At 53.0% G+C, this 57,671-nt stretch carries 43 protein-coding genes and 12 riboswitches (2 of these 55 only partly in view); of the genes, 39 read left to right on the forward strand and 4 right to left on the reverse strand.

Features of this window, described 5'->3' with window-relative positions; genetic code table 11:
- The 3 genes in view from ACZ481_RS03920 to ACZ481_RS03930 are tightly spaced (at most 22 nt apart) and all read left to right on the forward strand, a layout consistent with a single transcriptional unit that may run on beyond the window.
- Positions 1 to 665 carry the 3' end of a TonB-dependent receptor plug domain-containing protein gene (locus tag ACZ481_RS03920; protein ID WP_464768869.1) on the forward strand. Its footprint begins 1,363 nt before the window's first position, so only the last 665 of its 2,028 coding nucleotides appear in the window; its start codon lies off the left edge, out of view; its stop codon occupies positions 663 to 665.
- A 22-nt stretch (positions 666 to 687) separates the two neighbouring features.
- On the forward strand, positions 688 to 1,215 hold the full coding sequence (locus tag ACZ481_RS03925) for an ECF transporter S component (protein ID WP_464768870.1): 528 nt from the start codon (positions 688 to 690) through the stop codon (positions 1,213 to 1,215).
- Entirely contained in the window at positions 1,212 to 1,802 is a 591-nt protein-coding gene (locus ACZ481_RS03930; protein ID WP_464768871.1) for a class I SAM-dependent methyltransferase, read from the forward strand. Before ACZ481_RS03925 ends, ACZ481_RS03930 begins: the two co-directional genes overlap by 4 nt.
- Positions 1,803 to 2,230: 428 nt before the next feature.
- On the opposite strand, the gene ACZ481_RS03935 is transcribed toward ACZ481_RS03930, so the two are convergent.
- A complete protein-coding gene (locus ACZ481_RS03935) occupies positions 2,231 to 3,067 on the reverse strand; it encodes an SAM-dependent methyltransferase (protein ID WP_464768872.1) in 837 nt (278 codons plus the stop codon).
- Positions 3,061 to 3,669 (reverse strand): FmdE family protein, encoded by a 609-nt coding sequence (locus ACZ481_RS03940; protein ID WP_464768873.1) that lies wholly within the window; start codon positions 3,667 to 3,669, stop codon positions 3,061 to 3,063. Before ACZ481_RS03940 ends, ACZ481_RS03935 begins: the two co-directional genes overlap by 7 nt.
- 463 nt (positions 3,670 to 4,132) lie before the next feature.
- Here ACZ481_RS03940 and ACZ481_RS03945 point away from each other — a divergent pair, with 463 nt between their 5' ends.
- Positions 4,133 to 4,555: a DUF3842 family protein gene (locus ACZ481_RS03945; RefSeq protein ID WP_464768874.1), complete on the forward strand. Its 423-nt coding sequence runs from the start codon at positions 4,133 to 4,135 to the stop codon at positions 4,553 to 4,555.
- Positions 4,556 to 4,656: 101 nt separating this feature from the next.
- On the opposite strand, the gene ACZ481_RS03950 is transcribed toward ACZ481_RS03945, so the two are convergent.
- Positions 4,657 to 5,514, reverse strand: a complete 858-nt coding sequence (locus tag ACZ481_RS03950) for a class I SAM-dependent methyltransferase (protein ID WP_464768875.1) — start codon at positions 5,512 to 5,514, stop codon at positions 4,657 to 4,659.
- A gap of 345 nt (positions 5,515 to 5,859) precedes the next feature.
- A riboswitch (cobalamin riboswitch) is annotated at positions 5,860 to 6,042 on the forward strand.
- Positions 6,043 to 6,348: 306 nt separating this feature from the next.
- Here ACZ481_RS03950 and ACZ481_RS03955 point away from each other — a divergent pair.
- The 33 genes from ACZ481_RS03955 to ACZ481_RS04115 all read left to right on the forward strand — a co-directional run bounded on the left by ACZ481_RS03955 (position 6,349) and on the right by ACZ481_RS04115 (position 53,285).
- On the forward strand, positions 6,349 to 8,307 hold the full coding sequence (locus ACZ481_RS03955) for a diguanylate cyclase domain-containing protein (protein ID WP_464768876.1): 1,959 nt from the start codon (positions 6,349 to 6,351) through the stop codon (positions 8,305 to 8,307).
- A gap of 149 nt (positions 8,308 to 8,456) precedes the next feature.
- Positions 8,457 to 8,635, forward strand: a riboswitch (cobalamin riboswitch).
- 347 nt (positions 8,636 to 8,982) lie between these two features.
- Positions 8,983 to 9,915, forward strand: a complete 933-nt coding sequence (locus tag ACZ481_RS03960) for a sirohydrochlorin cobaltochelatase (protein WP_464768877.1) — start codon at positions 8,983 to 8,985, stop codon at positions 9,913 to 9,915.
- Between the two features lie 217 nt (positions 9,916 to 10,132).
- A riboswitch (cobalamin riboswitch) is annotated at positions 10,133 to 10,313 on the forward strand.
- Between the two features lie 503 nt (positions 10,314 to 10,816).
- Positions 10,817 to 11,791 (forward strand): sugar phosphate isomerase/epimerase family protein, encoded by a 975-nt coding sequence (locus tag ACZ481_RS03965; protein ID WP_464768878.1) that lies wholly within the window; start codon positions 10,817 to 10,819, stop codon positions 11,789 to 11,791.
- Positions 11,788 to 12,756, forward strand: coding sequence for an ABC transporter substrate-binding protein (locus ACZ481_RS03970; RefSeq protein ID WP_464768879.1), 969 nt, complete (start codon positions 11,788 to 11,790; stop codon positions 12,754 to 12,756). The genes ACZ481_RS03965 and ACZ481_RS03970 overlap by 4 nt, the downstream gene beginning before the upstream one ends.
- A gap of 46 nt (positions 12,757 to 12,802) precedes the next feature.
- Positions 12,803 to 16,519, forward strand: a complete 3,717-nt coding sequence (cobN, locus tag ACZ481_RS03975; RefSeq protein WP_464768880.1) for a cobaltochelatase subunit CobN — start codon at positions 12,803 to 12,805, stop codon at positions 16,517 to 16,519.
- 15 nt (positions 16,520 to 16,534) lie between these two features.
- Positions 16,535 to 17,605, forward strand: a complete 1,071-nt coding sequence (locus ACZ481_RS03980; protein WP_464768881.1) for a radical SAM protein — start codon at positions 16,535 to 16,537, stop codon at positions 17,603 to 17,605.
- The gene (locus tag ACZ481_RS03985) at positions 17,574 to 18,350 is read left to right on the forward strand and encodes a carbon-nitrogen hydrolase family protein (RefSeq protein WP_464768882.1); all 777 of its coding nucleotides are present in this window, start codon (positions 17,574 to 17,576) and stop codon (positions 18,348 to 18,350) included. The genes ACZ481_RS03980 and ACZ481_RS03985 overlap by 32 nt, the downstream gene beginning before the upstream one ends.
- 78 nt (positions 18,351 to 18,428) lie before the next feature.
- The gene (locus ACZ481_RS03990) at positions 18,429 to 19,544 is read left to right on the forward strand and encodes an adenosylcobinamide amidohydrolase (RefSeq protein ID WP_464768883.1); all 1,116 of its coding nucleotides are present in this window, start codon (positions 18,429 to 18,431) and stop codon (positions 19,542 to 19,544) included.
- A gap of 19 nt (positions 19,545 to 19,563) precedes the next feature.
- Positions 19,564 to 20,592 (forward strand): ATP-binding protein, encoded by a 1,029-nt coding sequence (locus tag ACZ481_RS03995; protein ID WP_464768884.1) that lies wholly within the window; start codon positions 19,564 to 19,566, stop codon positions 20,590 to 20,592.
- Positions 20,593 to 20,611: 19 nt separating this feature from the next.
- Positions 20,612 to 22,483 carry a VWA domain-containing protein gene (locus ACZ481_RS04000; protein WP_464768885.1) on the forward strand — a complete coding sequence of 624 codons (1,872 nt, stop codon included), beginning with the start codon at positions 20,612 to 20,614 and terminating at the stop codon, positions 22,481 to 22,483.
- A gap of 37 nt (positions 22,484 to 22,520) precedes the next feature.
- A complete protein-coding gene (locus tag ACZ481_RS04005) occupies positions 22,521 to 23,156 on the forward strand; it encodes a MotA/TolQ/ExbB proton channel family protein (RefSeq protein ID WP_464768886.1) in 636 nt (211 codons plus the stop codon).
- A complete protein-coding gene (locus ACZ481_RS04010) occupies positions 23,143 to 23,553 on the forward strand; it encodes an ExbD/TolR family protein (RefSeq protein WP_464768887.1) in 411 nt (136 codons plus the stop codon). The genes ACZ481_RS04005 and ACZ481_RS04010 overlap by 14 nt, the downstream gene beginning before the upstream one ends.
- Positions 23,553 to 24,272, forward strand: coding sequence for an energy transducer TonB (locus ACZ481_RS04015; RefSeq protein ID WP_464768888.1), 720 nt, complete (start codon positions 23,553 to 23,555; stop codon positions 24,270 to 24,272). Before ACZ481_RS04010 ends, ACZ481_RS04015 begins: the two co-directional genes overlap by 1 nt.
- A gap of 237 nt (positions 24,273 to 24,509) precedes the next feature.
- Positions 24,510 to 24,968: a helix-turn-helix domain-containing protein gene (locus tag ACZ481_RS04020; RefSeq protein ID WP_464765965.1), complete on the forward strand. Its 459-nt coding sequence runs from the start codon at positions 24,510 to 24,512 to the stop codon at positions 24,966 to 24,968.
- Between the two features lie 14 nt (positions 24,969 to 24,982).
- Positions 24,983 to 25,639, forward strand: coding sequence for an IS630 family transposase (locus ACZ481_RS04025; protein WP_464770559.1), 657 nt, complete (start codon positions 24,983 to 24,985; stop codon positions 25,637 to 25,639).
- A gap of 32 nt (positions 25,640 to 25,671) precedes the next feature.
- Entirely contained in the window at positions 25,672 to 26,439 is a 768-nt protein-coding gene (locus ACZ481_RS04030) for an ABC transporter ATP-binding protein (protein WP_464768889.1), read from the forward strand.
- Positions 26,439 to 27,173 carry an ABC transporter permease gene (locus tag ACZ481_RS04035; RefSeq protein ID WP_464768890.1) on the forward strand — a complete coding sequence of 245 codons (735 nt, stop codon included), beginning with the start codon at positions 26,439 to 26,441 and terminating at the stop codon, positions 27,171 to 27,173. The genes ACZ481_RS04030 and ACZ481_RS04035 overlap by 1 nt, the downstream gene beginning before the upstream one ends.
- Positions 27,174 to 27,191: 18 nt before the next feature.
- Positions 27,192 to 27,375, forward strand: a riboswitch (cobalamin riboswitch).
- A 192-nt stretch (positions 27,376 to 27,567) separates the two neighbouring features.
- Positions 27,568 to 28,575, forward strand: coding sequence for an ABC transporter substrate-binding protein (locus tag ACZ481_RS04040; RefSeq protein ID WP_464768891.1), 1,008 nt, complete (start codon positions 27,568 to 27,570; stop codon positions 28,573 to 28,575).
- A complete protein-coding gene (locus tag ACZ481_RS04045) occupies positions 28,550 to 29,581 on the forward strand; it encodes a FecCD family ABC transporter permease (RefSeq protein WP_464768892.1) in 1,032 nt (343 codons plus the stop codon). The genes ACZ481_RS04040 and ACZ481_RS04045 overlap by 26 nt, the downstream gene beginning before the upstream one ends.
- 33 nt (positions 29,582 to 29,614) lie before the next feature.
- Positions 29,615 to 33,340 (forward strand): cobaltochelatase subunit CobN, encoded by a 3,726-nt coding sequence (gene cobN / locus ACZ481_RS04050; protein WP_464768893.1) that lies wholly within the window; start codon positions 29,615 to 29,617, stop codon positions 33,338 to 33,340.
- A 100-nt stretch (positions 33,341 to 33,440) separates the two neighbouring features.
- A complete protein-coding gene (locus ACZ481_RS04055) occupies positions 33,441 to 35,390 on the forward strand; it encodes a TonB-dependent receptor plug domain-containing protein (protein ID WP_464768894.1) in 1,950 nt (649 codons plus the stop codon).
- A gap of 60 nt (positions 35,391 to 35,450) precedes the next feature.
- A riboswitch (cobalamin riboswitch) is annotated at positions 35,451 to 35,629 on the forward strand.
- 267 nt (positions 35,630 to 35,896) lie between these two features.
- Complete coding sequence (locus ACZ481_RS04060; protein ID WP_464768895.1) at positions 35,897 to 36,928, forward strand: FecCD family ABC transporter permease; 1,032 nt, start codon at positions 35,897 to 35,899, stop codon at positions 36,926 to 36,928.
- A 6-nt stretch (positions 36,929 to 36,934) separates the two neighbouring features.
- Complete coding sequence (locus ACZ481_RS04065) at positions 36,935 to 38,194, forward strand: ABC transporter ATP-binding protein (RefSeq protein WP_464768896.1); 1,260 nt, start codon at positions 36,935 to 36,937, stop codon at positions 38,192 to 38,194.
- A gap of 157 nt (positions 38,195 to 38,351) precedes the next feature.
- Complete coding sequence (locus ACZ481_RS04070) at positions 38,352 to 39,599, forward strand: efflux RND transporter periplasmic adaptor subunit (RefSeq protein WP_464768897.1); 1,248 nt, start codon at positions 38,352 to 38,354, stop codon at positions 39,597 to 39,599.
- Positions 39,596 to 42,709 carry an efflux RND transporter permease subunit gene (locus tag ACZ481_RS04075; protein WP_464768898.1) on the forward strand — a complete coding sequence of 1,038 codons (3,114 nt, stop codon included), beginning with the start codon at positions 39,596 to 39,598 and terminating at the stop codon, positions 42,707 to 42,709. The genes ACZ481_RS04070 and ACZ481_RS04075 overlap by 4 nt, the downstream gene beginning before the upstream one ends.
- A gap of 87 nt (positions 42,710 to 42,796) precedes the next feature.
- A complete protein-coding gene (locus tag ACZ481_RS04080; RefSeq protein ID WP_464768899.1) occupies positions 42,797 to 43,954 on the forward strand; it encodes an adenosylcobinamide amidohydrolase in 1,158 nt (385 codons plus the stop codon).
- A gap of 72 nt (positions 43,955 to 44,026) precedes the next feature.
- A riboswitch (cobalamin riboswitch) is annotated at positions 44,027 to 44,207 on the forward strand.
- A 316-nt stretch (positions 44,208 to 44,523) separates the two neighbouring features.
- A riboswitch (cobalamin riboswitch) is annotated at positions 44,524 to 44,706 on the forward strand.
- A 107-nt stretch (positions 44,707 to 44,813) separates the two neighbouring features.
- Positions 44,814 to 44,996, forward strand: a riboswitch (cobalamin riboswitch).
- A gap of 321 nt (positions 44,997 to 45,317) precedes the next feature.
- Positions 45,318 to 45,659, forward strand: a complete 342-nt coding sequence (locus ACZ481_RS04085) for a hypothetical protein (protein WP_464768900.1) — start codon at positions 45,318 to 45,320, stop codon at positions 45,657 to 45,659.
- Positions 45,660 to 45,680: 21 nt separating this feature from the next.
- Positions 45,681 to 47,846, forward strand: a complete 2,166-nt coding sequence (locus tag ACZ481_RS04090) for a methylmalonyl-CoA mutase family protein (protein ID WP_464768901.1) — start codon at positions 45,681 to 45,683, stop codon at positions 47,844 to 47,846.
- On the forward strand, positions 47,843 to 50,029 hold the full coding sequence (scpA, locus tag ACZ481_RS04095; RefSeq protein ID WP_464768902.1) for a methylmalonyl-CoA mutase: 2,187 nt from the start codon (positions 47,843 to 47,845) through the stop codon (positions 50,027 to 50,029). The genes ACZ481_RS04090 and scpA overlap by 4 nt, the downstream gene beginning before the upstream one ends.
- Positions 50,026 to 51,162 carry a methylmalonyl Co-A mutase-associated GTPase MeaB gene (meaB, locus tag ACZ481_RS04100; RefSeq protein ID WP_464768903.1) on the forward strand — a complete coding sequence of 379 codons (1,137 nt, stop codon included), beginning with the start codon at positions 50,026 to 50,028 and terminating at the stop codon, positions 51,160 to 51,162. Before scpA ends, meaB begins: the two co-directional genes overlap by 4 nt.
- A 577-nt stretch (positions 51,163 to 51,739) precedes the next feature.
- On the forward strand, positions 51,740 to 52,138 hold the full coding sequence (locus tag ACZ481_RS04105; RefSeq protein WP_464768904.1) for a response regulator transcription factor: 399 nt from the start codon (positions 51,740 to 51,742) through the stop codon (positions 52,136 to 52,138).
- A riboswitch (cobalamin riboswitch) is annotated at positions 52,132 to 52,364 on the forward strand. Its footprint overlaps the gene before it by 7 nt.
- 230 nt (positions 52,365 to 52,594) lie before the next feature.
- Positions 52,595 to 52,807 (forward strand): hypothetical protein, encoded by a 213-nt coding sequence (locus ACZ481_RS04110; RefSeq protein WP_464768905.1) that lies wholly within the window; start codon positions 52,595 to 52,597, stop codon positions 52,805 to 52,807.
- A gap of 25 nt (positions 52,808 to 52,832) precedes the next feature.
- Entirely contained in the window at positions 52,833 to 53,285 is a 453-nt protein-coding gene (locus ACZ481_RS04115; protein WP_464768906.1) for an OmpH/Skp family outer membrane protein, read from the forward strand.
- 68 nt (positions 53,286 to 53,353) lie between these two features.
- Here the strand turns inward: ACZ481_RS04115 and ACZ481_RS04120 are convergent, their stop codons facing one another.
- On the reverse strand, positions 53,354 to 53,890 hold the full coding sequence (locus ACZ481_RS04120) for a flavin reductase family protein (protein ID WP_464768907.1): 537 nt from the start codon (positions 53,888 to 53,890) through the stop codon (positions 53,354 to 53,356).
- A 319-nt stretch (positions 53,891 to 54,209) separates the two neighbouring features.
- Positions 54,210 to 54,391, forward strand: a riboswitch (cobalamin riboswitch).
- Positions 54,392 to 54,720: 329 nt separating this feature from the next.
- A riboswitch (cobalamin riboswitch) is annotated at positions 54,721 to 54,896 on the forward strand.
- A gap of 212 nt (positions 54,897 to 55,108) precedes the next feature.
- Here ACZ481_RS04120 and ACZ481_RS04125 point away from each other — a divergent pair.
- Both ACZ481_RS04125 and ACZ481_RS04130 read left to right on the forward strand, forming a co-directional pair.
- A complete protein-coding gene (locus tag ACZ481_RS04125; RefSeq protein ID WP_464768908.1) occupies positions 55,109 to 57,079 on the forward strand; it encodes a TonB-dependent receptor plug domain-containing protein in 1,971 nt (656 codons plus the stop codon).
- 184 nt (positions 57,080 to 57,263) lie between these two features.
- Positions 57,264 to 57,445, forward strand: a riboswitch (cobalamin riboswitch).
- A gap of 150 nt (positions 57,446 to 57,595) precedes the next feature.
- Positions 57,596 to 57,671, forward strand: the beginning of a protein-coding gene (locus tag ACZ481_RS04130) for a TonB-dependent receptor plug domain-containing protein (protein ID WP_464768909.1). Its footprint extends 1,904 nt past the window's final position; only the first 76 of its 1,980 coding nucleotides appear in the window; the start codon lies at positions 57,596 to 57,598; its stop codon lies beyond the right edge, outside the window.

Consider the following 57,671-nt stretch of genomic DNA (forward strand, 5'->3'; position numbering starts at 1 on the left):
CGTCAATGGCCGAATATTACTGGTGGTCCCAGAAATATAATGCCAACACCGGCCAGGACATAGCTAATCCCGGTTACCACAAACAGCTTAAACCGGAGAAAGGCTACAGCTATGAAATAGGCGCCGAACACAAGGTCAGTGCTAAATACAACACCAAAGCTACGCTATACTATCAGGACATCAATGACTATATTAACTTCCAGCATGTAAACCCATTCTGGTGTTATAACATAGACAGCGTTAAAGTCTGGGGCGCTGAATGGGAGAATGTCTACAAATTTGATGACATCAATGCCGTGCTGTTTAACTATACCAGCCAGCATACCGACAAGGTCGGCACAAGCCTTACCAATGCCGGTTTGTCCGGTGAGCTTGACTACCGGCCGCGTCACAAAGCCATGCTTGCTTACCATTATGATGCGAAGCCCTGGCAGGTACGGTACAGCATACACTTTACAAGCTCCCAGAAAGCACTTTATAATAATACCACACTGCGCGAGATCGGCAGTTATACTACCCACAACCTGGCGGTTGTCCGGGAGCTTGACAAGACAAGAAATGTCAGCTTCTATGTAGATAATATTTTTGACAAGCAGTATGTGGAGCAGATTGGCTATCCGCTGACCGGGCGCTCCTATTATGTCAGCCTCACCCAAAAAATCTAAGCCAAAGTGAGGAGGCGTACCCATGACCTATACCCATAAATTATTCAGTGTGGCCATGTTTATTACCCTGGGCATAACCATGCCGATAGCCTTTCATTTCTTCGGCGGGGCCGGGCAGATGTTTCTGCCGATGCATATCCCGGTGTTGGTGGCCGGACTGCTGCTGGGCTCACAAGGGGGTCTGGCTGTGGGTCTGCTGACGCCGGTGATCAGCAGCCTTGCTACCGGCATGCCGCCGCTCATGCCGATGCTGCCGATTATGGTGATAGAATTAAGCGTTTACGGGGCTGTGACCGGGTACCTGTACCGGCAGCGCCGGCTGCCGCTGGTGTGGTCGCTGATCGGGGCCATGCTGGCCGGGCGCATAGCCGCTGCCTTGCTTATCGCCGGTATGGCGGCCATGCTGGCAGTCAATATGAAACCGCTGCCGTTTATTATTGCCTCTGTTACTACCGGCTTACCGGGGATGGCCATTCAACTATTTATTGTCCCGCTGCTGGTCAAAAGACTGGAAGCCGCTTCCGGGGCGTACAGGCAGGTGAAATCATGAGTAATGAACGGGATTTTTTTGATAAGATTGCCAGCCAGTGGGATGACACCCGGCTGGCTGATGGGGAAAAAATTACGCAGCTTATTGAGCGGATTGGTTTAGAACCGGGGTTTAACGTATTGGATGCGGGCAGCGGCACCGGCGTCTTGCTGCCATTTATTAAACAAGCGGTCGGTGCGGCCGGTGCGGTGACGGCCGTTGATTTTTCCGCTAATATGCTGGCCAAGGCGGAACTGAAATATGGAAGTCTTGGCGGTATTACTTTCACCGTTGCCGATATTATGGAGTTTGTGCCGGAACGTTTATTTGATGCCGTGCTGTGTTTTAATTTTTTTCCTCATATTAAAGATAAGCCGCTGTTTATGGCCCATATGCGCAAGCAGCTGCGGGCCGGCGGATCGCTGGTTATTATGCATGACATCTCCCGCCAGAAGGTTAATGCCGTTCATCAGGGCAGCGAAGCAGTCCGGGAGGATCGCTTGTCCCCGGCAGAAACGGTATGTGACATGCTGCGGGCAGCCGGGTATCAAATTGCCGTGGCTATTGATGCCGATGACCGCTATTTTATCAAGGCTGTGAAGGAGTAGAAACTGCTCTTTCCTTTTTTTGTTAAGCGGGCGTGTCGCTTTGCGTTTTTTAAAAACGTTTTGCGACACGCCCTTTGCATGTTGCCGGAGACGGTGTGGGATTGTGGCCGAGCGTGCCTGGAACCTCTGCGTCAATGGACTGCCTGTTCCGATGCCTCTTTTGTCACTGGCGCGGCTTGGAGTGTAGACGGTGGTATTACTGCCTGTTAAAAGTATAGCCTGTCGATAAACAGCATTTATCGACAGGCTATGCCACAAGGTGAAAAAAGATATGAATGGTGATGATTTACCGGGTCAATTTCCCTGAATTCATACTTATGGATGTTTTTGTAATAGGATAATGGTTCCCCGTCGATTAGTGTCATTTCCCGGGAAATAGTTGAACGTTTAATGACTGATAATATGGCTGAATCTGTCATAAAGTAGTTTTATACCTGCCACCACATAATCCCCACCGTAGTTTCTGCGGTATCGGCACAATAGCCGTCAACAGCGATGCTTGCTAACAGTTTACGGATGGTGCTTTCCGTGTCGGGGCCGGTTACACCCATTACGGCAAAATATTTTGTGTAATGGTCAATGAGATAGGCAAGCGGTTCCTGATTGGTTTGCCCGTAAGTAGTGAAGGTCAGGTTGGGGCGGTAACCTTCCTGATACAGAATGTTAAGCGGATAAATGATATCAAACGATGGTCCCGGTGCCGGTTCCTGTAAGAGGTTTTCCCATAATAGCCGGCGCAGAACCAGGTCATGCTTGCCGGCAAAGCCGATCAGGCAGCAGGCTCTGCGGGCCACTTTCGTCATCTTCATCAAACTGTCATAGTTATTAATGGCCGGACTTTTGGCCGCAAAGGCTATGTCATAGGCCGGCTCGGGCGCAATATCCTGCCAGTCGGCCAGCAAGGGCGTGATATTTTCCTGCACGCCGCTGCTGATTGCCTGCGTGGTCAGTGCCTCAAGCATACCACTGGCGGTGTCCAGGCCTGTCACCTTGACACCATAAGCTGCCAGGGGCAAGGCGTAGGTGCCGGGGCCGCAGCCAATGTCCACCAGGCTGTAGCCGGGCTTAATTGCGCCCTGGGTAACTAAGCCGTCAATAATTCCCTGGTGCACCTCTTTGTTTGCTTCGTTATGAGCAGCATAGCGGCTGGAGTAGTAGCTCCAGTATTCTTGCCAAAGCTTGGGGTCAGGCCGCCGCCGCCCGGCTTTTTTACTGCTGTCCTGCCAGGCCTTGTCCCAAAACTGCGCATTATACACGTTTACCATCCCCGGCTGTATTCTTCGGTACAGGCTAAACAGGCAATTTTGCCATCGCGCAAGCGGGCCCGGGCTTCCATAACTTTTTCACCACAATACGCACAGATGACAGAGTTAAAGATTTTGGCTTCCGGCGGCAGCGAAAGCTCGACATCGGTAATTTTAAACAGGTCTGCCACAGGGGTAGCCAGCAGCCGGGCGATCCGTTCCTCCTGAATTTTTTGCCAGGCAGACTCCTGCTCGGCTGTGGCCTTGCCGCTGAACACGGCGTTTTTAAGGCGGTCCTGTTCCGGGGATAATGGGCTGATCTCACCGGTCACGGCAACCCGTACGGCTTTGCCTGTCTGACGGTTGCCAATCGTATAGGCCTGCTTGCCATGATCTTTGTAAATCAGATTGCCTTTGCCGATGGTACAGCCCAGCAGGACTTGTACTGCGTCAATACCACAGCCGTCAGACTCAACAATGGCAACAAGCTCTTCGTCAGCGGCCCGGGTTCCATTAAGCCGCGCAAGGGCAGCTTTGGCGGCAAGATAACCAATGGTAAGCCCCGGGCAGCAATGGCCGTGGAATTCGATAGCCTTCTGAAAATCTGCAGGTCGGTCAGTCATTTTATCTACCTCCCAGGCAATGTCTGCAATGCAGCGTCGATTTTACTTGGAATTTACGGATTAAATTAAGGCTTCAGACCTTATTTTGAACTTGTGCAAATTACCTATATTATCAGTTATTTAAATAAAAGTGTCAAACACTAAATGCTCTTAATTTACAAATATTGCAGATATTTTGCATAATTAATTGACAGGGTTAGTGAATTTTGGTACAATTCAAGGTGTTAAAGATAGTTGAAACTATCTTTTGTCGTAGAATGCGACAGGATCTGGGATTGCTATAATCTTTATATTTACTAGGGATTTTATATAACAGCCATGAAGGCTCTGCTGGCCGCAGTTGTCTTGATGGTTGATTTATTTTTAGCAAGTATTGGCTCGCGGTCAAAACGAAAGGAATTTTCAATTTATTGCCGAATTAAACATTCAATCGTCCATTTTTGTGGAAGGTGGTAGGGTCTGTATGGTAATTGCAGTTATCGATGGTATGGGCGGGGGGCTTGGTGTGCAGCTGGTGACGCAGCTTACATCACAGCTGGGACAAAAAGCAGATATTATTGCCCTGGGGACCAATGCACTGGCGACCAATAATATGGTACGGGCCGGAGCGATGCGGGGGGCTACCGGTGAAAATGCCGTGGTTGTTTCCATACGCAAGGCGAACATTGTGGTAGGTCCGATTGGTATTATAATTCCTAATTCCTTAATGGGGGAGATCACCCCCAAGATTGCCGAAGTAATCGCCTCTTGTGACGCGCATAAGGTATTGGTGCCTGTAAATCAAAGCCATTTTGATATTGTTGGCCTTGAAAGCCGGCCGCTGGTGGTGTCTATCAAAGAAGCCATTGCTAGGGTAACCGAGCTTGTGCAAGGCAAGACCTGGTAGCCTTGTCACCGGCAGGTATTATTCCTGTAAAAAAACAACCCGGCTGAGTGCCGGGTTGTTTGCAATGGTGCCACTGCCTGCAAGTGAGTGAGGTGAGTCTGTTATTCCAGTATTGTGGCTTTGCGGTCAGCCCGCCACCACAGTACGCCGATGGTGGAGTTAATCAGTTCGGTGCAGTAATCCTCAACCGCCCGGTTCGCCAGGAATTCAGTGATCTTTACTGATGTTTCCGGCCCGTCCAGACCAAACAGCTTGAAGTAGCTGGTATAGTATTCGATCATGAAAGCCAGTGTCTCCCGGTAGCGCTGGCGGTAGCTGTAGAATTTAATATTAGGCAGATACCGGTCCTGATACAGGATATTAAACGGGTACTGGATATCAAATGCCGTCTGCTCCGGCGGAGTGCCGATCAGGTGCTCCCATAACAGTGTCCGCACTTTGATATGATATGTACCGGCAAAGCCGATCAGGCAGCAAGTGCCCCGGGACAGCTCATTCATTTTCATTAAGCTGTCATAGTCGTTAATAGCGGTGGTATTGGCGGCAAACACCACATCATAAGCGGGTTCGGCCGGCAGGTCCAGCCAGTCGGCCTGGAGGGGGGTAATCCGGTCCGAAATTCTGTCGTGATTCGCCTCAGACTGCAGGACAGACAGCATTTGCGCGGCTGTATCCAGACCGGTTACCTGTTTGGCCCTGGCGGCCAGCGGCAAGGTAAAAGTACCGGCCCCGCAGCCAATGTCAAGCACTGTGCTGGCCGGGGTTATCACGCCGTCGTCAACTAAGCCGTCAATAATTGCGTTATATATCGGCCGGCTTTGGCGGTTGCGCAGGGCATGCTGCTCGGCAAAATCATTCCAAAACTGCTGCCAGCCTTGTTTATTGCCATAACTTGGAGCCTGATGGGAACTCTCACGCGCTTCCTGCCAGGCCTCAGTCCAAAACTTGGTGTTGCACATGGTTGTCATCCTTCCTGCTATGTAAAATTTGTAAAAAGACCTGTTGGTGCAAATCTCTTGAGGATGCCCGCAAAAGCCTTGGCAGTTCCAGGCATTACCGACATGGCTGAATTTTGTGATAATGTAAAAAAAGCATGAAGTCCAAGGGTGTTTATCCTTGGGTTTCATACCGGAATAATTGAATCTTCATGATTCAAGTCATTAAGTTAAATATAAATTGTTTTGTAGTAATTGTCAATTAGCAACAGCATTGCTGTACGGCAATAAGAATAAATTAGCAGCCATTACGGCAATATACTAAGTTGTTGACACAATTTACGGGAAAGCTTATACTAAAATTAACTAATTAAATACGGCGAGTTGGGTGCCCTAACGGGGCTTAATAGGGAAGTCCGGTGAAAAACCGGCGCGGTCCCGCCACTGTAACGGGGAGCAAGCTTAAGATATACCACTGGGATATCAGTCTTGGGAAGGTTTAAGCAAGCTACGATCCGGAGCCAGGAGAACTGCCTAGCTGACAATCACCGTTTTTTTACCCACGAGGTATGGGGAGGGGATTACAGTAGACGCTGGGTTACAGGCTCGCGGCGTCGCTTGAATTCGCTCCTGGTCTACGTGTACCAGGAGCTTTAATTTGGCATACTGTTTTTACTACTCCCGGCTTAAGCAGCGGGAGTTTTTTATTTGGAAAAATAACAAGCCGCCAGCTTATTCAAAGCTGTGCTGCCTGTTTTATCAATGTACTGAAGTGGAAACATCAGGTAGGCCTTATAAATACAGCTAACCATAAAGGCGGTGTGCACGAAGATGGACTTTACCACCCAGGACAAAGGCATGTTGCAGTGCGTTTATGAAGAGTGGGGACAACGGGAGGATTTTAATTTTTATTTGTCGATCCTGTCCCATCAGTTTAATTTTGTATTTAATCATTCCGCAAGGGTGGCCTGTTATGCTGTGATGCTGGCCCGGGCAGTTGGCTGTCAGGATACTGAGATTGTAAACATCGGCGCAGCGGCTCTGCTGCATGATATTGGTAAAATAAACGTGCCGATCAAGGTCTTATACAAACAGGGTACTTATGATCCCTATGACCGCAGCGAAATGGAGCGCCATCCGGTCTATGGCAGCCAGATGCTGCTGCGGTCCCAAGAACTGCGGGCGCTTACTGCCGGGGTACTGCATCATCACGAGCGTTATGATGGCAGTGGCTATCCCCATAAGCTCAAGGCCCTGGAAATTCCCCTGGCGGCCAGAATCATTCATGTTGCTGAAGCTGTTGACGTTATGACAACAATCCAGAATTATCAGCAGCTAAGAAGCTGGGACGAAGCTATGGACGAACTGGAGCGGGGGGCTGGCAGTCAGTTTGACGGGGTCCTGGTAAATGCTTTTTCGACATTAGAACCGGAGAGCTTTGCTGCCAGCCGGACGAGTACCGGCGAGGCAGCGGGCCAGGAACAGCAGCCGCCGCTTTTATCTGCCGGCAGTGTAGGCCTTTACCTGGAGAATATAGCAAATTTAGGCGTTATTTGTTTGAATAAAAACAATACAGTGGTATTCTGCAATGCTTATGCGGAGCAGCTGCGGCAGCTGCCTGCAGGTACTTTAACAGGCAAAAACTTTTTAGACAGTTATCCCCCACACCGGCGCGCCATGCTGGCAGACAAGCTGGAACAGTTGCGGTCTGGAAAAATGAACGAATGGTATCGCCTGATGGGCCGGAACGGGCGGTTTATAGAAAACCGGTATTCCCGAGTGACTGATGGCAGCGGCAGGTTTATCGGCACTGTTCTGGTCACAATTGATGTGACTAAGCGGGAGAAAGTGGTTCGCAGCCTGCAGGCAGCCCGGGAAAGGCAGGCCGCTTTGTATCAGGCAGCCCAGATTATCACCTCAGCGTTAAGTATGGCCGAGGTTATAGAAGGTATCCTGCAGATTATAAAACAGACGATGGCTGTTAACAAGGCGGAAATTCAGTTATTAAACGAAAATAACGACAATATCCCCGCCGTGCATACGCAAGCCTACCGCCGCAGTGAACCGGCTGCCTGCCGGCAGGATTACCGTGAAGCGGCCAGCCAGGTTTATAATACTTTGCGGACCGTCATGGCTGCTGATGAAAAGAATGGGCTGGAAAAATATTATGTTCCACTTATTTACAGATGTGATCTATTGGGGATCTTATATATTGAAAGAAACACTGCAGGCGAGGATTCGCAGGAACGGCTGGAGCTGCTGGAGACCTTGGCCGGCCAGACTGCGATTGCGATCAGAAATGCCCGGCTGCTCGAGGAAGTACAATATCTGGCTGAGTATGATAATTTGACCGGCTTATTGAACCGCCATTCCTTTGACCGTTTTTATGCAGAGCAGTGCCGGCAGGCCGCAGGACAGCCGGTTACGCTGTTGATGATTGATATCAACGGCCTGAAGCTTATCAATGACAATTACGGGCATGTGGCCGGTGATATGCTGATTAAGGCTGCGGCTCAGGTTGTGAAAAACAGTATCAGCAGCGACGACCGGGCATTCCGTTATGGCGGTGATGAGATTGTTGTCCTGCTGCCAGGGGTTTCTATCCAGGAAGCACAGATTATTATTAAGCGGATCCTCCGCAATAGCAAGTGGTGGAAACCGGGCATTACAGCTAACCCTTATGCCGACCTGACCCTCAGTATCAGTATTGGTGCCGCCGGGAGCAGTGAAGTCAGTATGGACTGCCTGGTTCAGGAAGCCGATAAACGCATGTATGAAAGCAAGCGCCTTTATTATAAGTCGCTTGATATTAAGTGAGGGCTGCGTTGGGCGTGGCGGGCAGACCGATACATTGCAGGACGCAGTGGGGAAGCAATAAATTAAGAATAGAGTGATAATTCAGGGCAATCCTTTTTTAAGGATTGACAATCATTTCTTGAGATGTTATGCTAATTTCCAGAGGACAACTTCATAGGTTTGAAATAGGTGCCTAAAGGCTTAATAGGGAAGTCCGGTTCGATGCCGGCGCGGTCCCGCCACTGTAACGGGGAACAAGCTTAAGATATACCACTGAGCATTTTGTTTGGGAAGGTTTAAGTGAGTGATGATCCGGAGTCAGGAGAACTGCCTATTTGACAATCGCCGTTTGTTACCCACGAGGCATGGGGAGGGGATTACAGTAGACGCTTGTAACAATAGCGTAGCTGGCTTAGTTCGCTCCTGGTTAACACCCAGGAGTTTTTTTATAAAGCTACTGTTTATTACTCCCAACTTTAACGGTTGGGAGTTTTAATTTAATGACATTCTTCTCAACGCTCCTTTTTGAATTGCGCATTGGCGCGGGTCTCTTGCAGACCTTCCTTTTTACAGTTCTACTTTCATAATAAATAATTTTATTTCGGCGAGGAGGCTGCCTATGGGGCAATAAACAGAATTGGGGAGGATTTTCTCCAGCCATTGGCTTTGTAAAAATTTAAAGGAGTTGTTCTATTTATGAAAAAGATTTTTTCTTTGTTTACCACGATTTGCATGCTGGCTGTATTTGGCTGTGTCAGCCTGATCCCGTCGCTGGCTGCGGCTGCACCGGCCCCTGCAGGCAAGAAGGCCATTCTGGTGGTAAGTTTTGGTACAACCTACCACGACACGTTGAAAACAACTATTGAAGCGGTTGAAAACAAAATACGGGCTGAATTCCCTGATTATGAAGTGCGCCGGGCATTTAGCTCCCGGATTATTATCAAAAGATTAGCCGAACGGGACGGTATCCAGATTGATACTGAGAAACAGGCGCTTGACCGCCTCAAAGCCGAAGGTTTTACTGAGGTTATTGTCCAACCTATGCAAGTTACCGCTGGTGAGGAATATGAGCTGATTAATGGCGTGGTGGCTCATGCCAAGGCGGCTAAGGCCTTTGAGAAGATTGCAATCGGCAGACCGCTGCTTTACTATATGGGACAGGAAGACACCACTGATGATTATCTGGCCGTAGCCAAAGCATTGGAAACCCAATACCCGAAACTGAAAAAGAATGAAGCTGTTCTGCTGCTGGGTCACGGCGGACTCCATCCGGCAACGGCAACCTATCCTGCTCTGCAGCAAAAACTGCAGGATGCAGGCTACAAAAATGTATATGTTTATACGGTAGAGGCGTATCCGACTCTGGAAGGAACAATCGATAAGCTGAAAGCCAATAAAATTAAAAAAGTGACCCTGATGCCGCTGATGCTGGTAGCTGGCGACCATGCCAACAACGACATGGCCGGTGACGAAAGTGATTCGCACAAAAGTCAGCTTCTTGCCGCTGGCATTAAAGTTGACACCTATCTCCACGGTTTGGGCGAAAACGCAGAAATCCAGGCTATCTATGTTCAGCATGTAAAAGACGCGATTGATGAACTTAATAATCCTGAAGCTGAAGCACATTAAAAACAGGTAAAAATGACACATCTCCGATACTATCGGAGATGTGTTTTGTTTGAAGAACCTGAAAAAAGTATAAAATAATACTCCTGTGAGATTTTGTATTAGCAATGCAATCAAAAAAATGAGAAGATTAAGTATTATTGGAATATATGCAAAATCCCGCCAAAACTATTGACAAGCTTCTAACTGTCCGATAAACTTAAATTACACCTGTATGTAATTTAATACTGTTGAGTTGGGTGCCCGACGGGCTTAATAGGGAAGACCGGTGAGAAACCGGCGCGGTCCCGCCACTGTAACGGGGAGCAAGCTTAAGATATGCCACTGGGAAAGAATTTCCGGGAAGGTTTAAGCAAGCGATGAACCGGAGCCAGGAGAACTGCCTAGCTGACAATCGCCGTTAGAGACCCACGAGGTATGGGGAGGGGATTACAGTTAAGCGCGTATCTTCTCGGGTATACTCAAGAAGTTAGTGATCTGCTGAATTCACTCCTGGTATTAAATACCAGGAGTTTTTTATTGACATACTGTAGCTATATTTCCGTAGGTCCTGGCCATGCGGGGAGTAGGAGGGAAACGAAGTGTCACAATATGTTCCGGCTAATTGGCCGGTTGACAAACGTAATCGGTCAGTGCGGTTACGGGCCGTGAAGGGGTGTTGCCGGTTACCGGACCGTGAACCTGGTGGTAATGCTTCCATCCCGAAAACGTACGAAACCTTGACGTTAAACAGAGCGCAGAGCAAAAGTGTGCGGCTGCCCTTAGCAGCGGGTAAGGGCTGAGTCTAAGTTATAGGCTTACCGGCTTACGCCATCGAGTAGCTAAAAAATAAAAGCTTTAGAGGCAGATGCCAACCTTTCGCAGGCGGCATCTTTCTTCTTCTGGCACAGTAAAGGATGTACATATGCTACAGCTTGTAAATTTATCAAACTATACGACTGATAATGAGCTTATCAGCAATAATGGGGAATGTTTGCGGAGATTTTTGCATTTTCACCATTTAGATGGCATTGAGATGATGTTTTGCGGGCCCCTGGATGAAACTGTCCATAAAAAGGAATGGATTCACGGCGTTCATCTTCGGTTCTGGCCCTGGTGGCTTGATTTTTGGCGTGGCGATCAGCGGGCATTATTGCAACAGTTTGCGAGTGAGGCGGATATTAGGGACTGCTACGGCGGCGTAACCCAGGAAGAATGGCTGAATGTCTACCGGGAGAACATTGCCGCCGCCCGGCAGGCGGGCGCTAAATATGTTGTGTTTCATGTCAGCCATGCCCGCATCTCTGAGTTGTTCAACTGGAATTTTCATGCCACCGACCGGGAGGTAATTGAAGCAACCGTAGAGGTTATTAATGCTCTCCATAGCTCGCTGCCGGCAGACATGACCCTCTTATTCGAAAATCTGTGGTGGCCGGGGTTAACCTTGCAGAGCAAGGAACTGACAGCGTATCTGCTGGATAACGTAGCTCACCGCAATGTCGGCATCATGCTGGATACGGGCCATCTGATGAATACGAATCCGGCCTTGCGGACGCAAACGGAGGGGATCGACTACATCCTCAGAACAATATCCGGGCTGGGCAGCTATAGCCAGTATATTAAGGGGATTCATTTACATCACTCCTTATCGGGCGAATACATCAGGAGCAGCCAAAGCAGCCTGCAGCGTCAGGAGAACTATTCCATGACGGCCCTTATGCATCATGTCCTTAAGATTGATGAGCATTTGCCGTTTAGTGTGCCTGAGGCAGGGCGAATTATTGATTATGTTCAGCCTGATTACCTGGTGCATGAGTTTATGAAGAATTCAATGAGCGAGTGGATAGAAAAGATTACATGCCAACAACAGGCAATAAATAGGATGAGGTCAAGCATATGAGATATTTTCAGATGATCAAACCGGCTGCAATGTTGCTGTGCCTGCTGCTTTTTTTAGCCGCAGGCTGCGCCAATCAGCAGGCACAGCAGGCCGGGCCGCCGGCGGCCGGCTATGAGGTAACAGACGGCAAGGGCAATGTACTGAAACTGCCGCACAAACCCCAGCGGATTGTATCCTTGTCGATCAGTACGGATGAAATCCTGCTGGGCCTGGTGCCGACAACACGGATTGCCGCGCTGACCTATTTGGCGGATGACGGCGGTTTATCCAATGTTACCGAACAGGCTAAGGCCGTACCGGCGAAGATCAGGGCCAACGCGGAAGCTGTCATTGCCCTGCAGCCTGATCTCGTGATTGTGCCGGACTGGCAGCCGGTGGAGTTTGTGCAGACAGTCCGGGATGCAGGTTTTCCCGTCTATATTTATACATGGCCTAATTCTATTGAAGAAATCAAAAGCGTGATTTTGGCGATTGCCCGGGCGGTCGGCGAACCGGAGGCGGGCGCGAAGCTGGTTGCCGATATGGACAATACCCTGGCTGAGGTTGGTGCCAGGGTCAGGTCGATACCTGACAGCCAAAGGCCGGTGGTGGTCCGTTTTTCCCTGATGGGCGGCAGTGACGGTACAGGCACGACTTTTGACGATATCTGCCGGTATGCCGGCGTGAAAAACGGGGCCGCCCTGGCCGGTCTAGGGAAGAATGAGATATTGTCCAAGGAACAGCTGGTCAAGGTGAATCCTGACATCCTGTTAATGCCAACCTGGGATTACACCGGCAAAACCGATATGGCGCAATTTGCCGCCGATATCCGGAATGATCCGGCCCTGCAGTCGGTTCAGGCCATTCGCCGGCAGCAGCTTGTCTCCATACCTGAACGGTATTTGGTTTGTACATCGCAGTATATCGTTTGGGGTGTGAAGGACCTGGCCAGTTATGCCTATCCTCAATATTTCCCTGAGAATTGACGTAGTGCCGATAAGGGAAAAATGCAAGCAGCGGTGGGGGAAACAAATGGGAAACATGATATTTTTTACTAACATTGACCGCCAATACAGCATGCTGGTACAGGCAAAACGGCTGCTGACAAAAGCAGGCCGGCCAACCGGTAAGCTTGACATTGTCTTTCTTAATGAAAGTGTGGTATGGGAGCCGGACTGGCAGCAGCGCTTCCGGGGCTGCGACATTGTGCTGTTTTCCTGGATGGGGATGGGCCGGGATACGCATTTTTTGCAAAAGGCCGGTGAATTCCTGCGGCAAAAGGGGATAACCCATACCATGCTGGCGACGGAACCCCAGCCTGAGGACACTCTTTACGGCGTAACGGCGGCGGAGCGGGAACAATTGCGCCGGTATTTGGTTTATAGCGGCCTTGATAACTATTGTAATTTCTGCCTGTACCTGAGCAGCCGCTATGGCCGGAATAACTGTGAGTTTCAGCAGCCGCAGCCACTGGTATGGAACGGCATTTTCCATCCCCGGGCCGCCGGCATATATACGGATATTGACGAATACCGGCAGCAGCATTGCCAGGCTGGCCGCCCGACGATTGGCCTGTTATTTCCGCGGGATGAATGGATCTGGGCGGATCTGGCCTATCCGACAGCGCTTATTGATGAGATTGAGGCCCGGGGCATGAATGTAATTGCCGCGTTCAGCCACTGGGCGCGCAACGCTGAGTTTGGCGCCCAGGGGATTGATGACGCCGTTAAAAAATATTTTTATGACGCCGGGATACCCAGTATTGATGTGCTGATTAATACGTTTAAATTTTCGTTAACCGTAGGCCGGCCGGTGGAGCCGGATTTTTTACAACAGCTGGGGGTGCCGGTTTTGCAGGCCTATGCCCTGCTGCGCTCCCCGGCCGAGTGGGACCAGAGCAGTGAGGGCCTGACACCGATGGAGGTCTCCTGCAGTATCGCCCTGCCGGAATTTGACGGTGTTATCCATGCTGTGCCGCTAGCTGGTAAAATACCGGCTGCTGACGGAACAACCAGATTTGAAATTATTCCGGAGCGCATCAGTCAGATTGTGCGTAAAGCCGGCAAGTGGGCCAGCCTGCGCCGCAAGCATAACGGAGAGAAAAAAATCGCTATTATTTTCCATAATTACCCGGCCACCAATGCCAGTATCGGCAGTGCCCAGGGCCTGGATTCACCTGCCAGCATCCGGCTGCTGCTGGCGCGGCTGGCAGAGCAGGGCTATAAAGTCGATCATATTCCCGCCGACAGCAGGGCGCTTATGGAGGACCTGCTGGCGGTGGCCACCAATGACCGGCGCTTGCTGACGGAAAGGCAGATTGCCGGTGCGGCGGGAAAGGTAACCGCCGGTCAATACCGGGACTGGTTTCAGGGCTTAGAGCCCGGGACCCAGGCGCAGCTGACACATGATTGGGGCGAGGCTCCGGGCGATGTTTTTCATTATCAGGGGCAGCTCCTGGTCCCGGGCCTGCTTAACGGTAATATTTTTATTACCGTCCAGCCGCCGCGCGGCTTCAGTGAGGACCCGGGCAAGCTGTATCATTCGCCCGACTGTGCGCCTACTCATCACTACTTGGCGTATTACCACTGGCTGCGGGATATCTGGCAGGCCGATGCGGTTGTTCATGTCGGCACCCATGGCACCCTGGAGTGGCTGCCCGGCAAAGCGGCCGGGCTCGCGCGGACCTGTTATCCCGATCTGGCCATCGGCGACTTGCCGAATATATATCCTTTCCTCATTACTATCGTCGGGGAAGGTGTCCAGGCGAAACGGCGCGGCGCCGCCTGTCTGATTGGCCACCTGACGCCGCCGGTGAGTCAGGCCGGCGCTTATGATGAGCTGGCCGAGCTGGAGAAGCTGCTTGATGAATATTGCCACTTTCAGCAGAACCAGCCGGCCAATGCGGCAGTGGTTGCCAGCCAGATCCGGGAGAAGATTATTGCCGCCAATCTGGCAGCAGAAGTCAGTCAACAGCCGGAGGAGGCTTTCGGCGATTACAGCCAGCGCCTGCATGCCTATCTTACCGATCTCAGGAACATGCAGATCCGGGTGGGCTTGCATGTTCTGGGCTGTCCGCCCCAGGGGGATTCACTGCTGGAATACCTGCTGGCTCTTACCCGGCTGGGCAACGGGGCCATCCCGTCCTTAACGGAAACGGTCGCTGCTGTTCACGGCTATGACTATTACGAGCTGCTTGCCCACAGCGGCAAACTGCTGCCAGACGGCAGCAGAACCTACGGCGTGCTGGCAGATGAGATCTGGCAGCAGTGCCGGGACGTTGTCTGCCGCCTGTATGAGCAGAATTTTGCGCCTGCGGCGGCTGAGGCGGCAGCGAATCTTGCCTGGGCTGCCGGGGCGGGACCGGCGGACAAGGACCGGCTGCGGCAGATAGCCCGGTATATCTGCACGGTATTAATTCCTAACCTTTATAAAACAGAGCAGGAGCTTACCAACCTGCTGGCGGCCCTGGGCGATCGCTTCGTCGAGCCGGGGCCGGCCGGGGCGCCCACCAGCGGCATGGCTGATATTTTGCCGACTGGGCGCAATTTCTTCGGCGTCGACCCGCGAACCCTGCCTACGGCTGCGGCCTGGGAACTGGGCAAAACGCTGGGAGACAGTGTGATTGAGCGCTTTATTGCCGAGGAAGGCCGTTATCCGGAGAATATTGGGATGGTCTTTTGGAGTGGGGCCAATATGCGCAGCCATGGCCAGTGTATTGCCGAATTCCTGTATTTGCTGGGGGTGCGGCCGGTTTGGCAGCGCGGCAGCCGGCGGGTTGTCGGGCTGGAGGTCATTCCCCTGTCTGAGCTGAAGCGGCCGCGGCTTGACGTTACGGCCCGGATCGGCGGGTTATTCCGCGATTCCATGCCTATGGCGGTTAAATGGATGGATAAGGCGGTTACTCTGGTAGCCGGCCTGGAAGAAAGCAGCGAACTGAATTTTGTCCGTAAGCATGTATTGGCCGATGCCCGGCTGATCAGTGAACAGGGGCTTGACAGCCAGACAGCCTGGGAACAGGCCTGTTACCGGCTGTTTGGCTGTCCGCCGGGCAGTTATGGCGCCGGTGTCAGTCATTTGTTAGAGGAAAAGAACTGGGAAACTGTCGATGACCTGGCAAGGGTGTATGTACGCTGGGGCGCGCATGCTTACGGTGCTAAAGCCGGCGGCGTTTTCGTGCCGGAACTTTTCAGCCGGCGGCTGGGTTCGCTTGATGTTACAGTCAAAAATGAAGATAACCGGGAAGTCCATATGCTTAATTCCGATGATTTTAATTCTTATCATGGCGGCATGATTGCGGCTGTCCGCAGCCTGAAGGGGCAAGCGCCCCGCTCGTACTGCGGCGACAGCTCCAACCGGCAGCAGGTGAAGCTGCGCAGCCTGGATGAGGAGTTTAAGCGCCTGTTCCGCGGTGAGGTTATGAATCCCAAATATATTGAGGGTATGAAACAGCATGGCTATAAAGGGGCTGCCGATCTGGCCGGGGTTGTGGCCCATTGTTATGAATGGGATGCTACCAGTGCGGTCATGGCGGACTGGATGTATCAGGGACTGGCGCAGAAATATGCGCTTGACCCGCAGCTGCGGGCGTGGATGCATTCAGTCAATCCCTGGGCTTTGCAGCGGATTGCGGAAAAATTGCTGGAAGCGGCGCAGCGTGGTTTATGGCAGGCTGACGAACAGACAAAACAGGAGCTGCGGCAAATTTATCTGGAGATTGACGGTGAACTGGAGGAACGGGGTGACAAGTAGATTGCTATGTTAAAAATGCTGATATTAGGTTTGACCGGACAGTGCAATTTTGCCTGTACCTATTGTTACGCCCATGAACATCCGGCAGAGGCCATGACAGTTGCCACGGGTATCGCGGCTGTCGAACTGGCGGCAGCCGGCGGGCAGCCTTTTGTTCTGCAGTTCAGTGGTGGTGAGCCGCTGCTGAACTTTCCGGCCATGGAGGCGATCATCCGCCATGTGCGGGAAAAAGGGCTGCCCGCCGTCATGCAGGTTCAGACCAATGCCTCTCTTATGACCCGGGAAACGGCGGCTGTCCTTAAAGCCGGGCAGGTAGGCGTTGGTATCAGCCTGGATGGACGTCCGGACATGAATGACAGGCAGCGCTGCCTGTCTGACGGTCGGGGCACCTGCCGGCAAATAGTGAAAGGGGCCGCTGAACTGGCGGCAGTAGGGGTTGAGACCGGAATTACCTGTGTTGTAACCAATGAAAATGCCGGCAGTCTGGCCGGGGTTGTGGAAATGGCCTGCTATCTGGGCAATGTCCGGCGGATTGGTTTTGACCTGCTTCGTACCCAGGGACGGGGAGGCGCGGTTGCCCCGGCGCGGCCTGAGGCTGTGTGGCAGGGGGTGAAGGAAGCTTTCCAGCTGGCCCGGCGCTTAAGCCGGGAGACCGGCAAGCCCCTATTGTTTTCGCAGCTTGAGCGGGTCGAGTTTCTGGCCAGGGGGCATACAGAGGGGTTTGCCCACTGCCATGCCATGCAAGGGGAGGCCGCTTTTGTGGATGCCAGCGGCCGGTTGTACGCCTGCGCGTCCCTGGCCGGCCAGCCTGATTTTTATCTCGGCCATGTCAGTACCGGGATGGAAGAAGGCCGGCGGCAACAGGTTGCCGCCTTGATTCAGGCCGGAATGGCCTTTTGTCTCCGCTGTCCCTCCTTTGTCTTGTGCGGCGGTGCCTGTTTTGCCCGGTGGTACGGGGCCGACTGCGGCGACCGGGGGTATGATGCCGAGTGTGCCTTAAAACAGGTATCGATAGAATGGTATCAGGAACTTCAGGGACAGGAGAGGAAAGAAAATGCGAGTTGCTTTACTGCATGTAGATGTTAGCGGCGGTCCGGAAAGCCGTAATCTTGAAATTCTGAGCCAAGCGGTACGGCTGGCGGCTGAACAGGGGGCCCAGTGGATTATTACTCCTGAAACCGCCGTGCAGGGATATTTCTTTGCCTGCGAACGGGAGATCAAACCGGTGGTGATTCCGGTGCAGCCGGCACCGGCGATCAAACCCATCAGGCAGCTGGCGGCGGCGTATCAGGTTACGGTATTTTTAGGCTGCGCCGAACAGGATGAGCATAACGGCCGTTATTATAACAGCTGTCTGGTGATTGGCCCTGATGGCAGTATTATCGGCCGCCACCGGAAAAAACACGCCCATAGCGGCGTATCCGAGGGCTGGGCGAACCGGGGCGAACAGCTGGAGCCGGTTGTTTGCGGCGAAATTCCGGCGGGAATTCTGATTTGTGCCGATACCTGGTATGAGGAGAATGCGGTAGTTATGGCCGATAAAGGTGCCCGGATCATTATTGTGCCGGCGGCCTGGCCGCCGGGCGGCTGCGGCGGTCCGCCGGAAAATGCCTGGAAAAAAGCATCGGCCGTCAGCGGCTGTTCCCTTTGGGTCTGCAACCAGACCGGCAAACAGGAACGGCTGGATTTTACCCAGGCCCAAAGTACGATAATAGCCAGGGGGGAGATGCAGCTGACCTATAGCGGTCCCGACCCGGCGGCGCTGTTATTCGACTGGGATTTTAACCAACAGCGCGCCCTGGCCGGTGAATTTACCGTGCTGCCTTTATAGGAGCAAAAGCTAAGGTCAGGAGATACCTGAAACAGAGGCGAGAATATGAGGTTTAGAATACATTGGAGGGACCAGGCTGTGAAACTTTGTACCCTGTCTACCGGCGATCATGTCTACCGGTATTATAAAAGTATTGTCATACCCTTCGAACAGCCCCGGAAGGTGGCGAGTACCGCCATTGTCAACGGCGGCTACCGCGAGGACCTGACGGCAGTATTCAATAATGACTGTAATCCGGGGGCCGGGATGTCCAGCATTATGCGCGGGCCAACCTACCAGGAGCATATGCGGATTATTACGGAGGAGATCGGGCTTGATCCGGCGACAACAGCCGGCATGGGAACTGCCGCTTCGATGCAGAATGTGGCGATTCATACCCTGACTCATCAAACCCTGACGGTAACAGCGATTGTAACCGGCGGGGTCGAGGTTAACGGCGGCCGCGTTGGTGATCCGGCCGATTATTTCCAGCCGCTTGATAAAAATACCCTGGAAAAACCGGGGACGATTAATATCATTCTGGTCATTGACGCCGATTTACCGCCAGGGATGCTGAACCGGGCCATGGTAACCTGTACTGAAGCCAAGACAGCAGCCCTGCAGGAGCTCATGGCCGGCAGCAACTACTCCAACGGGCTGGCAACCGGTTCCGGCACAGACCAGACGATTGTGGTGGCCAATCCGGCTTCGCCGCTGTATCTGGAAAGCGCCGGCAAACACTCGAAACTCGGCGAACTGATTGGCCGGACCGTGCTGCCGGCTGTCAAGGAGGCACTATGCAAGCAGACCGGTCTTTCGCCCCGGTACCAGCATAGCCTGCTGCGGCGGCTTAAGCGGTTTGGCATTAAAGAAGAATCGATGTGGCAGGTATATGTTGCCGAGGGCGGGCAGGTAATAAAGCCTAAGTTTCTGAGTCAGTTGTATGAGATCGACGGTGACAGCCGTCTGGTAACCTATACCACGCTGTACCTCCACCTTTTGGATCAGCTCCAATGGGAGCTGCTTGCCAATGAGGAGGTGCGCGAGGCCGGTAATGAACTGCTGGCCGCCGCCGCCGCCCGGTTTGGTATAGCCGCGCCGGTTATAACAGCCGCCGGCCTGGAGGCTTGCCTGCAAGCCTGGCAGGCTCTGGTACTGGCGATTGTCAAAACGAAAATAAAGACTGCCTGCACTGCTGGCAGCGGTGATAATTAATAATAGGAGTGAACAGACCTTGAAGCATACCGCCGTATATCCCTTCACAGCAATTGTCGGTCAAAATGATATGAAGCTGGCACTTATCCTGAATGTAATTAATCCGCTGTTGGGCGGGGTCCTGATCAAGGGCGAAAAAGGCACTGCCAAATCAACGGCAGTCCGGGCCATCGCCGATTTGCTGCCGGCGATGGAGGCTGTTACAAACTGTCCTTTCCACTGTGATCCGGGTGATGAAAACCGGTTATGCGATGCTTGCCGGGACAAAACCGGGGCCGGGAAAGAGCTGCCGGTTCATTCCGTTAAAATGCGGGTCGTTGAACTGCCGGTCAGTGCCACCGAGGACCGGGTTGTGGGGACTCTTGACATCGAGCATGCCATTAAGCAGGGTGAGAAAAAATTTGACCCGGGCATTTTGGCCCAGGCCAACCGCAATATCCTGTATGTGGATGAAATCAACCTGCTGGATGATCATGTCGTTGATGTGCTGCTGGACGCGGCCGCTATGGGGGTAAACACAGTGGAGCGGGAAGGAGTTTCTTACTCTCACCCGGCCCGGTTTGTCCTGGTCGGTACTATGAACCCGGAAGAAGGGGATATCCGGCCGCAACTGCTGGACCGTTTTGGTTTATCCATTGAAGTGGTGGGGGAAAACCAGCCGGAATGGCGGGTGGAAGTGATCAAACGCCGTTTAGCCTATGAGCAGGACACCGGCGTCTTTGCTCAAATGTATCTAGCCGAGCAGGAAAAACTGGCAGAGCGTATTCTTCACGCCCGGCGCTTGCTGCCGCAGGTAGTTATTGACGACAGGCTGCTGCTGTTAGTGGCGAATGTGGCCATTGCCCTGGATGTGGACGGACACCGGGCTGATATTACCGTGATTAAGGCGGCCATGACGCTAGCGGCCTTTGAGGGGCGCGACAAGGTGGAACCCGACGATGTCCGGCGGGCTGCCAAACTGGTTTTGCCGCACCGGATGCGGCGGCGCCCCTTTGAGGACGGGACACTGGACTGGGACAAAGTCGAGGCCGTGTTTGTCGGGCTGTAAACGGCTGGAGGGAAAAAAGATGATACAACGGATGATATTTCCATTGGCAGCGATAGTTGGCCAGGAGTCTGTCAAGCAGGCCCTCTTAATTGCCGCCGTCAACCCGAAAGCCGGCGGTGTACTGGTGGCCGGGGAAAAAGGTACGGCCAAGTCAACCCTGGTGCGGTCTTTGGCAGAGGTTACCGGCAAGGTGCAAATCATAGAATTACCGCTAAATGCCACTGAGGATATGGTATTTGGCGGACTGGACCTGCAGCAGGCGGTGGGGTGCGGTGAGCGCCGGTTTTTACCGGGTATTCTGGCCAGGGCTCATCATCATATTTTGTATATTGATGAAATTAACTTGCTGCGCCGCGAGTTTGTCAGTGCCCTGCAGGAAGCGGCGCTGACCGGTGTGCATTTGGTTGAACGGGAGGGGATTTCCTGCCGTCAGGAGACGGTGTGCAGCCTGATTGGCACAATGAACCCGGAGGAAGGGGTCCTGCCACCGCCAATTATCGACCGTTTTGGTTTGTATGCTGCTGTTGACCGGGAGCGGGAGGCCGAGGCGCGGGCTGAGATTGTGCGGCGAATTCTGGCCTATGACCGGGACCCGGCAGGATTCCGGCTGCAGTATGCAGCAGCAACTGCGGCGATCAGGCACCAGGTGGCGGCCGCCAGGCAGCTGCTGCCGGCAATCGTTATACCGGAGACGATGGTGTTATTGGCTGCCCAGATGTGCGCCAAAGCTCATTCTGCCGGGCATCGGGCCGAGCTGTTTTTGCTGGAGGGGGCTCGCGCGCTTGCGGCTTTGGCTGGCCGGGATTATCTGCTGCCTGCTGATATGGAGGCGGCAGCCTGCTATGTTTTGCCGCAGCGTATGCGCCAGGAACAGCAACCGCCGCCACCGCCACCCCCGGAACAAGCGGCAGGGGAGCAAAATCAGAATCAGCCGCAGGAGCAGCCGCAAGATCAGCCGCCGTCCTGTGAACAGCCGGAGACGCAGCAGCCGGAGGCGCAGCCTGATTCCTCCGCCGCGGAGCAGCCGCCCGGTGAAGGTTATGACCAGGATAAGGTGGCTGACATTGATAGCCAGTTCCCCTTTGTCCGGATGGAGTTATCCTTGCCGCAGGACCGGCAGGAACGGCGCGGTAATGGGAAGCGCAGCCTGACGCGCACCGCTACGAAGCAGGGGCGGTACGTACGGGCCGGGATACCCTGTGGTGTGGTGACCGACCTGGCTTTTGACGCCACCTTGCGGGCGGCAGCTCCGCACCAGCGATTCCGGGATAAAGGGAATTGCTGTATTGCGATTGAACGGGAAGACCTGCGGCAAAAGATCCGGGAAAAGCGGATTGGCAATACTTTTTTATTTGTTGTTGATGCCAGCGGCTCCATGGGGGCGCGTGAGCGTATGCGGGCCGTGAAAGGTGCGGTGTGCGCGCTGCTGCAGGACGCGTACCAGCAGCGCGATCAGGTCGGATTAATTGCGTTCCGGCGCCAGACGGCGGAGGTGTTGCTGCCGGTCACCCGCAGTGTGGATTTGGCCCAAAAATGTTTGCGGCACTTGCCCACAGGGGGGAAAACCCCACTGGCGGCAGGACTGGCTGCCGCCCTGGCGGTACTGGCCGCGCGCCGGAAGAAAGAGCAGGATATGCAGCCGGTGCTGGTACTTGTTACCGATGGGCGGGCCAATACCGCGGCCGACGGCGGCAACGGCGTGGACGAGGCGCTGGCGGTGGCCGCAAAGATTAAAGGGACCGGCGTTCATAGTGTGGTTATTGATACCGAAAACGATTTTGTCAGGTTAGGACTGGCGAGGACTGTTGCCCGGGCAATGGGTGCCAGTTATTATAGCCTGGGTGAGCTTTCCGATAAAAATATTATGCATATTGTGAGGAATTTATCTTAAGTATAACCGGCATGGCCGGAAAAACGGAGGAATAGTCATGGAGTTTGTTACAGAGAGCTTTACGGTGTTTTATAAAGGCGGACCGGTTATGTATCTGATTCTGGCCTGTTCCTTGCTGGTAGCGGCCATTGGGGCCGAACGCTTCCTCTATTACAGAAAAATGAACACCGATATGGAAGGGTTTACGGCCCGGCTTACGCCATTATTGGAACGGGGCGACTGGGCGACCGCTTATGAGCTGTGCCGTGAAACCGATGGTATTGCTGCTGCCGTTGCCGGCAAAGGCATTCATTATTTACTGCGCGGCTGCGCCAATATCGAGAGTGTGCTGGAGGGGGAAGCGGCCTTAGCGGTGGCCCGTTTACGGACAAATTTAAGTCATTTGGATACGGTGGTGACAATTGCCCCCTTGCTGGGCCTGTTAGGAACGGTAATTGGCATGATTAGCTCCTTCAGCGTGATGAATATCAAAGCCGGTCAGCCGCAGGCAATTACCGGCGGCGTGGGGGAAGCGCTGATTGCTACGGCTTCCGGCCTGTGTGTAGCTACGCTGGCGATGATTATCTACAGCTATTTTAATCACCGCCTGGAGGGCTTGATTACAGATATCGAGCGTGTCTGTGTCTTATTGCTGGGGCAAATGAAGCGGGAGAGATGCCATGAAACTGCGTAGCCTGCGGCAGGACCGCCAGCCTAAACTGATGATTATTCCCCTGATTGATATCATCTTCTTTCTGCTGGTGTTTTTCATTATGAGCACTCTGTACATGGTTGATCAGCAGACGATTGCGGTAAATTTGCCTCAGGCCGCCTCGGCCCAGTCCGACAGACCCCATAGTGTGGCCGTCGCGGTCACCAGAGAGGGGCGGATTTTGTTTGAGCAGGAGGAAATACCGCTGGACCTGGTGAAAAGGCGTGTCCAGATAGAATTGGGCAAACAAAACGACGTGGTTTTTGTATTGCGGTCTGATAAACAGGCGGAATACGGGAAAGTCGTGGCGGTACTTGATGAAATGAAACTGGCCGGGGCCCACCGGGTAGCGATTGCAACAGAAAGGAAGGATAAATAATGGAATGGGCGACAGGGTTGCGCTGGCGCAAGGCGATAGTTATATCCCTGGTTTTTCACGGTATCGTCCTGCTGGGGGTCGGCTGGCTGGGGTTCAGGGCACTCCTGCCGGTGGCAGTTCCCGAGACAATAATTGAACTGGAACTAGCCAGCGAGCCTGAAGGGGCACCAATGGCGGCAGCTCCGGCCGCTGCGCCGGTACAAGCCAGCGAGCCGGTTGCCGAGCCTGTTCCCAAGCCGGTTATCCGTCAGGTGCAGCCTGAGGCGGTTGTGCCTGACGAAGTTATTCCTGAACCGGCAGTAGCAGTCAGCAATATGGCTGTTGTGGCTGCCGATACTGCCGCCGCCGGCAGCGGTGCGTCGGCAGCGACGGGTGGCACCGGCACCGGGACCGGGGCTGCCGGCAGCGGAACCGGGGGCGGGGGAAGCGGCACCGACAAAGGCATTATTCCCCCTAACGTTTTAGCCAGCCGCAAACCGCCCTATCCGGAAAGCGCCAGGCAGAGGGGGCAGCAGGGAACCGTGGTTTTGCGGGTTGAAATCAGGGAGAACGGGCGGGCCGGCGCAGTCAGCATTAAGCAGTCAAGCGGCTATGAGCTGCTGGATAAGGCGGCCGCCGCTTCTGTCCAGGGCTGGCGCTTCGTTCCGGCCAAAGTCCGCGGCACCGGCAAGACAATTCCCTGCGTTACGGAATTGCCGATCGTATTTCAGTTAAATTAATCCTAGTGTCTTGACCACATTATCTTTTTCGTTTGATGACGGCCAAAATGGCCAATGGCGGCGTCAGCCCCTCCTAGCAGACCCCTTCCAGTATGCGTCGTCGGTGCTTCCTTGCCCTTTGCCATTTTGTCTCGCCCTAAAACTAAAATATAACATGGCCAAGTCACTAGTATATAGACACAATTAGATATTAGCATTAAACTATACCTTAGAGAGAAAAAAGATAGAGGTATAGAAATGAACAAGAAATATGTTGTACGGTTAAGCGAAAAAGAGAAAAAATTAGTCAACGAAATACTAAATAGTAAAAAGACAGCAGCAGGATATAAGAAACGAGCCAATGTACTGCTGCTGTTAGATGAAAGCGTAGGTAAGCCCGCTACCCAAGCGGAAATAGCTGCGCGATGCGGGGTGAGTGATGTAACGGTGTACCACACGGTTCGGGATTATTGCCAACATGGCATAGAATATGCCCTCCAGTATAAGAAGTCGCAAACTCCCCCAAGGGCCGCCATAGTGACGGGCGAAAAAGAAGCACGGATCATAGCGCTTGCCTGCGGAGAACCACCGAAAGGCTATTCACGCTGGACAGTCCGCTTGCTGACAGAAAAGATTATTGAGCTTTCCATAGTCCCTACAGCCAGCCGGGAAACCGTGAGACGGACGTTAAAAAAACTGAACTTAAGCCTCACCTGAAAAAGCAGTGGTGCATTCCACCCCAGTACAACGGTGAGTTTGTTGCGCGCATGGAAGATATTTTAGAGGTATATGCCTTGCCCTACGATGAGGAAATTCCGTTGATTTGCATGGATGAACAACCGTATCAGCTGTTGGGAGAAAAACGCAAACCGCTTTCCATGAGTCCTGGAAAAGCCCACAAAGAAGATTATGAATATACGCGAGAGGGCACCTGCTGCCTATTCATATTCACCGAACCGCTGGGGGGATGGCGACAGGTTCAGGCAACCCAACGCCGGACAAAAAAAGATTGGGCATTGCAAATTCAAGAACTTTTGGAAGTTCATTATCCTCAGGCAAAACGTATTCGTTTGGTCATGGATAACCTAAATACCCACTCGCTTTCTTCTCTTTATGAAACCTTCCCGCCAGAGGTTGCGTTAAAGCTGGCCAAGCGGCTTGAAATACATTACACTCCAAAGCATGGAAGCTGGCTCAATATTGCAGAAATAGAACTTAGTGCCATGACAAAACAGTGCTTGAATCGGAGAATTTCTGATATGGGGCAATTGCAGCTACAAATCGGAGCTTGGCAAAGCCGGCGCAACGCTTCTGCAAAGAATGTTTCATGGCACTTTACAACGGATAATGCGAGAGATAAACTGAAATGGTTGTATCCTAAATTCTAATTGTGTCAATGTACTAGTAAGAGATGGTGGATATGACAGCATTCAATCGCAAGCACACCGGGTGCAGTGTGCGGCTAATCAACCTGAGCAAAGAATATGAAAGCCATGTCGTGCTTGATGATGTGTCCCTGAGTGTCCGTGAGGCTGAGATATTCGGGTTGCTGGGGCCTAATGGCGCCGGCAAAAGTACGCTGATGAAAATAATTGCCGGTTTGACGCGCCCCGACCGGGGCCGGGTCGAAATCTTTGGCGCCGCTGCCGGCAACCGCTCGGCGGTGCTTAAGCGGCTGGTGGGTTTGGTGCCCCAGGACAATAATATGGAACGGGACCTGACTGTGGAGGAAGTCCTACGAATTTATGCGCGCCTGTTTGGTGTAGACAGGATTGCGCAGCGGGTGGAAGCGGCCCTGGCAGAGTTTTCTCTGGGGGAATACCGTACCAAACGGATTGGCCATTTATCCGGCGGCCTGGCCCGGCGGGCCCTGATTGCCCGTGCCCTCCTGCCGGAGCCCCGCTTATTGCTATTGGATGAGCCAACAGTCGGGCTGGACCCTGATGTGCGCCGCGAGTTATGGGATATTGTGCGCCGGCTGGCCGCTGCCGGCAAAACCATAGTCATAACAACTCACTATATGGAGGAGGCGGAGCAGCTGTGCCACCGGGTGGCGATGCTTAAAGCCGGCCGGCTGGCGCTGCTTGATACGCCGCAGGGAATCAAAACCCGGTTCGGCCAGTGTGACGGTACGGCCACGGCGCTGGAAACCGCCTTTATCAAACTGGCGCGGGAGGGGAAGGGCTGATGGGATGGTATGCGGTATTTAACCGGGAAATGATTGTGCTCTGGAAACGCATCGGCCGGATGGGCTATGTCTTTTCCTCGATTTTGTTTCCGTTTATTTATCTGTTTTCGTTCGGCCTCGGGCTGGGGGGACGGCTGAATGTGGACGGCGGCTACGTCCCGTTTCTGGCCAGTGGGATTGTCGGGGTAACCATTATGTCCAATGCCTTTCAGCAGACCTCGTCCTCCGTCAGTGTCGGCCGTTTGCATTTTAAAAATTTCCAGAGTTTCGTGCTCAGCCCGGTCAGCCCGTTTGAGGTTGTTTTGGGTATTATCCTGGCCGGCGCTGTAAGGGGCGTATTGTTTGGCGGGCTGGTATTTGCGATTGCCTGGATAAGTTTCGATGTGAACAGTCTTAGCGGCATTGCTATTCTTGGCAGTATCCTCGGCGCCTGCTGCTTTGCCGGCATGGGCATGCTGGCCGGCATGCTGGTTAAGATGCCTGATGATGTTGCGCTGCTGAATAATTTTTTTATTACGCCGATGATTTTTTTTAGCGGTTCTTTTTTTCCCATGCAGAATCTGCCGGCCTGGCTGACGGTGCTGGCCCAATTATCACCGCTGGGCATTCTCAATACCCTGCTGCGGACTGTATACTGGGATGCCGCCGCCGGGATCGCTATGGCCGCCTTACTGGCGCTGACCAGCTGCTTTTTTATGGGCAATATATGGCTGTACCAGCGGTACAGCGAGTAATGCGGGAATGTTAACCAATTACATATTAAGGAGACAGGTGCCCTTTGGGGCTTAATAGGGAAGTCCGGTGCAATACCGGCGCGGTCCCGCCACTGTAATGGGGAGCGAAGCCAGGATAGACCACTGAAACGCGGGCGTTTTGGGAAGGTCTGGGGGAGCGATGAGCCAAAGCCAGAAGCACTGCCTGTCTGACGTCACCGGTTTACTCACGCGCGATGAGGAGGGGATTAGCATGCATTTTGGCTGTTTTTCCAGTCAGATAAGGCATCTTTTTGTTTGCAAAACCCTCCCTGGACATGTTCAGGGAGGGTTTTGCTTTACCGATTCCAGGCGGTCTGCAAAACCGGCCTATAAGTAGAAGTTGCCGGCAATGACGGAAATAAGAGGAATAACAATGAAACAGCTATTGTGTTTATTAATAAGTGGCCTGCTTTGTCTGCTCCTGACAGGCTGTCCCGCCAGGCCGCTTGCCGGGCAGGAAGCCGGCGCCGGTACGGGCTATACCGTAGCCGACGACACCGGCTACACCATGGTGCTGGCGAAAAAGCCGCACCGTATTGTATCGCTGGCCTATAGTGTGGACGAACTGCTGGTAGCGCTTGTGGACACAGACCGGATTCTTGCTTTCAGCCGCTGGGCTGACGATCCGGGCATTACTTTCATTACCGCCGGCCAGGCCGCCGCCGTCGGCAACAGGGCCGTCCCTTATGCGGAAGCACTGATTGCGCTCAGGCCGGACTTAATTATTACAACAGCCGGCACCCTGCGGCCGGAAGCGGTACAAACCCTGAGAGACACCGGTATTGCCGTGTTTATATCCAAAAGTCCCAAAAACCTGCCGGAGGTAAAAACGAGAATAAAAGCGGTTGCCACAGCGGTGGGCGAGGAAGAAAAAGGGCGGCTGCTGATTGCCGACATGGAGCAACGTTTGCAGCGCCTGGCAGCAATACTGGCGCCGGTGACCGCCAATAAGAGAAAATGCGGCCTGGCTTTTGACTTTACGGGGGTTATCGGCAACAGAAACAATCTCCTGGCCGATATATTCAATTATGCCCACGTGCGTAACGGGGCTGCCCGGAAAGGGGCCGGCAGCATGGAACAGGGCGATAACCGGCTGTCCAAAGAGCAGATTATTGCCGTAAATCCTGACCTGTTTTTGTTGCCTACCTGGAATTTTGACGGCCGGAGTGATGTTGACGGCTACCGGCGGCAGATTATGGCAGACCCGGCCCTGCAGCAGGTGGCTGCAGTCCGCAATAACCAGGTCGTGCTGATTCCCGACCGCTATCGCTATGTTGGTTCGCACCATGTTGTGGAAAGTATCGAAATACTGGCCAGAGCCGCTTATCCAGAACTTTTTTTCAAAGAAGGGCATCATGTTGAAGCTATGCACCCGGAATAAGAGTAAAATTCTGCTGTTGTTTGTTTTTTGCTTACTGGTGACAGGTCTGCCCCTTACGCTGGGGCAGGTTGATATTCCCTTAACCGGCGCGGCCGCGGTGCTGGCTTATCAACTGTATATACCAGGCATCAGTGCCGCTGATTTTACCTTTGAGCAGCAGGCGCTCCTGTGGCATATACGTATGCCGCGGACCCTGGTCGGCCTGCTGGTAGGGTCCGCCCTGGCCGTAGCCGGGGCTGTCCTGCAGGGGGTTTTCAGCAATCCGCTGGCCGATCCCAGCCTGCTTGGCGTTACCAGTGGCGCCGCTACCGGCGCGGTTATTGCCATCGCGGCCGGTATTGGTTTTACCCAACTGGTTTCGTTGCCGTTTTTCGCTTTCACCGGCGCGGCTGCCGCAGTCGGCCTGACGGTTCTGCTGTCTGTGCGGCAGGGAAAGCTGCCGGTTATGCCGCTCCTGCTGGCGGGGATGGCTGTCAGTATTCTGGCCGGAGCGCTGACGGCCGGCATTTTGACAGGCCTGAATGAACAGAAACTGCAGCAGTACCTGTTTTGGATGGTGGGAAGCCTTGATTTCCGGCGCTGGGAGCATGTTGTTATGGCGGCCTGGCCTATCGGCGCCGGGATTGCCGGCTTATTGTTATTAACACGGCAGCTGAATGTTCTGGCCCTGGGGGCAACCGAGGCCAGAGCTGTCGGTATGGCGATTATGCCTTTCCGGCTGCTGATCCTGTTGCTTGCTTCCCTGATTACGGCTGCGGCAGTCTGCGTCAGCGGCAGTATCGGCTTTGTCGGCCTGATCATACCCCATATCGCCCGGCTGCTGGTGGGGCCGGATTACCGTATCCTGCTTCCCTTCAGTGCCCTGGCCGGCGCCGCCTTTTTAGTGCTGTGCGATACGCTGGGGCGGGTGCTGATCTGTCCGGCTGAAATACGCGCCGGCATTATGACCGCCCTGGTGGGCGTACCTTACTTTTTATATCTGTTGAGAACAATGCCGAGACAGTAGTCACAGGCCACCTGAAGGCAGAGGAGTTGGATTATGGTACTTATATTTACGAATGTCGAGCGGCAATGGCTGATGCTGCAGCAGGCCGGGCGGTATCTTACCGAACATAACCTGCTTTGGTCGGAGCTGCGGATTTTTTTCTTCAATGACAGTGTTGCCTGGTCAGAGCAATATGCTGCGATGCTGACAAAAGCCGATGCTGTCGTTTTCCTGTGGCAGGGACCGGTTTATGAATGTGCGTTGTCGGCTAGGGCTCTTGTCTTGTTAGACAGCGAAAACAAGGGTTTATACGCCTTTATGTCGACTGCCGGCAACAATGCCGACCGGGTTCATGGTTTCAGCAGCGAGGAAATCAAGAAAATCCGCGATTATATCCTGTTTAGCGGCAGCAGTAATTATCAAAACCTTTTATTATGGCTGCAGCATAAAACCGGCCGGGATACGTGCGCCTGCAAGCCGCCGCAGGCCCTTGCCTGGCAGGGGCTCTATCATCCTTCGGCCAGGGAACCGGCGGGAGTGCTTTCAACCGCCGGGTATGTAGCCGCATTTTGCCCGCCAAACCAGCCGCTGGTGGGCATCCTGTTTTCCCGCGAATCCTGGATATGGCAGGATACGGCCTATATTGACGCCCTGATCAGCGCGTTGGCGGACCGGGGGCTTGCTGCCCTGCCGGTATTCGGGCTGTGGGAGGATAATCAGGAGCTGGCGGCAGCAGGCATCAGCAAGGCTGTAGAAAAGTTTCTTTATCGGCAGCAGCAGGTTGTCGTCTCAGCTGTGATTAACACCTTTAAGGTCAGTCTGACCAAAAGCAGGCAGAATCAGACCGGATTTTTAGCCAACCTGAATGTGCCTGTTATCCAGGCCTATAATCTATTGCGCTCCCAAACGGCGTGGCAGGCCGGTTTTGTCGGCCTGGGCCCGGTGGAGCTGTCTGTCAATGTGGTGCAGCCGGAGTTTGACGGTGTTATTCACGGCGGGGTCGTTTCCAGTAAAGAAGCCGGCAGTTATGGCGAAGCCCGGTATCTGCCGGTGCCGGAGCGGGTAACGGCGCTGGCCTGTAAGGTGGAAAAGTGGGCTAAACTGCGGCAGAAAGGCAATGCTCGGAAAAAAGTCGCTATTATTTTTCATAACTATCCCCCGACCAATGCCAATATCGGCAATGCCCAGGGGCTTGATTCCCCGGCCAGCGCAGCCCGTTTGCTGCAGGCAATGGCGGCAAACGGATATCGTGTCGATACCCTGCCGGCCAGCGGCGGCGAGCTTATGGAAGACTTAGTGGCCGGCGTTACCAATGACCGGCGGTTTCTTACCGATGAGCAAATACAGCGCGTGGCCGGCAAGGTGAGCCAGGATGATTACAAGACCTGGTTTACCGGTCTGGCGGATACGACCCGCGATGAGTTGATCCGCGAGTGGGGGCTGCCGCCCGGTGATGTGTTTGTTGCCGGCGACAGCCTGCTCGTGCCGGGACAGATCAACGGCAATATTTTGCTTACGGTGCAGCCGCCGCGGGGCTTTGGTGAGGATGCCGGCAAGATTCTGCATTCCCCGACCTGTCCGCCACCCCATCATTATTTTGCTTTTTATGCCTGGATCAGGGATGTGTGGCAGGCTGATGCGGTTATCCATGTGGGAACTCATGGCTCGCTGGAATGGCTGCCGGGGAAAAATGCCGGGCTGGCGTCTACCTGTTATCCTGAACTGGCGTTACAGTCTCTGCCGAATATTTATCCCTACTATGTTACTATTGTCGGCGAAGGAATCCAGGCCAAACGGCGGGGCGCCGCCTGTCTGATCGGCCACCTCTGTCCGCCGGTGAGCCAGGCCGGCATGTATGAAGAGTTAGCCGAATTGGAGGCCTTGCTGGATGAGTATGCCCACTACAAAACAGCCCAATCAGCCGCTACCGCCCTGGTTTGCGAACAGATTGAAGCGAAAATAACGGCCCTGCATCTGGCTGAGGATGTGCCCAGACTGGCAGGGGAGCCGCCTGACGACTATATCCTGCGTATCCATATGTATCTGGAAAGCTTAAAGCACATGCAGATCCGGGTTGGGCTCCACACGCTGGGACAGGCGCCGCAGGCCGAAAATCTTACCGAATATATTCTGGCCCTCACCAGCGTGGCCAACGGTTCCGTGCCGGCCCTCCCCCAGGTGCTGGCCCGGGCCTGGGGTTATGATTATTATCAGCTGATAGAAAAAAGTGGCGAGCTGTTGCCTGACGGCAGCTGCACTTATGCTGAACTGGCTGATGGTATCTGGCATACATGCCGGGTTATTGTTGAGTATCTGCAGGAAAATCAGTTTGCCGAAGCTGCTGTGGCTGAAGTATGTAAGCTGCAGCAGATCAGGAAACTCAGCCTTACCGGCACTGACGCCGGCGATCTCGCCGTGGTTTTGCGTTATATCTGCGAGGAGCTGTCGGTCAAACTGGCAGCCACAGGGCAGGAAATCACCAACACCCTGCGGGCTTTAAACGGCGAGTATGTCGAACCCGGTCCGGGCGGTTCGCCAACCAATGGCCGGGCCGATATCCTGCCGACCGGCCGTAATTTTTACGGGGCCGATCCCGGTAATCTGCCGACACCTGCTGCCTGGGAAGCCGGCAAAACGCTGGCCGAACAGGTCATAGGCCGCTATATTGCGGAAGAGGGAGAGTATCCGGAAAGCATTGGTATCGTAATGTGGTCTGATGCGAATATGCGGACCAACGGCCAGTGTCTGGCCGAACTGCTTTATCTGATGGGGGTAAGGCCTGTCTGGCAGAAAGGCAGCCGGCGGGTTACAGGGGTAGAGGCTATTGCGCTGCCGGAATTAAAGCGCCCGCGGATTGATGTGCTGGCCCGGGTCAGCGGCCTGTTCCGCGATACACTGTTTCATGCGATCGAGCTGATGGAAAAAGCGACGGCCCTTGTCGCCGCCCTGGATGAACCGGATGAGATGAATTTTGTCAGAAAGCATATGAAACAGGACAGCGCCGCCCTGGCGGCGCAGGGGGTTGACCAGGACCTGGCCTGGCAGCAGGCCGGCTACCGGATTTTTGGCTGTCCGCCCGGTGGTTACGGGGCCGGAGTGGCGGCACTGCTTGAGGCCAGAAACTGGGAAAATGTGCATGACCTGGCCGAGGTATATGTGCGCTGGGGCGCCCATGCCTACGGCTCGGGCCGGCAGGGGGAATTCCTGCCGCAGCTGTTCCGGCAAAGGCTGGGGACGCTTGACATTACCATAAAAAATATTGACAATCATGAGGTTCATTTACTCAGCTCTGACGATTTCAATGCCTATTGCGGCGGTATGAATGCCGCTGTGCGCAGTATACGCGGCAAGGCGCCGCGCTGTTATATCGGCGACAGCACCGATCAAAGCCATACGGAAACCAGAAGCCTGGAGGAGGAATTCAGGCGGGTACTGCGGGGTGAGTCCCTAAATCCAAAATTTATTGAAGGTATGAAAAAGCATGGCTATAAAGGCGCGGCTGATCTGGCAGCCCTGGTCGTCCACTGCTTTGGCTGGGATGCGACCAGCGAGGTTATGCGCGACTGGATGTATGAAAGCCTGGCTGCTAAACTGGCTCTTGACAACAGTATACAGCAATGGATGCAGACCGTTAATCCCTGGGCTTTGCAGCGGCTTACCGAAAAACTGCTGGAAGCTGAGCGGCGCGGGATGTGGCAGGCCGAGCCGGCAACGAAACAGGAACTGGAGCGGTTGTACCTTGCAATCGAGGGGGAACTGGAGGAACGGGCCGATCCGTAACTGCCGGTTTATGTTGAGCATAACTGCAATCATTTTGTCCCTGTAAACAGGCGAATCATTGATTACTATACATACTCGAAAATGCGAAAGGGGTTAGACAATGAACAGAAAAAACAACAGGACGACACCGGCTTTATGGGGAAAAATTGCCATAGGCCTATTAGCGGGCAATATGCTGCTAACCGGCGGGCCAGCCCTGGCGGCAGCAAAAGAGGACCCGGCCAGCTTTTCTTTGGAATCGGTAGTGGTCACGGCGCAGCGGCGGGAGGTTCAGGACCTGAATACCCCGGCGGCCGTAACGGTTATTACTGCCGAAATGCTCAAAGAAAGCGGTGCGGTCAATGTGTTTGACGCGCTGGAGCATACGATCGGCATTAACAGCATCGCCTTTGGGCCGGCAGGCACAGAATATGGCATGACGGCGGGCCGGACAATTGTCCGCGGCCTGGATAAGGGCACGCTGGTGCTGGTCAACGGCGCCCCGCTTAATTTGCTCAACTACAACAGCACTACCGGCATCCCCGTAGCTGCAGTCGAAAGAATTGAGGTTCTTAGGGGGGCGGGCTCTACGCTGTACGGTTCGGAAGCGCTAGCCGGGGTTGTTAATATTATTACTAAAAAACCGGGGGCCGGCCAGCAGACCACTCTGGGCGTCAGTGGCGGCAACTATAATAACAACTGGTCAGTAAGCACCGAATTAGGCGACAGCGCCCTTTATGTAAGCCGCGACTACATCGGCAGTATTGACAGGATGGCCAGAGCCAATCTCACAAAGGCCTCTGATAACTCGGTTGTATTGCCCTTTGGCCTGGATAAAAGCACCAAGGACAGCTTTTACTATACGGCGCAGTTGAGTGATGAGCTCAATTTCAACTGGACCTACACCGATTTGCAGACAAACCGCCCCCGGTTTAATGGGGCCGGCACCCGTTCGCTTTTGTACAAATATGATGATATCCGCAATAATGTCAATCTAATCTATGATAATAAAGGCGACCAGGTTAAATCGGTGCTGTCCTTTAACAAACGGCGCAGCTATGCCGATCAGTATAACTATTCCACCCGCTCCTGGAAGCTGAGCGAGCGGTACAATATGTACAGCATAAACTGGGACAGCCAGAAAACCTGGGACCTGCGGGACAACCTTGATACCCTGATTGCCGGAGTAACCCTGGCGAGAGAGCATTTTCACGATCCCTCCACTGATGCCGCTGCGGTCCGCAAAAATGCCATGCGCAATAGTCTGGCCGTATACGGTTCCTATACCTATGCGGCTACTCCCCGGTTTAGCACAATCCTGGGTCTGCGGGAGCATTTTATTGATGACTATGCCAAAACGGAGAATACCCTCCTGCCGCAGCTTCAGACCCTGTATAAGATCAATGCTAATACCACCTGGTACACCAATATTGGCAAGTCGTTCCAGATGCCGGCAATCAACCAGTATTTCTCCAAGCAGAATGCCGATTTCAACCGGCTGAAGCCTCAGAAGGGCTGGAGTTATGAAACCGGGCTGAAGAAGATGATTGATCCAAGCCAGTCCTTTAAGCTGGCCATGTATCATCTCGATATAAAGGATCAGTTTGTCTGGAAGAAAAATCCTGACCTAACCGATTACATGACCAATGCCGGTGATTTCCGCAATACCGGGGTGGAAGCGGAATATGTGAAAACTATTAATGACAACTGGAAATATAATGTCGGTCTGAGCTACTCCAATCCCGAGAACAATGAAAGCGGGCTTTGGGTGCAGTGCAACAGCAGAATCCAGACAACTGCCGGCGTAACTTATAACAAGGATAAATGGCTGACCAATCTGAATTTCCTCTATCTGGGGGACCGGGAAGTGAGTTCCTATAAAATCAACGGGGCCCTTGGCGATGTTGCCGACCGCATCCAGTTGAATGGAACAGTCCGGTATCAGCCGGAGCCGAATCAAACCGTTACCCTGAATCTGTATAATATGCTGGACCGGGACAATTCGCTGAACAAATATGAAACCCTGGACCTGCCTTTTAACTGGGTGCTCAGCTATAATTACACTTTTTAAAATTGACAATACTTGTCTTAGAATGCTATATTTGTATTGATATTTACAAATTGCGCCACAATTAAATATGTTGAGTCAGGTGCCAATAGGGCTTAATAGGGAAGACGGTGCAATGCCGGCGCGGTCCCGCCACTGTAATGGGAGCGAATCCAAGATATACCACTGAAGCAATTGGTTTTGGGAAGGTTTGGAGGAGCGATGAACAAAGCCAGGAGAACTGCCTGTCTGTCAATCACCGTTTTTACTCACGAGCGATGAGGAGGGGATTTTAGGACACGCCGTTTCCGGTCGCTGTTTACGTCCGGCGATATTGGCAGTTCTATATTGGCTGACAAACCTCTCCGCTCCAGGCGAAGAGGTTTTTTTACTGCTGGCGAATCAGGTGCAACCAGAATACCCGGTTCGCCAAACTTGTATACAGGTTAGGCGGTGGCCGGACTTGTGTAGTAAAGCCAGCAAAGCCGGCCGCTCCTTATTGGCTTACCTATAGAAGATAAAGGAGCTGGATGATGAAGAAATGGAGTAACCGAACCAAGTGGAGCCTGTTAGTGGCTGTTTGTATACTCACTGCTGTGGGCAGCCTCTGTTTTGGCCAGACTTTCTATTCGCCCGCCACGGTCTACTCGGCTATTGCCGCCGGCGGCACCGATTTTAGAAGCGGTGATTACACAAAGCTGGCTGAGGCCTATGCTGTGATTTGGCATATCAGGCTGCCCCGGATTATTGCCGGCTTGCTGGTTGGCGCTGCGCTGGCCGTGTCCGGGGCCGTAATGCAGGGTATTTTTTCCAATCCCCTGGCGGAGCCGGGCATTCTTGGCCTGTCCAGCGGCGCGTCTTTGGGGGCTGTTATTGCCATTGCTCTGGGGATTACCGGGGCAAGTTTATATGTCATGCCCTTTTTTGCCGTGATCGGCGCTGTCCTGGCTTTAGGCATCATTCTGCTGCTGGCCGTCCGGCAGGGCCGGATTCCGGTCATGGTTCTGCTGTTGGCCGGGGTTGCGGTCAATTCTTTTACCGGCGCCCTGACGAACGCTGTGCTGATGATTTTAAATGAGCAGCGGCTGCGGGAATATCTGTTTTGGATTGTCGGCGGGCTGGACTACCGGCGGTGGGAGCATATTACCCTTGCCGCCGGCCCCATCGTGGCGGCTGTTATTATTTTATTTCTTATGGCCCGGCATTTGAATATTCTGGCCCTGGGGGAAACCGAGGCCCGCAGTGTTGGCCTCCATGTCATCCGCTACCGCTTGATTTTTCTCGGGTTAGCGGCTACAGCCACAGCGGCGGCGGTTTGTATCAGCGGCAGTATAGGCTTTGTCGGACTGGTGATTCCCCACATGATGCGGTTTATTGTCGGACCCGACCACCGGCTGCTGCTGCCGGCGTGCCTGTTGGCCGGCGGCACTTTTCTGGTGATCTGTGATACGCTGGGGCGTAGCCTGTTCGGCGTCATCGAGATTCGCGTCGGTATTATAACCGCGCTGGTGGGAGCCCCGTATTTTCTATATTTACTGCGCCGGGCGCAGAGAAAGGAGTAAGGGGCTATGAAGCGTGTGATTATTAATGTGCAGGCCTTATGTGCGGGCTACGAGAAAAAAACCGTGCTGCAGGACATATCCTTCTCTGTTGGCCAGGGGGAGCTTATTGGTATTATTGGTGCCAATGGGGCCGGTAAAAGTACCCTGCTGCGGACCATGCGGGGGCTGCTGCCCCGCCAAGGGGGCCGGATAGAATTGTTTGGCCGGGAGGTGGGGACTATTTCCGAAAAAACACTGGCCAGGCAGGTTGCCTTTTTGCAGCAGGCAGTCGAGATTGGTTTCGGCTATACCAGCAAAGAGGTTGTTGCCGCCGGCCGCTACCCATATCTTTCCTGGTGGCAGAGCGAAAGCCCTGAGGATGAGAAAATCATTTGCGAAAGTATGGAGTATACCGATGTGCTTAACCTGGCCGATATCCCGCTGGCCAATATTTCCGGCGGGCAGAAGCAGCGGGTGCTGCTGGCTAAGGTTTTGGCTCAGCAGACCCCGATCCTGTTTCTGGACGAGCCGATGACCGGCCTGGATGTTGTATATCAGGAAGAGATATTCCGGTTTTGTCAGCGCCTTTGCCATCAGGGAAAAACCATATTGCTGGTCGTGCATGACCTGAGTGCGGCCGCCCGTTTTTGCTCGCGGCTGTTGTTGCTTGGCCGGGGCGGCTTGCTGGCTGACGGTCCGCCCACCGCTGTACTGACAAGGGAGCATTTGTCGCAGGCGTACGGACTGCCGGTACAGGTCGTCCATAACCCGGTTACCGGCAGTGTGGAGGTATTTGCCGGCCTGCGCCGGGACAAGAACGAACAGCTGCCGCGGGTGCACGTGATTGCCGGCGGCGGCGGCGGCTGTCCGGTAATCCGGCGGCTGGCGACAGCCGGTTTTCAGGTTAGTGTGGGTGTGGTCGCTGAGGGCGACAGCGATGCAGAGGCAGCCAGGATCTTTGCCGGAGAGTATGTGATCACCAAGCCTTTCGCCGACAGTGACGCGGCCGCTGCTGCTGAAAATGACAGGCTTGTGGCCCGGGCTGATGTGACGGTATTATGCAGCTTGCATGTCGGCCACAGCAATCTTGGCAATCTGGAGGCGGCTATGAAGGCGGAAAAATTAATCGTTCTCGAAGACAGCCCCATTGACGGACGCGATTATACCGGCGGCAGAGCGGCCGCGTTGTACCGGCAATTGCTGGCCAAAAAGGGTGTGAAGGTTATGTCTACTTCTGCCTTCTATCATGAAATGTACAACCTGTATGAAGCCGAAAAAACTGTTTAATCAGCAGCGCTACCTCTTGCCTGTTTACGTAAGCGGAGCGGAGGAGGCTCCTTGAAAAGGCTATATTGAGTAATATAAAGCAACGTTTACTGATTATGGGATCGGCATTACAATAGTCAGTTGATTTACATGAGGTAAAGCTGCTGCTGGAGTGAACATGTTGACAATACGAAAAATACTGGCGAATAAAAAACGGTGGTTATTGGCGGCCATTGCGCTGGCAGCCCTAATTCCTGCCGGCATTGGTCATTTTTTTTACCCGCAGCTACAGGATGCCCCGCAGTCTGCCAGGGGTGGTACGGTCAGGCCGCTGGTGACGGCGGTGACTGTTGAACCCCGTGATATGCTGACAAGGGTAGTGTTGAGCGGGCAGACGGCTGCGGCGGCGCAGGTGGATATAGGAGCAAAGTATTCGGGCCGCATTGCTCAGGTCCAGGTGGAACTGGGGCAGGCTGTTGCTGCCGGTCAGGTGTTAGCGGTTCAGGATATGCAGGATATCCTGTTAGCCATTGCCCAGACGGAAGCTGTGATCAGGCAGGCCCGGGCTGAAGGCGCCGAGGCCCGGGCCGTTTATGACGCCGGCTATCAGCAGGCTGATGCGGATTATCAGCGCAATCTGGCCCATTATCAGCGGTATGAGGAGTTGTACCGCACAGGGGCCGTTTCCCGTGAGGCGCTTGAGGGCGCCAGGCAGCAAATGATTAATGCCCGGACTGCCTTTGCCGCCTTACGGGAGCAGGTTATGGACGGCGGGCAGCCGGCGGTGCTGGCCGCAAAACAGGCCGCGCTGGCCAGGGCCGAATACAGTCTTAAACTGCTGGAACAGCAACGCGCTGATATGGTGTTGCGGGCTCCCCGGGCCGGTATTGTCGGGTACAGGCAGGTAGAGACCGGGGAATTTGTCGAAGCAGGCCAGAAACTGCTGACCATCGTTGACAACAGCACGATTTACGTTGATTGTCAGGTATCGGAGCAGTATGCAGCCCATATCCGGGCCGGCATGAAGCTGGAGTTCAGCATTGACTCGCTGGGGCGGGACTATCCCGGCACTGTTATTTATATCAGCCCGGCCAGTGACAGCACAACCCGGGTATTTACTGTCAGGTCCCTGCTGGCGCAAGCGGACGGGGCAATAAAAAGCGGCATGTTTGCCCAGGCCCGGTCAGAGATTATGCTCAGACCGCATACCCTGTTTGTGCCGAAAACCGCCGTGCTGCAGAAAAACGGCAAGCATTACCTGTTTGTTATCAAGGAGAATAACCAGGTCGAACAGCGCCTGGTGACGCCTGGCCGGCGCAATGATGATTTTGTCGAAATCCTGGCTGGAATCCGGGCCGGCGAGCGGGTCGCGGCCAGCAATATAGCCCGTCTCAAACCGGACAGCTTCGTTGAGGTGGATGCATGAATATCACCCGCTTCTCGATTCAGCGGCCTGTGGGCATCACCATGATTGTCCTGTTGTTTGTCGTTCTTGGCCTGTATAGTTTCCTGCGCATCGGCGTTGAGTTATTGCCGGCCCTGAATAATCCCTATGTTACGGTTACTGTTGACTATGCGGGCGCCAGTGTGGAAGAGATGGAGGAGAGCGTTGTCAAGCCGCTGGAACAAGGTCTTTCCTCCCTCTCCCAGCTGCGGCGGATGGTTGCCATCGCCAGGCCGGAAAAGGCTACTGTTATTCTCGAATTTGATTTAATGGCTAATGTGGATGTGGTTTCCATTGATGCTTCCAAGGCAGTCAACCGGGTGCGAAAAAACCTGCCTGATGAGATCAATGAACCGGTGGTTATCCGGCGTGATGCCAATGCCATGCCGGTTATGGAAATCGCCGTTAAAGCCAAATATGACCTGGCGGATATCTATGGCAAGGCCGATCAGGTGTTTAAAGAGCGGCTGCAGCGGGCTGACGGGGTCTCAGACGTAACTCTCGGCGGTGGCCGGGAGAAAGAGCTGGCTGTGCTGGTAGAACGGGATAAACTGGTATTGTACAAGCTGACACTGGCCCAGATCGTCAATCGTCTCAAAGAAGAGAATTTGCTTATGCCTGCGGGTCTGGTGTATACAGACAATACGGAAAGCGATGTAAGACTGGCGGCTCGTTATGCAGCGCCGGACGAGATCAAGCGGTTGTATGTTGCCAATAGCGCCGGCGCCGCTATTCCGTTAACTGAAATCGCCGAGGTGAGCGCACAGGACAGCCGGCCGACCCAGTACAGCCGGGTCAACGGCGATGAAGCTGTTGCCCTGCAGGTCTATAAAAACAGTGATGCCAATATCGTCCGGACCGTGCAGGCGGTGCAGGAGCAACTGGCCTCATTGCGCGATGAATACCCGGACTACCAGTTTATCGTTGTGGCCAATGACGCCACTTATATCGATAATTCCCTGAAAAATACGCTGACTACCCTCGGTGAGGGGATTATAACCACCGGCCTGGTTCTGTTTTTGTTTTTGCGCGGCTGGCGGTCAACGGTTGCCGTAATGGTTGCCATACCTACCTCGCTTATTGCGACATTTCTGGTTATGTACCTGGCCGGCTTCACCTTCAACATGATGTCTTTGATGGGGATGGCGCTCTGTATCGGGATATTAGTTGATGATTCGATTGTGGTGCTGGAAAACATCCATCGCCATCTGCTGATGGGGGAAACGCCCGCCCTGGCGGCTGAAAACGGGCGAAATGAAATCGGCCTGGCTGCGATTGCCATTACCCTGTGTGATGTGGTCGTATTTTTGCCGATTGCGTTTATGACCGATATTACCGGCCAGTACTTCCGGCAGTTTGCGCTCACGATTGTGTTTGCCACGCTGTTTTCTCTGTTTATATCCTTTACTTTAACCCCAATGCTGGCGGCCCGTCTGTATTCAGACCGGAAAACCCGGGGCCATGGCGCCCTGTGGCTATATATAGACCGGCTGGAACAAGCCGCGATTGCCGGCTATGAGCGGCTGCTGCGGTGGAGCCTGGCTCATGGCCGGCGAATTGTCGCCGCCATACTTATCCTGCTGGCGGCGACTGTTGCCTTAATACCTGCCGGCATTATCGGGGCCGAATATATGCCCCGGACTGACGAAAGCAGTTTCCGGGTCAATGTGGAGCTGCCGGTGGGGCAAAATCTGGAGATGACCGATGCGGTTGTGGCTGAGCTGGAAGACTATATCCTAACCATCCCGGAGGTCACCTATTGCCTGAGTTATGTGGGGGAAAGCAACAGCAATACCGCCCGGCTGACAGGTCAGCTGGTGAATAAGCGGGAGCGCAGCCGCAGTGTCTGGCAGATTACCGATCAAATCAGGGACTTCGCCCGCCGGAATCTGGGGCAGGCCTCAGTGCGTATTTCCGAGACGGAATCTTCTGTGGCCGGCGTTTCCATGGGCGGCTCGCTGGAGCATTCACCGGTACTCATCTATTTGCTGGGCTCGAATATGGAGGACCTGATTGCGGCTTCTAACAAGGCCCAGGCCCTGTTGGGCAGGATCAGCGGCCTGAAAGATATCCGCAGTAACTACCGGGTTGGCGTCCCTGAATATAAGCTGACAGTTGACCGGGAAAAGCTGAAATTTTTTCATACCTCGGTCAATGATGTCAGAGAGGCCTTCGCCGGTGCCATCAGCGGCAAAAAAGCCGGGGTACTGGCCAATGACCGTCACAACAACGGCCGGGATACGGATATTGTTGTCCGGTTGAAAGACAGCGACGGCTTTAAGGCCTCCGATCTGGGAGCCATTCCGGTGAAAACAGCAGGCAACACCGTGTTCCTGGGGGATATAGCCCGGATTGAGGAAGGGGTGGGGCCGACGGCCATTACCCGGGTCAACAAACAACGGTCAGTGCTGGTTCAGGCCAGTATCACCGACCGCCCGCTTAAGGAAGTCCTGCAGGAGATTGACCGTCAGTTTAAACACGAGCCGCTGGCCGACGGCGTTACCTACCGCTTTGGCGGCCAGGCGACCAACATGGACAGCAGCTATCGCGAGATTATGCAGGCGCTGTTATTATCCCTACTGCTTGTGTATATGCTGCTGGCTGTGTTGTATGAATCGGCTTTCACGCCGGTTATCCGGATGCTGTCACTGCCGCTGGGGCTGATCGGGGCGCTGCTGTTTCTGCTGCTTACCCATAATACCATTAATGTGTATTCGCTGATTGGATTTCTGGTCATGGACGGCCTGGTGGCGAAAAACGGCACCTTGCTGCTTGATTATACCCTGACGCTGATGAACCGGGGGCTGAGTGCCTATGATGCCCTGCTTGAGGCTGGCAAGGCCCGGTTAAAACCGATTTTCATGACCACCCTGACGATGATCGTCGGTATGCTGCCCACCGCCCTGGCCCTCAATGAAGGGGCCGAAACCCGGGTCAGCATGGCCTGGGTACTGATTGGCGGCCTGCTGTCCTCGACCGTGTTTACCCTGATTGTTATCCCGATTGTATTCCTGTTTTGCCAGCGTCATCCGGTACGGACCTGGCTGGCCGGCGCCAGTGGCTGTGTAAAGAAACTGACCCGCTGCAATTAGTAGGAGTAACTTACTGATACAGAGACGTGGTTTTATTATGGATACAGGAAATAAGCCGGGCAACCGGCTAATTAGGGGAGGAAGACAATGAAAAGTTATGTGCGACTGGGACTACTGCTTGTTGTTATTTTATGTTATAGCTTTGTTCCCTGCCTCGGCAGTGAGCGGGTGGAGCTCTATACCCTGTCAACAGGTGATCGCGTTTACCGGCAGGATACCAGTATTGTAGTTGCCTTTAATAACCCCAGGGATGTGCTGAGTACCTCCCTGCTTAATGGCGGCTACAGTAACAACCTGAAAGCGGTGTTTAATCATGACATGAAAGCCGCGACCAATGTTGACGCCGCGACCTATCTTGATTATCTGGGGAGTGTAGCCGGAACGCTGGGGTTTAATCCCGGTCAGGTCACCGGCATGGGGACGGCTGCTTCTATGACCAATGTCGCCATTCAGACCGAAAGCTACCAGAGCCTGACGGTGACAGCCATTGTCACCGGCGGGGTGGAAGGCAACGGCGGCCGGGCCGGAGATCCTGCTGACTATTTTAATCCCGGGAAAAGGACAACCCTGCATAAGCCAGGGACTATTAACATTATGCTGGTTATTGATGCTGATATTCCCCAAGGCAAAGTGGCCAGGGCGCTGGTGACCTGCACTGAGGCCAAGACAGCTGCTTTACAGGAACTCATGGCCGGCAGCAGGTATTCGACCGGATTGGCTACCGGTTCGGGGACCGATCAGACTATTGTGATCACTAATCCGGGGTCTTCACTATATCTGGAAGATACAGGCAAGCATTCCAAACTGGGAGAACTGATCGGCCGGACAGTAAAGCAGGCTGTTAAAGAAGCCTTGCTGCGGCAGACCGGACTGTCGCCGGCAAGACAGCACAGTGTGCTGCGGCGGCTAAACCGTTACGGCGTGACGGAGGATACGCTGTATCAGCACTATCAGCAGGAATACGGGCTTATTGACAAACCGCGTTTTGCAACAGCCCTGGGCCAAGTGGACAAAGACCCGGACCTGGTAACCGGCACCTCGCTGTATGTGCACCTGCTGGATCAGTTCCAGTGGCAGCTGCTGAGCGGCGAGGAACTGACCCGGGCCGGCAATGATGTATTGCGGCTGACAGCCGGCAAATATGGGGTATTATCGCCCCTGACGGCCGCCGATGAGCTGGAGCCCAGCGTCCGGGCCTGGTCCGGACTGGTGGTCAGGATTGTGGCCGACCGGATAAGCCGGTGAAAATTTTTGTTGACAGGTCCATAGGCAACATGATAGGATCATAATAGTTAGTGAAAAAAACCACGTTTTCTTAATTTCATAATGGAGTTAGGTGCCCTGCGGGGCTTAATAGGGAAGACCGGTGTAAGGCCGGCGCGGTCCCGCCACTGTAATGGGGAGTGAAGCCAAGATATGCCACTGGGAGGTTACGCCCGGGAAGGTTTGGCACGCTGTGATCCAGAGCCAGGAGAACTGCCTAGCTGACGGTTTCCGGTTTTACCCACGGGCGATGGGGAGGGAATTACAGTGCTTTCACTGAAGTTTGCTCCTGGTTATTAACCAGGAGTTTATATTTGGTATCCTGTAGAATCTCTCCCGGCGGCTAAATGGCAGCCGGGAGTTTTCTAATATATACTCCTCCTTCTTGTGATTCATAGATGTTGTGCCCTCTTGGCACGGGGTCGTTACGACCCTTTCTTTTTTTGCCGGCCGGTCCTTCCAGGCAGGTACGGCTAAGGGAAAAACAAAATTGACTAACCGGCAATATTGTGTTAGTATGTTTCCGGGTGATAATACAGCCTGACAACTTAATACTCATCTTTGAGACAGGTGCCCTACGGGGCTTAATAGGGAAGACCGGTGTAATACCGGCGCGGTCCCGCCACTGTAACGGGGAGTGAAGCCAAAATATGCCACTGGGGCGTTTAGCCCTGGGAAGGTTTGGCCGAGCCATGAGCCGGAGCCAGGAGAACTGCTTGTCTGACAGTCACCGTTTTACCCACGAGCGATGGGGAGGGGATTAATGGCGCAGTTTATTTGTTATGCCATTGTTCATAAACTACCCCTCCCGCATGTCGCTGGAGGGGTTTATTATTGTCAAGTGAATAAGATTGAGACAGGTGCCCTGCGGGGCTTAATAGGGAAGACCGGTGAAATTGCCGGCGCGGTCCCGCCACTGTAACGGGGAGTGAAGCCAAGATATGCCACTGGGACGTTAGTTCTGGGAAGGTTTGGCCGAGCCATGAGCCGGAGCCAGGAGAACTGCCTGTCTGACAATCACCGGTTTTACCCACGAGCGATGGGGAGGGGATTAATTAAGAATCATTGCCATACGGCCTTAGCCGGGGGCGTTTTTGATTGCTTTTTTAACCAGCCTCGCTGACATGCTCAGGGAGGTTTTTTGCTATCCCGAGGCAGAGACTGACTTCAGCTACGCGGTTCCCGTTCTGAGAGCTGCGGGGAGAAGGTTCAAGCCCTCAAATATATAAAGCAAGGCTTACTTAATAAGCCGGGCTTATCCAGTGAGTCAGGCTGCCCTAATTCCTATGGCAAAGCAGGGGTAGGGCGACCCATTTGCTGGAGATACAAGCTAGGAGGGGTTGAAATGATCATGCATAGTGTGGCGTCACCGGCCGCGAGTCAGGAGGAAAACCTTATCATCCCTATTTCCGCGTCATTGAGCATCGAGCCGTTTATTGCTTTGACAAAGCGGATAAAAATCCACGACAAGGCTGTGTCGGCAGGCCTTGAATGCTTACAAGAATCTATGGTCCCCACTGATTTTGCAAGATATATTGAAAGCCTGGTAGATATGCGTACCTGCAACGGTACATTGTGGCTGTTGACAGATCAGGCCATGCACAAAACGCTGCTGGAGCGTAATTTTATGCTCCAGTTGCGCAATGCGTTTACCGGATTCCGTATCAGGATTATAAGTCAGGGATAAGCACAAGGGGGACATCTGTAAATGAAAGAAAAAGAAATAAAAACAGAGCCTGCTGCCGCCGGCAGACTGTTCGGTGAATTTCCCGCACCCACATTTGAGCAGTGGCGGACAGAGGCAGAAAAGGCGCTTAAAGGCGCCAAGTTTGAAAGCAGATTAGTTACGCAGACTTATGAAGACATTGCCTTACAACCCATTTATACTCCGGACAATCTGCCGGATTCCGAATTGCCCAGCCCTCCCGGCAGCCAGCCGTTTGTCCGGGGAACCCGGGCCGGCGGCTACCTGACAGCCCCCTGGCTGATTGCCCAGATTTGTGACCAGCCTCTGGGCAGGGAAGTAAATGCGGTATTGAAAAATGAGTTAACCAGAGGGCTGCAGGCGATTTATTTACAGCTGGATAAGGCCACTCTCGCCGGCGAGGACCCCGATTGCACTGCTGCCGGCAAAATCGGCGATCAGGGTTTTTCTCTGGCCAGCCTTGCCGACTTGCTGCAGGCACTGGACGGGGTTGCTCTTAAACAATGGCCGGTCATCATGCAGTGCGGTGTCAGCCAGTTGCCGGTTATTGCCTTAGTGGCCGGTGCGGCCCAGGCCCAGGGGGTTGAACTGAAAGAGCTGACAGGGGCCATTACCGCTGATCCCTTAGGGGTATTGGTACAACAGGGGTATTTGTCCGTTGACCTGGAAGCGCTGTACGACGAAATGGCGGCGGTGACCTTCTGGGCCGACAGCCAGGCTCCACAGCTCAAAACCATACTGGCTGATGCCAGTCCGTACCATGATGCCGGCGGCAATGCCGTACAGGAACTGGCTTTTGTTTTAGCGACAGCCGTAGAGTATGTCAATAAACTGCAGGAGCGCGGACTGAATTTTTCTGTAATCTCCCGGCATTTACGGTTTTCCTTTTCGCTTGGCGCCAATATGTTTATGGAGCTGGCAAAAATCAGGGCGGCCCGTGTATTGTGGAATCAGGTTGCCCAGGCCTTTGGCGGTAAAGAGGCAGATTGCGCGGCTAATATTCACGGCCGGACATCGCGCTTCACCAAGACAATATATGATCCTTATGTTAACATGCTGCGGACAACTACCGAAGCTTTCGCCGGGGTGGCTGGCGGGCTTGACAGTTTATATGTCGGGCCATTTGATGAGGTTATCAGGCCCAGCGACGAATTTTCCCGCCGGATTGCCCGCAATACCCAGCTTATGCTGCAGCAGGAATGCTCCTTATTACAGCCTGTTGATCCGGCCGGCGGGTCCTGGTATGTAGAAGCCTTAACCGGGGAACTGGCGCAAAAAGCCTGGGACCTGTTCCGCAGAACAGAAGCTTTTGGGGGTATGCTGCAGGCCGTGAAGGCTGGATTTCCCCAGGATCAGGCGGCAGCCACCGCGCAAAAGCGGGCGTCCAATCTGTCTAAACGGCGGGATGCTATTGTTGGCACCAATGTATATGCCAACCTGACAGAAAAACCTTTGGAAAAACCGGTGACCAATCCGGAAGCCATCCGGTCGCTCCGGATCAGCGAGCTGCAGGAATTCCGCGCGGCTGCCGATATCGGGCGGCGTATGCGGTGCCTGGAGCACCTGGCTGAACAGAGAAATAATGTAACAGAAAAAACCGTGGCCGATGCTGTAGACGCAGTCAACGCCGGCTGCTCGCTGGGTGAAATGCTGGCTGCCCTGCGGAGCCCCGCTGCAGCGGCACTGACAGTTATGCCTTTGCGCCTGCACCGGGCAGCGCAGCTTTATGAAACAGTACGGCTGACGACTGAGCAGTATGTAAGTCAGGGCTGGGAAAACCTGAAAATCTTTTTGGCTAATATGGGACCCATTCCCCAGCATAAACCCAGGGCCGATTTTAGCCGCGGTTTCTTTGAAGTCGGCGGCTTTACCCTGATTGGCAATGAGGGCTTTGACACCCCGGAAACTGCAGTGGCCGCAGCTGGCAAGGCTCAGGCCGATGCTGTCGTTATTTGCTCGACTGACGCCGTTTACCCTGAGCTTGTGCCGCAACTGGCCAGGCAGTTAAAACTGGCTTTGCCGGAATGCTGGGTTATTCTGGCCGGTTTGCCGCCGGAGGAATTGCAGCCGGTTTATAAAGAGGCTGGCGTTGACGAGTTTATCCATGTCCGGGCTGATTGTCATGCCAGCCTGATACGGCTGCAGAAAAGGAAGGGGATGATTCCATGACCGCAAAACCAGACTTTGCCACAATGGCGTTTACAAACCAATTCCAGCCGTCCGCTTATGATGAATGGCGGCAAAAGATAGAGCAGGAAACAGGCAAAACAGTAGCAGAACTGGTGCATCGCACCATGGAGCAGATTGATATTCAGCCCCTTTATACAGAAAAAGATATGGCCGGGATTGAACATCTGCGTTATTTATCCGGTATTCCGCCGTTTTTGCGCGGACCTTACCCGAACATGTATGTTACTCAGCCCTGGACTGTTCGTCAATATGCCGGCTTCTCCACCGCCGAGGAAAGTAATGCCTTTTATAAACGCAACCTGGCCATGGGGCAAAAAGGACTGTCCATTGCCTTTGACCTGGCCACCCACCGGGGTTATGATTCCGATCATCCCCGTGTTGTCGGCGATGTGGGCAAAGCCGGGGTGGCTGTCGATTCTATTTTGGATATGAAGATCCTGTTTGACGGCATTCCCCTGGATAAAATGTCGGTATCCATGACCATGAACGGTGCGGTCCTGCCGGTTATGGCTTTCTACATCGTGGCGGCCGAGGAGCAGGGCGTCAAGCCGGAGGTTCTCACCGGCACGATTCAGAATGATATTCTCAAAGAGTTTATGGTCCGCAACACGTATATTTACCCACCGGAGCCCTCCATCCGGATTATTGGCGATATCTTTGCCTACACCTCGCAGCATATGCCGAAGTTCAACAGTATCAGCATCTCCGGCTATCACATGCAGGAGGCGGGGGCAACTGCCGATATCGAACTTGGTTATACCCTGGCTGACGGGCTGGAATATGTAAAAACCGGCTTGAAAGCCGGTTTGGATATTGATGCTTTTGCCCCACGCTTTGCCTTCTTCTGGGCGATCGGCAAAAACTATTTCATGGAAGTCGCCAAGATGCGGGCCGGGCGCCTGCTCTGGGCCAAACTGATTAAGCAGTTTAATCCGAAAAACCCTAAATCCATGGCCCTTCGCACTCACTCTCAAACCTCGGGCTGGAGCCTGACGGAACAGGATCCCTTCAATAATGTAGCCAGAACGTGCATTGAAGCCTTGGCCGCTTCCCTGGGACACACCCAGTCGCTGCATACCAATGCCCTGGATGAAGCCATTGCGCTGCCGACAGACTTTTCGGCCCGCATTGCCCGCAACACTCAGTTATATCTTCAGGACGAGACCTATATCTGCAAAGTAATTGATCCCTGGGGCGGCTCCTATTACGTAGAGGCCCTGACCCAGGCCCTGATCCACAAGGCCTGGGCCCATATCCAGGAGGTGGAGGCGCTGGGCGGGATGGCTAAGGCCATTGATACCGGTTTGCCGAAAATGCGGATCGAGGAAGCGGCGGCAAGACGGCAGGCCCAAATTGATTCCGGTAAGGAAACGATTGTCGGTGTTAACCGGTTCCGGCTGGATAAGGAAGATCCGCTGGAAATCCTGGAGGTGGACAATACGGTTGTCCGGGAAGCCCAGCTACGCCGGCTGGAACAGTTGCGGGCCAATCGCAACGAGGCGGCGGTGCAGTCGGCCCTGGCTGCCATTACCAAAGCGATGGCGACAGGTGAAGGCAATGTGCTGGATTTGGCTGTTAAGGCCGCCCGTGCCCGTGCCAGCCTGGGGGAAATATCGGCGGCGGTCGAGCAGGTGGTTGGCAGGCATAAGGCGATTATCCGTTCTATTTCCGGCGTGTACAGCAGTGAGTTTAATGACGAGCAGGAGATTGAGCGTGTCCGGGCCCTGACTGATGAATTTGCCGGACTGGAAGGACGGCGTCCGCGGATTCTGATCGCCAAGATGGGGCAGGACGGTCACGACCGGGGGGCTAAAGTTGTATCTACCGCCTTTGCCGATATGGGCTTTGATGTGGATATCGGTCCCCTGTTCCAGACACCGGCGGAAACAGCCCAGCAGGCGGTGGACAATGATGTGCATGTTGTCGGCATGAGTTCACTGGCGGCCGGCCATAAAACCCTGCTGCCACAGCTGATCGAAGAACTGCAAGCGCGGGGACGGGAGGACATATTAGTGGTAGCTGGCGGTGTCATCCCGGCCCAGGATTATGAATTTCTCCGCACCCATGGTGCTGCCGCCATCTTTGGTCCCGGCACCGTCATTCCGATAGCGGCGCAGCGGATTCTGGATATTCTCCTGACCCGCTCCCGGACAGCACAGTGAGCGATAAGCCCCAGAGCCGGCTGCCCGAGTGGGCGGCCGGCGGCAAGGAGCCCGGGTTCGCCAGCCGGGTTATGGATGGGGTGGCAACCAAACACGACGGTTTGCCGGGGGCGCAGCCGGCGCCGCTCCCCCCGCCGGCCGGTTTGCCGCCGCGGCTGACTGTGGACGATTATTACGAGGGAATCAGACAGGGGAACCGGGGCATACTGGCCAGGGCCATTACCCTGGTGGAAAGCAACCTGCCCCGTCACGGGGAATTGGCCCAGCAGCTGCTGCAGTCCCTGCTGCCTTATGCCGGTAATGCCATCCGGGTCGGCATTACCGGTGTACCAGGGGCCGGCAAGAGTACCTTCATTGAAGGGCTGGGCTGCCGTCTCTGCCAGCAGGGGCATAAAGTCGCAGTATTGGCGGTAGACCCCAGCAGCACGGTAACAAAAGGCAGTATCCTGGGTGATAAAACCAGAATGGAGCAGTTGAACCGCCAACCTAATGCTTTTATCCGGCCCTCCCCTTCCAGCGGCACGCTGGGAGGGGTAGCCCGGAAAAGCCGGGAAACGATGATCCTGTGCGAAGCGGCCGGCTATGATATTATCCTGGTAGAGACGGTTGGTGTGGGGCAAAGTGAGGTAACAGTACGGTCGATGGTCGATTGTTTCCTGCTGCTGGTGCTGACCGGGGCCGGCGATGAGCTGCAGGGGATGAAAAAAGGCGTTATGGAGCTGGCTGACTTTATTGTGGTCAATAAAGCCGATGGCGATAACCGGGTCAGGGCGCTGACTGTCCGGGGCGAGTATGAACAGATTCTGCACTACCTGCGCCCGGCTACCGAGGGCTGGGTAACGCAGGCCCTAACCTGCTCAGCCTTGTACGGGGACGGCATACCTGAACTCTGGGGCAATGTGGAGCAGTTTATCAAACACACCCGGTCCAGCGGGGCCTTTGACATCCGGCGGCAGCAACAGGCCCTGGCCTGGCTGCGCACCATGGTCGAGGAGCACCTGTACCGCCGGTTTTATGAGCATCCTGCGGTGCAGGCGCAGCTGCCCCGCATTGAGCAGGGCGTAGCCGGCGGTGAATTGATGGCAACTAAGGCTGTAACAGAATTGCTGGCTGTCTATGAAGGCGGCCAATAAAAGTACATATGGAAAAGAACATTGCCCAGTCCGCTTTATTTAATTGCTCAACTAACATGAGTGGCCAGCCAACCCCTATGTTTTATGATTATATCCAACAAAGGCTCTCCTCCGGCGGGGAGCCTTTGTTGTACAGTAAACAGGTTTGGCATAGTCCAGCCAGGTAAGTAAGCACCGCCGGTGTGCCCGGAAGAGCATAGAACAGGCCTGCTTTTCCTTATGCAAGGAGTATTGTGAATTAAGATAGAATATTGTCACTTTTTTTGCAATATTATCCAAAAATACCTCATCTGAGGCATTTACGCCATGCTTATCCTGAGATATCCTGGAAATAGATATTTTAATAAAAACTAAATAAATGCCTTCATCAATGCGCAGAATTGTTGGCAAATCTAACGATGAAAACTGAGGGTTAAAAATGTCAAAATACTGGGAGGTTTTTCAACAGGCTAATCAGGGTATTTGTGTTTTTAATGGCAGGCTGGAAAAAATTTATGCAAATCCAAAGGCAAAGAAGGTGTTCGCAAATATCAGCTCTGAATTAAGCAAACAGTTTAAAAGTATCTGCCGGTGTTTTATGGCCATGGTAAGAACAAAAAAAACAAGGCTGCTTAATTACAGTGGTATCTTACATTATCAAAGTGTTGTTATTAATTTTAGCTGTTGTTCAATTTATTCCGATGAACAGGCGTATATTATGGTTGTTTTTGACTACCGGATTGCTAACGACAATGATAACGTCAGGGTTATTTTTACGCGGCGGGAGAAGGATATTCTGCATGCCATTGCTACCGGCAAGACCAATAAGGAGATCAGCAAAATGCTTGGTATTGGTTTTGAAACTGTAAAATCCCATGTACGCAACCTGCTGGCCAAAACCGGGGCATGTTCCCGGACGGAACTGATCAGTAAAAATTTTCCCCTTGATTACGGTACTTTAGGGCTGCCTCAGAATATGGTGCTGGATAAAAAGTAAATAACGGGATAGGTGCCTTTCGGGGCTTAATAGGGAAGTCCGGTGTAACACCGGCACGGTCCCGCCACTGTAAACGGGGAGCAACCTCTCATAGCTGACCTGCACCGCCTCTGCATGAGGCTGGTACCGGCTTCGCCTGCGGCGTGCCGGCCGGTAAAGCGTTAGCGACGGGCGCGGGAAGCCATGATCCGCAAGTCAGAAGAACTGCCTGTCCGACAATCGCCATTTTTACCTGCGAGTGACAGGGAGGAGATTTTTGCAGCCACCAGAGTGGACATGCCGGCGGCATTCTGTAAAATACTCCCGTAAGGGATTTTTTTATTGTTATTATCCTTAACTATTATAGGGCACGCTGCATAACAGCGTTTTTCAGCCCAAGATTTATATCCCTCAAATCTACCTCACATAAGGATGGGCGCCTGAATTTACTACTTGCGGTTAGGAGTTGTTTTATTTATGAAAAACCAACAAATCGAAAAGCTGACCCAGATGCTATTGGCCTGCGGCTACCATTCCGAACAAATTAGGCTGATCATTACTGAGACGCTGGACAGCCTTCCCGCTGAGGGGAGCCATTCTCGGGAACAGTCGGTCATTGAGGCCCTGGAAGGCTATGTGGAGTTTGCCACCAAATGTAAAATGACAAGCAACAAAGCAGTACAATACTAATAGAAGGAAGGTAATTCTATTGTCGATGAAAACAAAAGCGCTGATTCTGTTAACTTTAGTTGTGTTTTTGACCGGCCTCCTGGGGCTGGCGCAGCCCGGCGAGGCCGCGCGCAAAAAAAAGCCGGCTGTCTCGCCGGTCGGTGTAGTGGATTACAGTATTTTACTCAATCAGCATCCGGATAAGCCTGAGGCCGATAACAGGCTGCAGGCTGAGCATGAGCAGGCCAAACAGGAATATGACAGCAAAGCGGCCGGTCTCAGCGATGCCGGCAAACAGGAACTGGAGCTGCAGCTGCGGCAGCGGTTGGAGCAAAAGCGGCAGGAATTGCTAACCGCCATCACAACTAAAATTGATGCGGCTATCAGGGAAGTCGCAGCTGCCGAAGGGATTACGGTGGTGGTGCAAAAAAATGCCACCATTTATGGCGGTAAGGACATTACCAGCAATGTTCTGGAAAAATTAACCAAAACTAAATGACAGGGTATAGGTGTTCGCCCAAGGATTCATTAGGGCAGGCCGGGCAAGGCCGGCACTGCAAGCTTATACTACTCGATAATATACGCACTAACAATCTCTCCGTAATAAGCGATATGAAAATCCTTGTTTGCACCGTGAAATAAGCTGTCAACATCCTGTGGGTAAAATGTTTTCCTGTTTTCTGCGGTAATTTCACGCTCATCTTGTTTTTGCTTGTATATAACCCGGCACTCAAGCGTTAAAGGAAGCTCTTTGACAGCAGGAACCGAAATATGATTAGGTTTTTCCAGCGTCAGGTTAAGCTCTTTGATTTTATCCAGTTCACGACCGGATTTTGTCCCGCAAACCCCCAATATTTTTTTATCAAAAGCACCATAGGGTATATTTATTGTGAATTCCGGATTTTGTTCAAGTTGATGTTTGGTAAAACGGTTTTCTCTAACGAAAACTGTAAAAATCGGTTTTGACCATTCAATGCCGAGAGTACCCCAACCAATAGTCATAGAGTTCACTTTGTCATCGGCCTTTGTGGTCAGCAAAACGCCTGTTTTGACCGCTTTCATAATCTCATTAGCATAATCAAATACTTCAATTTCTTTTTTCACAGTAATATCCTCCTTTAAAAATTCGTTGTCTCTATGATACACTAACCTGCAAGCAGCAGAAAGTACGTACTTTTTGGTAAGATACTAACTAAAAGGGTACTATAAAAAGCAGGAAGGGCGTACATTTTGCTTTTTTGAATTGAATATTTTATGAATTTGTTGTTAATACTGCAGTGCAGGGTGGCGGGACCGCTGAAGCCGCTGTAGCAGCAGGAAGCGGGGGGTCGGCTATTGATTATTATAATCTTTAGAAAACAAGGGCAGTAAATATTGACAAAGGAAAAGATGTCCTGTATAATATGTACCATAACAGTGAAATTGAATATTGTTTGAGTTGGGTGCCCTTCAGGGCTTAATAGGGAAGTCCGGTGCGATGCCGGCGCGGTCCCGCCACTGTAACGGGGAGCAAGCTTAAGATATGCCACTGGGATAAAGATCCTGGGAAGGTTTAAGCAAGCAACGATCCGGAGTCAGGAGAACTGCCTAGCTGACAATCACCGTTTTACCCACGAGGTATGGGGAGGAGATTACAGTAAACACTTTTGAACCTGATTTATTCAGGTTGAATGTGTCCTTTTGCTGAATTTGCTCCTGGTATATTACCAGGAGTTTTGATTTAGTCACCACTGTAGAATTTCTCCCACCTGCAATAGCAGTTGGGAGTTTTCTTATTAGTTGCCATTTTTCTAAAACTCCTTTAAGTTATGCGCCTATTGGCACGGGTCTTTATGACCCGATTTTTTTTTCCAGAAGGCTGAACTGTCAATCCGGTTAAGGTCCTAGGCTGGCGTAGGGCTGACAATATATGTAGCAGAATTTGAGCAAAAAATTTTATAAAGACGAAGATAGGTGCCCTGAGGGCTTAATCGGGAAGCCGGTGTAATCCCGGCGCGGTCCCGCCGCTGTAAAGAGGAGTATTGTTCAACTGTGTCACTGGCTTGTTCCGGGAAGACAGAACAATATGATGAATCTGAGCCAGAATACCTGCCTATCTTATTACACACTGCACTTACGAGCGATAAGGAGGTGGGTTATGCCATACATAATAAAGCTTTCCCGGTGTTTTCATGGCCTAACCTGTAGAATACCCCTTGCTGTCACTGGTGAGGGGTATTTTTTACGGGTAATGCCGGACGGTGGCCCAAATTGCCGGCTGCCATAAGGGCTAGCGCAAGCAACTAATAGCAAAGGTAGACTAAGTAAGAGGAGAAGAGAAAAATGAGAGTAAGCAAGCACAACAGAAACATTGGTTTAGCGGCACTGTTGTTTTCCACACTGGCGCTGGCTTCGCCTGCCCATGCGGAGGATATCGAAGCTACAGAGGAATATGTCTGGGACACGATTTTGGTTACGGCGCAGCGCTATGAAAAAAAGGACCTGGATATCGGGGCGGCAACTGACGTATATACCAGCGAACAGTTACAGAACACCGGCGCCCGAAACCTGCAGCAGGCATTGGCCATGGCCACCGGCGTGATTTACCAGGCCAAAGGCCCCGGCGGGGCTTCGCTGGGATCTATGACCAGTAAAATTAGTATCAGGGGTGTGGAAAAAGGAACACTGCTGCTAATCAACGGCACGCCGGCCAATTTAAGAGGGTTGTATAATCTCGAGGATATGCCTCTGGAAAACGTGGAACGCATTGAGGTGGTCAAGGGCGGCGGGTCTGTTTTATATGGCAGCGAGGCTACCGGCGGTGTTATCAATATTATCACAAAGAAGGAAATGCCGAACACCGTTACTGTCGGCGGCGGCAACAAGGGGCAGCAAAACTATGCGCTGACGACGCAGGCCGGTAAGCTGGGTTTCAGCTATACCTATGATAAGTGGGGCGATGTTGGCAAAGTTTCTTCCAACTTGGCCACTCCGGAAATGTATAATGCATTTAATGGTTCGGAGAAAAATAATATTACCCTCAATTATGTTTTTGATGAAAATGTGGACTTAATGTACAGTCATAATGAATCAGTCAGCCGCTTTACCTATACCTTTGGTAAAGGCTATGACGCTAAATATGATTATCCTTATTTTATTGATGACAAGGCGCGCTACAATCGCCGGCACGATAATACCAAGGATTTTGTGCAGCTTAATGTGAAGCAGGGCGATTTAAAAGGCAATCTATACTATAATGCCAACAGTTTGCATTCTACCGGGATGGACTATTACAGTTCAACCGGCGAGAGCGACAAATATCCGCAATGGAAAGATTCCAAGGAGAAGAATCGCACATATGGTTTCGACCTGCAAAATATCTGGCAGACGAGCGGCAGTACGCTGTTATTTGGCGCAACCTATCAAAATGAGAGCTATACGCCGGAAGTGAAAGAAAGCACCCGCTATGAGCGCAATAATTATTCCCTTTACGGCCAATGGGAAGCGCCTCTGCGGGAGGCCGATACCTTTACGCTCAGTGCCCGGAAAAGCTGGACAGGCGGGGCTGCCGAAGATAAAAATTATCACAACTTCAGCGCCCAGGGACAGTTTGTCCATAAGCTGTCGGCCGACGCCAGTGTGTATGCCAGCATTGGCCAGTCCTATGTAATGCCAACTTTTGGCCAGATGTACTCCACTGGCGGTACTATGGTGGTCGGCGACCCCAATCTTCGGCCCCAGACCGGTATTCATTATGAAGTTGGCTGGAAGAAAAATCATAATAACCACAAATGGCGGGCGGCACTATTTAATTATGAGATTGAGGATAATATCAGCTTTAGCAAACAATCTGACAAATATTACGCCGTCAATGAGGATCTGAAAAATACGGGGATCGAGTTAAGCGCCGATATTCAGGGACATAACGGCTGGTCTTACCAGTACGGGCTGACCTACAGTGATCCCAAGGGCAGGGCAAAATCCGAAAAAACCGGCGTTAAAACCTATTGGGACAGAAACTTCGGCCGGCTGCAGCTCAATGGCGGGGCTACGTACCAGATGGATAAATGGACGGCCAGCCTCTCGGCGAATTACCTGGCCAAGCGGGTGCTTACGCCAAGCAATGCGCACTCTTTTGAAACCAAGCCTTATTTATTAACAAGCTTACATGTCAATTATGCCGTTGACGCAGTCAGTGAAATTAACTTGAGTATTGATAATGTGCTGGACAGGCAGGACAATGTCAACCATACCAGTTCGGCCTATTACACAACCCCCATTAATTACATGCTGAGTTATAAATATAAGTTCTAATATTATATTATGGGCAAATACCAGCCGTTTAAAGTGCTGGTATTTGTTTTTAGCACAGGGGACGGCACGGAACAGGGATGATCCCCGCAGTCATGGGCCGGAATATTGGAATTGTATTAACCGGAAGAAATATGTTTGACAACCCTAAGCGGCAATGGTAATATTAAACATGATATTTACAGAAAATTTAATATGATCAATAGGTGCCCGTAAGGGCTTAATAGGGAAGTCCGGTGCAATACCGGCGCGGTCCCGCCACTGTAATGGGGAGTGAATCCAAGAGATGCCACTGAGACGAAGGTCTTGGGAAGGTTTGGACGAGCGATGATCCGGAGCCAGGAGAACTGCCTATTGCAAATCACCGTTTAACCTACGAGCGATGGGGAGGGGATGCGAATACTTAATGTATCTATGTTCTCCCAATAATATATTGGGAGTTTTTTATTTGGTCTTATCCTTTCGACGGTTACTGCACCCGTTCTGCAGGAATTATAAATTGTTATGGAGATGAGATGTGTGAAAACAAGAAAGTCGAACAAGCCGAACAGGCAAAGGCATGCCTGGCTGTGTGCTATGGTGGCCGGCACGCTCT

The organism is Sporomusa intestinalis (assembly GCF_055383785.1).

What these genes read in the sequence shown, in the direction of transcription:
- ACZ481_RS03925 (WP_464768870.1), top strand. Translation starts at nt 688, where the DNA reads ATGACCTATACCCATAAATTATTCAGTGTGGCCATGTTTATTACCCTG.
- ACZ481_RS03930 (WP_464768871.1), top strand. Translation starts at nt 1,212, where the DNA reads ATGAGTAATGAACGGGATTTTTTTGATAAGATTGCCAGCCAGTGGGAT.
- ACZ481_RS03935 (WP_464768872.1), bottom strand. Translation starts at nt 3,067, where the DNA reads ATGGTAAACGTGTATAATGCGCAGTTTTGGGACAAGGCCTGGCAGGAC.
- ACZ481_RS03940 (WP_464768873.1), bottom strand. Translation starts at nt 3,669, where the DNA reads ATGACTGACCGACCTGCAGATTTTCAGAAGGCTATCGAATTCCACGGC.
- ACZ481_RS03945 (WP_464768874.1), top strand. Translation starts at nt 4,133, where the DNA reads ATGGTAATTGCAGTTATCGATGGTATGGGCGGGGGGCTTGGTGTGCAG.
- ACZ481_RS03950 (WP_464768875.1), bottom strand. Translation starts at nt 5,514, where the DNA reads ATGTGCAACACCAAGTTTTGGACTGAGGCCTGGCAGGAAGCGCGTGAG.
- ACZ481_RS03955 (WP_464768876.1), top strand. Translation starts at nt 6,349, where the DNA reads ATGTTGCAGTGCGTTTATGAAGAGTGGGGACAACGGGAGGATTTTAAT.
- ACZ481_RS03960 (WP_464768877.1), top strand. Translation starts at nt 8,983, where the DNA reads ATGAAAAAGATTTTTTCTTTGTTTACCACGATTTGCATGCTGGCTGTA.
- ACZ481_RS03965 (WP_464768878.1), top strand. Translation starts at nt 10,817, where the DNA reads ATGCTACAGCTTGTAAATTTATCAAACTATACGACTGATAATGAGCTT.
- ACZ481_RS03970 (WP_464768879.1), top strand. Translation starts at nt 11,788, where the DNA reads ATGAGATATTTTCAGATGATCAAACCGGCTGCAATGTTGCTGTGCCTG.
- cobN (WP_464768880.1), top strand. Translation starts at nt 12,803, where the DNA reads ATGGGAAACATGATATTTTTTACTAACATTGACCGCCAATACAGCATG.
- ACZ481_RS03980 (WP_464768881.1), top strand. Translation starts at nt 16,535, where the DNA reads ATGCTGATATTAGGTTTGACCGGACAGTGCAATTTTGCCTGTACCTAT.
- ACZ481_RS03985 (WP_464768882.1), top strand. Translation starts at nt 17,574, where the DNA reads ATGCGAGTTGCTTTACTGCATGTAGATGTTAGCGGCGGTCCGGAAAGC.
- ACZ481_RS04000 (WP_464768885.1), top strand. Translation starts at nt 20,612, where the DNA reads ATGATACAACGGATGATATTTCCATTGGCAGCGATAGTTGGCCAGGAG.
- ACZ481_RS04005 (WP_464768886.1), top strand. Translation starts at nt 22,521, where the DNA reads ATGGAGTTTGTTACAGAGAGCTTTACGGTGTTTTATAAAGGCGGACCG.
- ACZ481_RS04010 (WP_464768887.1), top strand. Translation starts at nt 23,143, where the DNA reads ATGAAACTGCGTAGCCTGCGGCAGGACCGCCAGCCTAAACTGATGATT.
- ACZ481_RS04015 (WP_464768888.1), top strand. Translation starts at nt 23,553, where the DNA reads ATGGAATGGGCGACAGGGTTGCGCTGGCGCAAGGCGATAGTTATATCC.
- ACZ481_RS04020 (WP_464765965.1), top strand. Translation starts at nt 24,510, where the DNA reads ATGAACAAGAAATATGTTGTACGGTTAAGCGAAAAAGAGAAAAAATTA.
- ACZ481_RS04030 (WP_464768889.1), top strand. Translation starts at nt 25,672, where the DNA reads ATGACAGCATTCAATCGCAAGCACACCGGGTGCAGTGTGCGGCTAATC.
- ACZ481_RS04035 (WP_464768890.1), top strand. Translation starts at nt 26,439, where the DNA reads ATGGGATGGTATGCGGTATTTAACCGGGAAATGATTGTGCTCTGGAAA.
- ACZ481_RS04040 (WP_464768891.1), top strand. Translation starts at nt 27,568, where the DNA reads ATGAAACAGCTATTGTGTTTATTAATAAGTGGCCTGCTTTGTCTGCTC.
- ACZ481_RS04045 (WP_464768892.1), top strand. Translation starts at nt 28,550, where the DNA reads ATGTTGAAGCTATGCACCCGGAATAAGAGTAAAATTCTGCTGTTGTTT.
- cobN (WP_464768893.1), top strand. Translation starts at nt 29,615, where the DNA reads ATGGTACTTATATTTACGAATGTCGAGCGGCAATGGCTGATGCTGCAG.
- ACZ481_RS04055 (WP_464768894.1), top strand. Translation starts at nt 33,441, where the DNA reads ATGAACAGAAAAAACAACAGGACGACACCGGCTTTATGGGGAAAAATT.
- ACZ481_RS04060 (WP_464768895.1), top strand. Translation starts at nt 35,897, where the DNA reads ATGATGAAGAAATGGAGTAACCGAACCAAGTGGAGCCTGTTAGTGGCT.
- ACZ481_RS04065 (WP_464768896.1), top strand. Translation starts at nt 36,935, where the DNA reads ATGAAGCGTGTGATTATTAATGTGCAGGCCTTATGTGCGGGCTACGAG.
- ACZ481_RS04070 (WP_464768897.1), top strand. Translation starts at nt 38,352, where the DNA reads ATGTTGACAATACGAAAAATACTGGCGAATAAAAAACGGTGGTTATTG.
- ACZ481_RS04075 (WP_464768898.1), top strand. Translation starts at nt 39,596, where the DNA reads ATGAATATCACCCGCTTCTCGATTCAGCGGCCTGTGGGCATCACCATG.
- ACZ481_RS04080 (WP_464768899.1), top strand. Translation starts at nt 42,797, where the DNA reads ATGAAAAGTTATGTGCGACTGGGACTACTGCTTGTTGTTATTTTATGT.
- ACZ481_RS04085 (WP_464768900.1), top strand. Translation starts at nt 45,318, where the DNA reads ATGATCATGCATAGTGTGGCGTCACCGGCCGCGAGTCAGGAGGAAAAC.
- ACZ481_RS04090 (WP_464768901.1), top strand. Translation starts at nt 45,681, where the DNA reads ATGAAAGAAAAAGAAATAAAAACAGAGCCTGCTGCCGCCGGCAGACTG.
- scpA (WP_464768902.1), top strand. Translation starts at nt 47,843, where the DNA reads ATGACCGCAAAACCAGACTTTGCCACAATGGCGTTTACAAACCAATTC.
- ACZ481_RS04105 (WP_464768904.1), top strand. Translation starts at nt 51,740, where the DNA reads ATGGCCATGGTAAGAACAAAAAAAACAAGGCTGCTTAATTACAGTGGT.
- ACZ481_RS04110 (WP_464768905.1), top strand. Translation starts at nt 52,595, where the DNA reads ATGAAAAACCAACAAATCGAAAAGCTGACCCAGATGCTATTGGCCTGC.
- ACZ481_RS04115 (WP_464768906.1), top strand. Translation starts at nt 52,833, where the DNA reads ATGAAAACAAAAGCGCTGATTCTGTTAACTTTAGTTGTGTTTTTGACC.
- ACZ481_RS04125 (WP_464768908.1), top strand. Translation starts at nt 55,109, where the DNA reads ATGAGAGTAAGCAAGCACAACAGAAACATTGGTTTAGCGGCACTGTTG.